The sequence below is a fragment of the Chitinophaga filiformis genome (genome assembly GCF_021646545.1).
Taxonomy (GTDB): Bacteria; Bacteroidota; Bacteroidia; order Chitinophagales; family Chitinophagaceae; genus Chitinophaga; species Chitinophaga filiformis_A.
The window spans coordinates 1-57,671 of sequence record NZ_JAKIRP010000007.1; the positions used below are offsets into that span (position 1 = coordinate 1).

The 57,671-nt window shown below is 42.6% G+C and carries 53 protein-coding genes (1 of these 53 running past the window's edge); 19 read left to right on the forward strand and 34 right to left on the reverse strand.

All coding sequences use genetic code 11. The features are described from left to right. Positions 1–1,177 precede the first annotated feature (1,177 nt). A complete protein-coding gene (locus tag L3C95_RS18050; RefSeq protein WP_236389568.1) occupies positions 1,178–2,041 on the forward strand; it encodes a hypothetical protein in 864 nt (287 codons plus the stop codon). A gap of 361 nt (positions 2,042–2,402) precedes the next feature. Here the strand turns inward: L3C95_RS18050 and L3C95_RS18055 are convergent, their stop codons facing one another. From L3C95_RS18055 to L3C95_RS18075, 5 genes are all read right to left on the reverse strand, one after another. Continuing rightward, positions 2,403–4,175 carry a serine hydrolase domain-containing protein gene (locus L3C95_RS18055; RefSeq protein ID WP_236389569.1) on the reverse strand — a complete coding sequence of 591 codons (1,773 nt, stop codon included), beginning with the start codon at positions 4,173–4,175 and terminating at the stop codon, positions 2,403–2,405. A gap of 385 nt (positions 4,176–4,560) precedes the next feature. Next, entirely contained in the window at positions 4,561–5,412 is an 852-nt protein-coding gene (locus L3C95_RS18060; protein WP_236389570.1) for a restriction endonuclease, read from the reverse strand. Between the two features lie 311 nt (positions 5,413–5,723). After that, a complete protein-coding gene (locus L3C95_RS18065) occupies positions 5,724–7,214 on the reverse strand; it encodes a hypothetical protein (protein ID WP_236389571.1) in 1,491 nt (496 codons plus the stop codon). 412 nt (positions 7,215–7,626) lie between these two features. Beyond that, positions 7,627–7,842 carry a restriction endonuclease gene (locus L3C95_RS18070; protein ID WP_236389572.1) on the reverse strand — a complete coding sequence of 72 codons (216 nt, stop codon included), beginning with the start codon at positions 7,840–7,842 and terminating at the stop codon, positions 7,627–7,629. Beyond that, complete coding sequence (locus L3C95_RS18075) at positions 7,839–8,480, reverse strand: hypothetical protein (RefSeq protein ID WP_236389573.1); 642 nt, start codon at positions 8,478–8,480, stop codon at positions 7,839–7,841. Before L3C95_RS18075 ends, L3C95_RS18070 begins: the two co-directional genes overlap by 4 nt. A gap of 316 nt (positions 8,481–8,796) precedes the next feature. Between L3C95_RS18075 and L3C95_RS18080 the strand changes: the two genes are divergently transcribed. Next, positions 8,797–9,036, forward strand: coding sequence for a hypothetical protein (locus L3C95_RS18080; protein WP_236389575.1), 240 nt, complete (start codon positions 8,797–8,799; stop codon positions 9,034–9,036). A 54-nt stretch (positions 9,037–9,090) separates the two neighbouring features. On the opposite strand, the gene L3C95_RS18085 is transcribed toward L3C95_RS18080, so the two are convergent. From L3C95_RS18085 to L3C95_RS18120, 8 genes are all read right to left on the reverse strand, one after another. Further along, entirely contained in the window at positions 9,091–9,681 is a 591-nt protein-coding gene (locus L3C95_RS18085; protein ID WP_236389577.1) for a hypothetical protein, read from the reverse strand. 130 nt (positions 9,682–9,811) lie between these two features. After that, complete coding sequence (locus L3C95_RS18090) at positions 9,812–10,921, reverse strand: hypothetical protein (protein WP_236389579.1); 1,110 nt, start codon at positions 10,919–10,921, stop codon at positions 9,812–9,814. A gap of 142 nt (positions 10,922–11,063) precedes the next feature. After that, entirely contained in the window at positions 11,064–11,891 is an 828-nt protein-coding gene (locus tag L3C95_RS18095) for a hypothetical protein (protein WP_236389580.1), read from the reverse strand. Between the two features lie 579 nt (positions 11,892–12,470). Then, entirely contained in the window at positions 12,471–12,809 is a 339-nt protein-coding gene (locus tag L3C95_RS18100) for a hypothetical protein (protein ID WP_236389582.1), read from the reverse strand. Beyond that, a complete protein-coding gene (locus L3C95_RS18105) occupies positions 12,806–13,294 on the reverse strand; it encodes a hypothetical protein (protein ID WP_236389584.1) in 489 nt (162 codons plus the stop codon). Before L3C95_RS18105 ends, L3C95_RS18100 begins: the two co-directional genes overlap by 4 nt. A gap of 357 nt (positions 13,295–13,651) precedes the next feature. Beyond that, entirely contained in the window at positions 13,652–14,290 is a 639-nt protein-coding gene (locus tag L3C95_RS18110) for a DUF6266 family protein (protein WP_236389585.1), read from the reverse strand. Positions 14,291–14,451: 161 nt separating this feature from the next. Further along, on the reverse strand, positions 14,452–15,093 hold the full coding sequence (locus L3C95_RS18115) for a DUF6266 family protein (RefSeq protein ID WP_236389586.1): 642 nt from the start codon (positions 15,091–15,093) through the stop codon (positions 14,452–14,454). An 856-nt stretch (positions 15,094–15,949) separates the two neighbouring features. Next, positions 15,950–16,387 (reverse strand): SMI1/KNR4 family protein, encoded by a 438-nt coding sequence (locus L3C95_RS18120; RefSeq protein ID WP_236389587.1) that lies wholly within the window; start codon positions 16,385–16,387, stop codon positions 15,950–15,952. A 473-nt stretch (positions 16,388–16,860) separates the two neighbouring features. Here L3C95_RS18120 and L3C95_RS18125 point away from each other — a divergent pair, with 473 nt between their 5' ends. Together L3C95_RS18125 and L3C95_RS18130 are read left to right on the forward strand one after the other, a co-directional pair. Next, positions 16,861–18,810 (forward strand): glycoside hydrolase family 97 protein, encoded by a 1,950-nt coding sequence (locus tag L3C95_RS18125; protein WP_236389588.1) that lies wholly within the window; start codon positions 16,861–16,863, stop codon positions 18,808–18,810. A gap of 40 nt (positions 18,811–18,850) precedes the next feature. Next, on the forward strand, positions 18,851–21,289 hold the full coding sequence (locus L3C95_RS18130) for a T9SS type A sorting domain-containing protein (RefSeq protein WP_236389589.1): 2,439 nt from the start codon (positions 18,851–18,853) through the stop codon (positions 21,287–21,289). A gap of 168 nt (positions 21,290–21,457) precedes the next feature. On the opposite strand, the gene L3C95_RS18135 is transcribed toward L3C95_RS18130, so the two are convergent. The 3 genes from L3C95_RS18135 to L3C95_RS18145 form a co-directional block, all read right to left on the reverse strand. Next, positions 21,458–22,069 (reverse strand): hypothetical protein, encoded by a 612-nt coding sequence (locus L3C95_RS18135; RefSeq protein WP_236389590.1) that lies wholly within the window; start codon positions 22,067–22,069, stop codon positions 21,458–21,460. Between the two features lie 188 nt (positions 22,070–22,257). Further along, complete coding sequence (locus tag L3C95_RS18140; RefSeq protein ID WP_262915887.1) at positions 22,258–24,630, reverse strand: ABC transporter permease; 2,373 nt, start codon at positions 24,628–24,630, stop codon at positions 22,258–22,260. Between the two features lie 235 nt (positions 24,631–24,865). Further along, positions 24,866–25,156, reverse strand: coding sequence for a hypothetical protein (locus tag L3C95_RS18145; RefSeq protein WP_236389592.1), 291 nt, complete (start codon positions 25,154–25,156; stop codon positions 24,866–24,868). A 376-nt stretch (positions 25,157–25,532) separates the two neighbouring features. On the opposite strand from L3C95_RS18145, the gene L3C95_RS18150 reads away from it, so the two are divergent. Both L3C95_RS18150 and L3C95_RS18155 read left to right on the forward strand, forming a co-directional pair. Continuing rightward, the gene (locus tag L3C95_RS18150) at positions 25,533–25,877 is read left to right on the forward strand and encodes a DHCW motif cupin fold protein (protein ID WP_236389593.1); all 345 of its coding nucleotides are present in this window, start codon (positions 25,533–25,535) and stop codon (positions 25,875–25,877) included. Between the two features lie 70 nt (positions 25,878–25,947). Beyond that, entirely contained in the window at positions 25,948–26,403 is a 456-nt protein-coding gene (locus L3C95_RS18155; RefSeq protein WP_236389594.1) for a hypothetical protein, read from the forward strand. Between the two features lie 724 nt (positions 26,404–27,127). On the opposite strand, the gene L3C95_RS18160 is transcribed toward L3C95_RS18155, so the two are convergent. Together L3C95_RS18160 and L3C95_RS18165 are read right to left on the reverse strand one after the other, a co-directional pair. After that, on the reverse strand, positions 27,128–27,664 hold the full coding sequence (locus tag L3C95_RS18160; protein WP_236389595.1) for a hypothetical protein: 537 nt from the start codon (positions 27,662–27,664) through the stop codon (positions 27,128–27,130). Positions 27,665–28,042: 378 nt separating this feature from the next. After that, positions 28,043–29,449 (reverse strand): M57 family metalloprotease, encoded by a 1,407-nt coding sequence (locus L3C95_RS18165; RefSeq protein ID WP_236389596.1) that lies wholly within the window; start codon positions 29,447–29,449, stop codon positions 28,043–28,045. 284 nt (positions 29,450–29,733) lie between these two features. On the opposite strand from L3C95_RS18165, the gene L3C95_RS18170 reads away from it, so the two are divergent. Next, positions 29,734–30,555, forward strand: a complete 822-nt coding sequence (locus L3C95_RS18170) for a hypothetical protein (RefSeq protein WP_236389597.1) — start codon at positions 29,734–29,736, stop codon at positions 30,553–30,555. 101 nt (positions 30,556–30,656) lie between these two features. Here L3C95_RS18170 and L3C95_RS18175 read toward each other — a convergent pair whose 3' ends face one another. The 3 genes from L3C95_RS18175 to L3C95_RS18185 form a co-directional block, all read right to left on the reverse strand. After that, positions 30,657–31,940, reverse strand: coding sequence for an MFS transporter (locus L3C95_RS18175; RefSeq protein ID WP_236389598.1), 1,284 nt, complete (start codon positions 31,938–31,940; stop codon positions 30,657–30,659). 234 nt (positions 31,941–32,174) lie between these two features. Next, complete coding sequence (locus L3C95_RS18180) at positions 32,175–32,987, reverse strand: helix-turn-helix domain-containing protein (RefSeq protein ID WP_236389599.1); 813 nt, start codon at positions 32,985–32,987, stop codon at positions 32,175–32,177. 78 nt (positions 32,988–33,065) lie between these two features. Beyond that, the gene (locus L3C95_RS18185; RefSeq protein WP_236389600.1) at positions 33,066–34,094 is read right to left on the reverse strand and encodes an SDR family oxidoreductase; all 1,029 of its coding nucleotides are present in this window, start codon (positions 34,092–34,094) and stop codon (positions 33,066–33,068) included. A 322-nt stretch (positions 34,095–34,416) separates the two neighbouring features. Here L3C95_RS18185 and L3C95_RS18190 point away from each other — a divergent pair, with 322 nt between their 5' ends. From L3C95_RS18190 to L3C95_RS18210, 5 genes are all read left to right on the forward strand, one after another. Continuing rightward, positions 34,417–34,950 carry an AraC family transcriptional regulator gene (locus L3C95_RS18190; RefSeq protein ID WP_236389601.1) on the forward strand — a complete coding sequence of 178 codons (534 nt, stop codon included), beginning with the start codon at positions 34,417–34,419 and terminating at the stop codon, positions 34,948–34,950. 77 nt (positions 34,951–35,027) lie between these two features. After that, positions 35,028–37,301 (forward strand): heavy metal translocating P-type ATPase, encoded by a 2,274-nt coding sequence (locus L3C95_RS18195; protein WP_236389602.1) that lies wholly within the window; start codon positions 35,028–35,030, stop codon positions 37,299–37,301. Between the two features lie 31 nt (positions 37,302–37,332). Beyond that, entirely contained in the window at positions 37,333–38,385 is a 1,053-nt protein-coding gene (locus L3C95_RS18200) for an iron-sulfur cluster-binding domain-containing protein (protein WP_236389604.1), read from the forward strand. Between the two features lie 108 nt (positions 38,386–38,493). Next, positions 38,494–38,706, forward strand: coding sequence for a heavy-metal-associated domain-containing protein (locus L3C95_RS18205; protein WP_236389605.1), 213 nt, complete (start codon positions 38,494–38,496; stop codon positions 38,704–38,706). 200 nt (positions 38,707–38,906) lie between these two features. Then, the gene (locus tag L3C95_RS18210; protein WP_236389607.1) at positions 38,907–39,338 is read left to right on the forward strand and encodes a hypothetical protein; all 432 of its coding nucleotides are present in this window, start codon (positions 38,907–38,909) and stop codon (positions 39,336–39,338) included. A gap of 59 nt (positions 39,339–39,397) precedes the next feature. On the opposite strand, the gene L3C95_RS18215 is transcribed toward L3C95_RS18210, so the two are convergent. From L3C95_RS18215 to L3C95_RS18235, 5 genes are all read right to left on the reverse strand, one after another. Then, complete coding sequence (locus L3C95_RS18215) at positions 39,398–39,991, reverse strand: hypothetical protein (RefSeq protein ID WP_236389609.1); 594 nt, start codon at positions 39,989–39,991, stop codon at positions 39,398–39,400. A 76-nt stretch (positions 39,992–40,067) separates the two neighbouring features. Then, the gene (locus L3C95_RS18220; protein ID WP_236389610.1) at positions 40,068–40,757 is read right to left on the reverse strand and encodes a hypothetical protein; all 690 of its coding nucleotides are present in this window, start codon (positions 40,755–40,757) and stop codon (positions 40,068–40,070) included. Positions 40,758–40,891: 134 nt separating this feature from the next. Continuing rightward, on the reverse strand, positions 40,892–41,791 hold the full coding sequence (locus L3C95_RS18225; RefSeq protein ID WP_236389611.1) for an alpha/beta fold hydrolase: 900 nt from the start codon (positions 41,789–41,791) through the stop codon (positions 40,892–40,894). Between the two features lie 160 nt (positions 41,792–41,951). Next, entirely contained in the window at positions 41,952–42,638 is a 687-nt protein-coding gene (locus tag L3C95_RS18230) for a hypothetical protein (protein WP_236389612.1), read from the reverse strand. After that, complete coding sequence (locus tag L3C95_RS18235; RefSeq protein WP_236389613.1) at positions 42,619–43,593, reverse strand: hypothetical protein; 975 nt, start codon at positions 43,591–43,593, stop codon at positions 42,619–42,621. The genes L3C95_RS18230 and L3C95_RS18235 overlap by 20 nt, the downstream gene beginning before the upstream one ends. A 198-nt stretch (positions 43,594–43,791) precedes the next feature. On the opposite strand from L3C95_RS18235, the gene L3C95_RS18240 reads away from it, so the two are divergent. After that, positions 43,792–45,633, forward strand: coding sequence for a helix-turn-helix transcriptional regulator (locus tag L3C95_RS18240; RefSeq protein WP_236389614.1), 1,842 nt, complete (start codon positions 43,792–43,794; stop codon positions 45,631–45,633). A gap of 206 nt (positions 45,634–45,839) precedes the next feature. Here L3C95_RS18240 and L3C95_RS18245 read toward each other — a convergent pair whose 3' ends face one another. Then, positions 45,840–46,526, reverse strand: coding sequence for a hypothetical protein (locus L3C95_RS18245; protein WP_236389615.1), 687 nt, complete (start codon positions 46,524–46,526; stop codon positions 45,840–45,842). Between the two features lie 37 nt (positions 46,527–46,563). Further along, positions 46,564–47,076: a VOC family protein gene (locus L3C95_RS18250; RefSeq protein ID WP_236389617.1), complete on the reverse strand. Its 513-nt coding sequence runs from the start codon at positions 47,074–47,076 to the stop codon at positions 46,564–46,566. Positions 47,077–47,325: 249 nt separating this feature from the next. Here L3C95_RS18250 and L3C95_RS18255 point away from each other — a divergent pair, with 249 nt between their 5' ends. From L3C95_RS18255 to L3C95_RS18265, 3 genes are all read left to right on the forward strand, one after another. After that, positions 47,326–47,562, forward strand: coding sequence for a GlsB/YeaQ/YmgE family stress response membrane protein (locus L3C95_RS18255; protein WP_236389619.1), 237 nt, complete (start codon positions 47,326–47,328; stop codon positions 47,560–47,562). Between the two features lie 296 nt (positions 47,563–47,858). After that, positions 47,859–48,830 carry an aldo/keto reductase gene (locus L3C95_RS18260; RefSeq protein ID WP_236389621.1) on the forward strand — a complete coding sequence of 324 codons (972 nt, stop codon included), beginning with the start codon at positions 47,859–47,861 and terminating at the stop codon, positions 48,828–48,830. A 42-nt stretch (positions 48,831–48,872) separates the two neighbouring features. After that, complete coding sequence (locus L3C95_RS18265) at positions 48,873–49,685, forward strand: helix-turn-helix domain-containing protein (protein WP_236389623.1); 813 nt, start codon at positions 48,873–48,875, stop codon at positions 49,683–49,685. Positions 49,686–49,790: 105 nt separating this feature from the next. Here the strand turns inward: L3C95_RS18265 and L3C95_RS18270 are convergent, their stop codons facing one another. Together L3C95_RS18270 and L3C95_RS18275 are read right to left on the reverse strand one after the other, a co-directional pair. Beyond that, positions 49,791–50,561, reverse strand: a complete 771-nt coding sequence (locus L3C95_RS18270) for an SDR family oxidoreductase (protein ID WP_236389625.1) — start codon at positions 50,559–50,561, stop codon at positions 49,791–49,793. Between the two features lie 32 nt (positions 50,562–50,593). Beyond that, positions 50,594–51,349, reverse strand: coding sequence for an SDR family NAD(P)-dependent oxidoreductase (locus L3C95_RS18275; protein ID WP_236389627.1), 756 nt, complete (start codon positions 51,347–51,349; stop codon positions 50,594–50,596). 105 nt (positions 51,350–51,454) lie between these two features. On the opposite strand from L3C95_RS18275, the gene L3C95_RS18280 reads away from it, so the two are divergent. Further along, the gene (locus L3C95_RS18280; RefSeq protein ID WP_236389628.1) at positions 51,455–51,805 is read left to right on the forward strand and encodes a winged helix-turn-helix transcriptional regulator; all 351 of its coding nucleotides are present in this window, start codon (positions 51,455–51,457) and stop codon (positions 51,803–51,805) included. Between the two features lie 293 nt (positions 51,806–52,098). Here the strand turns inward: L3C95_RS18280 and L3C95_RS18285 are convergent, their stop codons facing one another. Then, positions 52,099–52,548 carry an SRPBCC family protein gene (locus L3C95_RS18285; RefSeq protein WP_236389629.1) on the reverse strand — a complete coding sequence of 150 codons (450 nt, stop codon included), beginning with the start codon at positions 52,546–52,548 and terminating at the stop codon, positions 52,099–52,101. 482 nt (positions 52,549–53,030) lie between these two features. Between L3C95_RS18285 and L3C95_RS18290 the strand changes: the two genes are divergently transcribed. Both L3C95_RS18290 and L3C95_RS18295 read left to right on the forward strand, forming a co-directional pair. Then, entirely contained in the window at positions 53,031–54,116 is a 1,086-nt protein-coding gene (locus L3C95_RS18290) for a helix-turn-helix domain-containing protein (protein WP_236389630.1), read from the forward strand. A 42-nt stretch (positions 54,117–54,158) separates the two neighbouring features. Beyond that, complete coding sequence (locus tag L3C95_RS18295; RefSeq protein WP_236389631.1) at positions 54,159–55,241, forward strand: hypothetical protein; 1,083 nt, start codon at positions 54,159–54,161, stop codon at positions 55,239–55,241. A 26-nt stretch (positions 55,242–55,267) separates the two neighbouring features. Here the strand turns inward: L3C95_RS18295 and L3C95_RS18300 are convergent, their stop codons facing one another. From L3C95_RS18300 to L3C95_RS18310, 3 genes are all read right to left on the reverse strand, one after another. After that, positions 55,268–56,185, reverse strand: a complete 918-nt coding sequence (locus tag L3C95_RS18300) for a helix-turn-helix domain-containing protein (RefSeq protein ID WP_236389632.1) — start codon at positions 56,183–56,185, stop codon at positions 55,268–55,270. Positions 56,186–56,243: 58 nt separating this feature from the next. Next, positions 56,244–56,981 carry an SDR family oxidoreductase gene (locus L3C95_RS18305; RefSeq protein ID WP_236389634.1) on the reverse strand — a complete coding sequence of 246 codons (738 nt, stop codon included), beginning with the start codon at positions 56,979–56,981 and terminating at the stop codon, positions 56,244–56,246. A 158-nt stretch (positions 56,982–57,139) separates the two neighbouring features. Beyond that, positions 57,140–57,671, reverse strand: partial view of an SDR family oxidoreductase gene (locus L3C95_RS18310; protein WP_236389636.1) — the 3' portion only. It continues 248 nt past the right edge of the window; the window shows 532 of its 780 coding nt (coding positions 249–780); its start codon lies off the right edge, out of view — the gene reads right to left on this strand; its stop codon occupies positions 57,140–57,142.

Sequence of the window (57,671 nt, forward strand, 5' to 3'; positions counted from 1 at the left end):
ACTGCTTTATCCAAGATTTCAATCCATTTACAGATATTTGTTTCTGCTCACAGAATGCCTTCATTTTCAGCGTACTCGTTTCCCATTCGGACAATAGACGCTTCTTCTCCGTAACAGATCGGTTTACCATACTGGCTTTTGTTGGGGACTGGGGTGTATCAATACTCATAATCGGCGAAGCTATCACTACTTCCTAACGTTTACAATATGCAGTTGCCCGGAGGGATACAGGGACTTGGAGCTTTTTTGTTTTTAGAAGAATTGATAATAATTTCATTGCCAATATTTTATTGGTTCGAGTCCCCGTAGGGAGTTTGAAGTATCAGGAGAACAAAGAGGCCTAATTCGACATTAAGAACATAGATATGATATACTGTCTTAGCTTGATTATTCTTCGAGACAGATTGCTGTTGATATTTCCGTTTATCCCGTATCTGGCGATAATTTTTTCATACCTCTGTCAATTTTTTAAAGATAATAGCATAAATGGCAACAAAGGCAGGGCCTCACTGAATTAGATGACTATTTATATGCGGGAACTTCAGAAATGATGCACTTTAGCCCTCATAATTTGTTGAGAAATGGCTGGAGCGAAAATAAAACAACTTTGGTTCACAATTACAGCAGTTCCCATTTTAATAAATACTATAAGATATTTGATATTTTTTTCGGAAGTTTCGTTTTTTATCTACAATCAAGAGTCTTTAAAAAAGAAATTAGTATACCCAAAGAAGCGATACAACTAATCGCGGATATTGAAACTGAATTATTTGCAACCTTTAGATGGCCAGAATTAATTACACTAGAGGAAATGAATATGCCGAATTATGAGGAAATACGTCGATTAAATGCAGTTAATAACTTGAGGTCATTGTCTAAGGAAAATGGCTTTTCAGATGCCGAGGTAGAGGATCTTGTTCAGAAGTTCTTAGCAACTATAGAAAATAATAGTCGAGGGAATTCGTAGCAAGTTATTGAAGTAACATTGCTTAGCTAGAGGAGAATTGGACGCCCTCCTAGAAAACTATAGTAAATAGAAGTTGCTTGCAATTTGATAATATAATCTTAAAGTGTAGCCCTTGAACTTTTGTCATACTATTTAAACCTATTAGAGGGGTAAAAGATGGTATTATATTATGTACTTTTACAGAACCCTTATTATAGCATCCAGATACTTATGAACAGCCAGATAACCTTTCCTGAAAATTTAACTGATTTCCTTTATTGGATAAAAACAACTACTGAAGCCTTCTGGCTAAGTGTGCCAAAGGATGAACCGATTTATGGAGCAAAATGGCTTCCACTCACAGATCAGCAGATTGATGAGCTGGAGTTGAAATATTCCATACAATTTGGAGTTGAGCATAGAGAGTTTCTGAAAATACTGCATACCATTGATAAACACTATATCAATGAAGAGGAATCGGACGATCATATAGAAATGCAATATGAGGAGACAGAAGAACAGAGGAAGAAGAGAGAATTTTGGAGCCCCCCATATCGCCCTTCTTATTTTTATAATTGGATAACGGAAAAGGAATGGATTGAGAGCAGGCTTGCCTGGATTGATGATTTTTATATTAGTGATATTTTAGGAGTTAATGCCTCCTGGCTTAGATCATGGGGACCACGCCCGGAATCAGATAATGAGAAAATCCGGATATTCAGAGAATGGTATCATAAAGCCCCTCGCCTGTTACCTATTACGGCACATACATTTCTAATGGATCATAATGGCCAAGGTCTGCGCCCGGTGTTATCTGTGTATGGATTTGATACAATTACCTATGGATGGAACCTACGTCATTATTTACTCAGAGAATTTGATAAAGAGCTAGGACTTACGGCGACCTATTATGATAAAGAATATCAGGAGGAATTCACAGATCTAATAATGGGTATTCCGGAGTTGGATGCATTGCAGAAAATCAGACTCGCTGATGCTGATATTCCTTACTGGAAGGAAGTAATTACCTACTATGACCATCCGGGTAAGCCATCGTGGCAGGGATTTTGGGTAGATTGGACACCAGAGACATGAGATGTAATCTGATTGTTGCTTAGATCTTGTTGTATAATCCCTGGGCGCAATCCTCGAACTTTTTTCATATTATTTTGACTCATTACTGCCAATTATTATTAAGTGTAGGTAATTCCTGCATAATCTGGTTCGAGTTTCCGATACTTGGGGGTCACTGAAAGCGTCTCAAAGGGCGCTTTTTTGCTTTAAATTGTTCTGAAAATCCGCTTATTTTAAAATTTTGAGGTCATTCCTGATCAAAGTAACCTATCCGATTCGGTTACCGTTTCGGTTACCTATCTTTTGCTGAAATTGGTTTCAAACAAAGCGGGGCCATGTGGCTCAACGGTTCCCCGGAAACGGAGCAGACAGAAGTTCACATCTATTTTAGCATTCGGAAACTCAGCCCGGCAAATTCCAGAACATGGTATAACGTATCTTCATAGAACTTTACGTTAAAACCTCCAAAGCCCGAGTTTACCCCACTGGTCAACGCGTAATCGGGACTGATCGCGTCTAACGGGATTTCATTGGTACTTCCCATTGTTTTGAGTCTTAGCATGAGCACACCGTCCTTGGATAAGTACAGTTCAGCGCTTTTGAACTTACTGTCCCCGATCAACATTTGATAGCCGAAATGCTCATAAAGCCCAGTTCTTTTCGCCCATATACCTGTATCTGTTGGTCTGAGGCAATATCCCAAATTGCAGTCCCTTTTATTTCTTTGCCGGATAAGAAAATGGTTGCCACTAATGTTCTTGAAAAATAAGCGTTGATCACTAAGCCGAATAGTATCAGTGCCTTTGACTTCGTAAGGAATGAATCCACCATCCGTGAGAGGTTTGAGCAGCAAATTTGTACTGCCATTGGTCAATGTCAGGTGATGGTCTTTCACTTTCACTACGTTATATGAATTTGATTCGGCGTAAATACCAGCATGCTTTTCCAGCAAGCTGTCCGGAGGGCTGACCTGGTTTTGCCCAGGATGCACCGAGCCGGAGATCGACGGTGGAAACAGGTCCGGAATGCTTAACCCAAACCGGGGCAACTGATTAAAACAAAATTCCTCAGCCGCGCCTCCGCCTTCGGCGGTATTGGTCATAACGATGACAGCAGCATTGCTTTTCGGAATCAGCAGCAGCTTTGCATGCGTGAAGCCCGCGCTGCCGGCATGGTATACAGCAAACGTCGAATCGTTGCGGAACATAAACCAACCCAATCCTTTCTTATTGGTTTCCAAAGGCACCTGGGCATTTTGCAAAGAGAACATCTTGATAGCCGATGCCTGCCTAAGTAGCGCGGTAGACTCGCCACGGTAAGCCTGTAACATACCCATTGCATATCTGGCCAGGTCACTTATATCTGTATAAATCCCCCCGGACGCAATGTCGCGTAATTCATATTCTTCCGCCTGCCGGCCATATGCATAGATCTTTGTTCTATTTTCTAACCTATCCATAGCAAATCCGGAATGGCTCATTCCCAGGACCCGGAAGATGTTACGATGTACATAGTCTGCATAATCCTGGCCGGTTACCTCTTTGATCAAATGACCCAGGATATTATACCCTGCATTTGAATAAAGCCCAACCATTCCGGCCGGATAAAGAAGATAAGTACCATTGATGAAGCCCAGCACATCCGTGTACCGGCCAGCACCCAGGTCTGAATTTTTCCATACATCAGACTGTATGCCGGAAGTGTGCGTAAGAACCGATTTTACAGTTACAGCGTCTAAGTGGATCTCCGTGCGTGTCAGCGGATGGAATTGGGGAAGATATCTTTTTAGTGGGTGTTGAATATCCAACAAGCCACGCTCCTGCAACTGCATGACACTAAGCGCAGTAAAAGTTTTAGTCACCGAACCGATGTTAATGACCGTGCTCACGGTCATAGGAATATTCCGCTCTCTGTCGGCAAAGCCAAATCCATTCTTCCAAACAACCCGGCCATCCATAATAATCGCGGCGCTTAATCCAACAATGTTATCGGTTTTCAACTTATTGGAAAAATACTTTTCGGATTCAGCAATCAAACCGGCATAAGAATTATCACCAGACTGCTCCTGGCTTTTCTTCTGTCCATATATCAAAGATGGGATTGTTAACCAGATAATGGTTAAAAACAAAAGAAGGTCATTACGTGACGGGTTCATTTTACTTAGGTTATCCGGTTAAAAGTAATGAGAATTTTGCACCCGGAGTGTGTTTTCTTTTGTACCATAAATTTCGATTCTATTTTTTACTTCCTTGGGAAAGTACTATATAAAGTAGGATGGAGATATGTAATTGGTGAAGAACAAAGTTAAAAACTAAAATAGGAATAAAGCCAAATCGTTAGTTTTGCGGCTCAATGTCATATATGAGCCAACCCGGAAAGTCCTGTAATACAAAGCTAATTTCACTTACATAGTCTTTTCCAAAGCACTTATGGTTCGAGAGATGCTATTTGCTTTTTTAGTTTATAGATGGTATAGTTATCGACTTTTATACAAATCAGAAGAAATAAAAGATTCGGTAATCTGTAATCTCACCTTCAATCTAATGTTTGGTATCATTTTTGAATAAAAAGCCTCCTTTTGAAAGCATAAAGGAATTTTTCTCAAATATTTCCCTCATAACCATCCAGACCTTGTCTGAAACTACGAAAGATCTGTTTAAGCTCGTATCCCTTTTGGTGAAATATCCAATGAAACTGATTTTATTTATATTGATATCGGCTCCATATTTCCGCCGAATCTTTCCACTGATTGCAGGATATTCTTTAGAAAACATATCTAACAGCGGCTGCTTGCTTAGCTCGTCCTGAAATTTCATCATATATTTCTTGAATGGGATCTCCCGGCCTTCCGCTATGTTGACCTTGGCATAATACATGCTTTGTATCTCATATTCATCAGTAATTTGATCGCTACCAAAATCAATCTTTGTAATGATGGGGCGGTGCATGGTGATATTGGTAGATAAATTCAAAGCTGCAATTTCAACTGTATGCCTACCATTCAAATCGTCGGCACCAACTTCCCTAAATTCCACCAGCTTTATCCCCACATGTTCCGCATAGATCTGCGTATCCGATGTAAAACCTGATTTGCACACGATAATCCCACTTTTTATACCTGCATCCTGCATCTCAGAATGAAGTTTCATAACGATCTCCTTGGTAATCTTTTTCTTCAGAAACTTACATTCGATCACTGTATAGTTTGAATTTACACCATCGAATTGTTCGGTGAGCACATCTATCTGATGGTCCACCCCAGACTTGCCTTTAACCTTACAGTCTCTACCAAAACACTTAACCTTGATGCCCTGATATGCACCCAAAACACGGTAAATATACGCTGTGACTTCTTCATAACTCTGCCAGTCTAGTTCATCATTATTTACCATATCGTTACTTTTTTAGAATTATCAACTTCAAGATGGGAAAATCTCAGTTAGAAAAAGACTATCATTGCACTTAATCTTGGGGATTTCGGTATAATAGTGGTTCTTCCTTCCCCTTTTATTAAAATAAAGTTTAAATATACAATAACCATTCGAATAAGACAGGATTAAAGACTTATCCTTCCGGGCTTTTTTGCACCAGTAGATCATTGGTAATTAATCCAGAAAATATTTAAAGTAAATTTCCCCGAGACGTGTATTGATGGTACTTTTTAGGTACTCTCTAAGAGAGATTGGAATGTAGTCAATCTCTCTTAGTTTTTCAAACACAAAGTGCCTATCAACTGCAAGCAACCATTCACATTGGAATTTTTCAGGCTCAAATTCAGCAGGATTAAGTGCCCAGATTTCAAATTCACCATATTTTTCAGTTCGCCGAGTTCACGCCTTGAGATATCAATATTGTGGTGATAAACCCAGAGAATAAGGTTGATCACATGGGTATCAAGGCAAATAGGACCTTTGTCGTTGAAACCAGTAAATCCTTTTTGTTTATTACCTTGAACATACTTGACATATCTACCGAAATAATCTTTGTGATCCCAATCTATGATTTTGAGATCGACGACATGGAAATATAGGTTACAATGAAAATTATTCTCCAAGGACATTTCGACTTGGTGTAACAGGTACTCGGCATCACCTTCTTTCAGTGCATAATAGAGATCCAAATGATAAATAAGGTTCGCTCTTCCATCCGATGAAGTCCAATTGGCAACTGCTCTTCTTATCAGTGAAGAGTCCGATATCCTGTCCTCAGGATGATGTTGGTGCATCATCCTACCAATTGCTGCCGGAAGATCCTTATATCTGGAATAATTACATCCATCAGTTTTCACGCATTTGTTCAACATCTCTTCAAGCTGATAGAATTCGAATATCATTCCGTACCTTTCTATAAAGTAACATAACGTCTTTATTTCGTGCTGTTGTATATTCTTATCATTGTCAATAAAGCTGCTAATTGGTTTTGCAAGAATGCGATCAACCTCGGGCAAGGGCTCAATGTTGGAGAGCACCAGGAATAGATTGCTGAATATTCTGGTATACTTGTCCTCGAAACTATAATTAAGAAGCTGTTCTGCCATATTCCTGTCCTCTACGATACCGTAAGATGTTTCTATGTAAACAGAGGAAAGAAAATTCGTAGCTTTTTTAATGAACGCAGATCTTTCTGATGCCTCCAGCCGCAAGTTACGGCAGTCTCTTAAGATGCGTGTCAGATCATCATTTGACACATATAATATTGCTTCCGTTAAATAAAATACATTGAATGTTTCCTCCTCGCCAGCGGCATTGTAATCCTGCACCATACATTCAATCACTTCGGTTACCAGGTCCGTGAAGTTTGAGAAGGCGTCAAAAACCAGCAAATTCTTATGAAAGTGGGAATAGACTGAGAGATATATTTCATTAAGATATCCGCTGTCATCAATGTTCTTCTTTTTAGTGATGTAACGTAGGTAAATATCGGATATCTGTTTTTCTGCCTTGGTAAATAAATTCTCCTCTTTAATTTCAATCAGGTAATGTCTGACGTCGGGATCAACAAATATATCAAGCTCTTTATGAATACTGTCGTCCAAATCAATACTGCGTATATCTTCCAAAATTTCCCGGCTCACCGGTTTTTCATTATAACCCTCCACTAGGTTGTGGAGGTGAAGCTGATTGATTTTCGAAAGGAAATACCTTACCGCAGAACTCTCATCACCTTTGATATCAATATCTGCCTTTTTATACATAAAGTAGGCCTTTTTATAATTATCTGTTGAAAGTATATAGTGGAGGTATGCTGCACCGATGAATCAACTTCGCTGTCTGGTTCTGTTGCTTTAAATTTATCCTCAGCATCACTAACCTCAGTTTCGGCGAGCTCTCGCAATAATCTCTTGCTAAACCTGAAATCATCACCATCAATTTCAACCTCGCTGAGCATTTCTGTAATGGCAGGATTTAAGCAAAGTAATCTGTGCCTTTCGTAATGCCAAACGTACTCACCGCGCAAGTTGAAGACTTTCAAATTGGCAAAGAAATCTGGCGCTACAAAACCAAGGCCATCGAACTTACTCAATGCATGATATAACTCATCGAGAATATGCCTTTTAGGTTCTTACCACTCAATACAGTAGAAGTAAATGCAATATGCTAGTTAACTCATACAGGCCAGTAAATTTTACGCAGTGGCACCAATGCTTCTATTTCTGGGTCTAAAGATTCATAATAAGAAACTAACAAGTCGACAAGCCAATCGGAGTCAATAAGGGCTATTGCAAAATCAGCTCGTTCCGCCTCATGTCCCGCGTCCTTAGAAAAACCAGTTGTAGTCACAAATATGCCTTTATAAAAAACTGTTTCAAATATTGGTGTCAAATACTTTTTTGTTTTAAAACTAGAATACTCCACTTAATACCGTAATAGACATAGCGAAGGAGAAAAAGGGCTACTAAACCGGTTAAAAAGACTAGATAGGAAATTCCTAATTGGGATTTAAAAGGGAGAATTTGGGTTGTCAGTTCGTCTCTTTGTATTGCCATGGAATCGGCCTCCTTATTGGCGATTATAGATGCTTCTTTTGCATGAATGTCCTTGAGCGTAAGAGTGTTTTTCAATATGAAAGATTTAAAGCGTTCAGGTGACTTGAACCCTGTTTGATTGAGAAACGCGACGAAATCTCTGTTGCTATTCGGCTCACATAATTGTTTTATACTATCAGTCTGGGCCATTTTGTAAAAATGCATCCAGATCTTTTGATGTTCTCGAGGTACATTAAACGTATGTGCATACCAATTCGTAAACTTGAATTGTTTCGATGCTTTTCTTTCAACGTGTGCTAACAGGGAATCTGCATGATTCTTCTTGTCTGTAATTTCAATCGTCAAAGCCTCAATCTGCCGTTTTTTTAGAAAGTTATATGGATAAATGCCTAAAAAGGTGAAAATAGCCAGGGCTGCGCATAGAAGGAGCAATAAAAACTCTCTCGCAATAATTTTTTTTGTTTTGAGTTTCATTTTTTTACGTTCAATAAACTGATGATGCTTCGATTGTTTCTTACGAATTTGGGGACAAGTCAACCGCATTCTCAAAATGCGGAGGTTGGTTGCTCATGTTTCGGATTTATTTTTTCATCTTATCGTTAGTAGTTCTTATTGATTTGAATTTCGGGAAGCAATAGAAAGATTTACGCGTTTCGCCCTATAAGTAATTGAATATTAATCTATAGGACATATATGCAAAAATTAAGAAAAATTCTTCGAACTAAAAAAAACGGTTTTCCATGCAATTAGTTATTGACTGGGGGAAGATAGGTTGTCTTAAATTTGCTATATGCACATTAGAAAAATTTCAGTTCCTGACGGGAATAGACATTATAATTTGGTTGAGGTAGGTGAATATGAACATTCCGATCCTGTACAAAAAATGCGAGAAGTCTATGTAAATGCTCTTATTGGTTTTGAGAGGGATTTATTGTCTCTAAAGGCCGAGCTTCTTCCTAGACCGGATGGCGTCAGAAATCCTAATGTAATTATAGCAAAGGTGCTTAAAAAAAGAGCCTTGAAAGATTGAGAACAGCAATATAAAAGAATAATGGAAGTTTGAATTACCCAACGGCCGTTCGTTTTATCTTCTCCTGACAGGTTGATCAATTAAGAAATAGAAATCTGGATTTAAGCTATTTACAAGGTTTTGTATTGTGTCAACCTTTGCAATTATATTTTCTTTTGACATGGTGTCAATGCCGTATTTTAAACCTGTTATCATCTGTCCGGCTCTTATAAATTGTGGTTGGATGGTGCTCTCAAGTAATTCTCTCTTATTTGTATTAGGATAATATTCTTCAAGTCCTAAATAATAGTTCATAATATTAGAACTCCACTTTTCTGTAGCATCAATGTATTTCTGATAAGCTTGTCTTTGTTCGTCCGATGGAGCATTAAGCCTAACCCTTTCAGTATAAGATCTCATCCAAAACATTCTGTTCCAAGCATTTTCAAGGAGGATATTTGAAAATCGACCTCTGTTTGTTGCTACATTTACATCATAATATTTTCGCAGTCCGAATGTCCTTAAAATGCTGTCACCTGATTGGATTACCTGTGCAGTAGTAATAATTATAATTCCCAGTGAAATCATGGAGGCTGTCAACTTATTGTTTTGAAAAAATCTTATAATAATGTCAACCCTTGTTTCTTTCGTGGGTTTGTCTACCATAATGTTTAAAGTTTTAGGCAGTTAGCTAAGTGCTGTAGCGTGATAATAGCTTACTGAAGCCTACAACCAGCTCCGGTTGCAGGCTTTAAAGTTTTGATCGAAATCATTTTGGTTCCTGGGGCAAGAGATATTATTCAATTTCATTATTTAGCCAATTGATAAAGCTTTCTGGATTTTTGGCTATAGACTCTTCAATAAATTTGTTAAGAAAGTACTCACTATTGTTTAACCAGTCGCAAATAAAACCATCTATTTTAACATTGCTAGGGATCCTTTCCGCTAATAATACTTTACAGTCATATTGTCTATATAATGAAGACAACGCATATAACTTATCTTCATTCATCATAATATATATAAAGTGGCATTTGTCAGGAAGTTTAATATTTATTGACCTCATTAAAGTATCAATCTTGTCCCCCCCTTGCAATTCTTCTACGAATTTATTTTCTCCACCATTTGCGATCCAATCCCTAATTGGATCGAATTGCTCGTGCAATACAAAGTCACAGCCATTTAACTCCGCTAAAAAATTGAAACAAATTTTTGCTATAATCCGCAAAAAGTCATCAGTGATTTTAACTCGACTATTTACAATGACTTTGTTTGATTGAGCTATAGGTGAAAGTTCTTGCTTCTCTAAATAATCGGCAATTTGCGAGAAATCAAGACTGTTAAATTCTAATGATTTTTCAGGATGTTTAAAGAAAAATGCCTCATACCGGTCCTCTACTTTTGGACCATAAGCAAAAAAAACTGTCGATATCGGTAATCTATTATCTTCGATCGTTTTAACGTTTAGATTGTTCTTTTCACGACAGGCCTTAGCTAGACAAATAATTTCATTTTTATAATTACTTTTTTCATCTTTTTGAATATCAATTTGAACAGCTTTTGACTCAAAATCAAATGTAAATGAGGTCATCAACATTGGTCTATTCTGCTTCATGTACCCAACTGATAAGTCTTGTGCATTGTCCATATTGTTCACTAAATGAACACGCCCTTTGGGTTGATTTTCGACTGTCAAACTCCCGCGTTTTCCCGGTCCATACAGCTGTCGCAAGACGGAAACTATTGAATCTCTCAGAAATCTGTTTTCTAAACTTGAGATGTGTTTGTTAAATTCAGAGCTTACTATTTTTTTTCCAAGTTTCATTTTTCCACCTAAGCCTGCAGGAATGACATGCTCTCGTGATCCATACTTTAAGTCTTTTCTCTTACAAAAATAAATACACATTAATTTCAATTGTTTTAGTGGACAACATAAATAGCTCTAAAAGATAACAAAAAATGCAACAGTTTGTTTTCGAAGAATATAGGAGCCGTTCGGGTAGTTCCATCTGCGCTATAATTAAATGGCTTGTCATATCTATTTACACTTAGTCGTTTTTGAATTTGTAGCCAAGCCCAAATGAAAACCACTGTCGTCCTTGATAAAACCAGTCATTCTGTTTGTCAAGCATAGCATCAAAACCGGTAAATACTCCGAAGTTCACTTTCTGCATTGTTAAAAGGATTCCTCCTTGATAATAAGTAACTGCATATGAGTCTGACTTTTCCGTCAGTGTGCCATCCCCATTCTCTCTGAAATACTTGGCCGTGCCTATCCCAAAACCAAACGGCACAATAGATACAAAGTTTTGTTTGAAGGGATTATCCCCTAATTTAAGTCGAATGCCGAAATTATAGCTCACAGTAAATTCTCCTCCCAAAGTCCACCCTTCGGTACCCTTACCCGGTCTCAGTTTGATCGGTTGAACAAGTGGAACTCCGACAATTTTAAAAGACAACAGTGTCTTAGCCAACGGTTTGAAACCGTCTTTTTTTACTGCAAAATAGTAGTTATATGCGTTGTTTGTATCCGACTTCAATTGGTCTTCATTGGCATGCCTTACAACCCTTATCATTTTTGAAGTATCATCCGCAGAACGTTCTGTTAATATTTTTACTTTCGGCAATACTCTGATAATTACATACCCATTTTCATCGTCATTAATTATTTTATAGTCTAAATGCTTGAGATCCGATACTTTTATAACGACCGAGTCATTATATATACCGCTCAAATCCTTATGGATTAAACGTTCCGCAGTAATATCCACTCTTGTTCTGTAAACATTTGGGTTAAGAACGACTGCCCTGAATGTTTGTCCAATTACATGTAATGTAAAAAAAGTGATCATGAAAGTAAGAATTAATCGCTTCATGGCCGATGCTTTTAATGTTAGAATCTACAATACAAAAAGTGGAGCGCTGACAATATTGCAAGGATATACAGACCCGCCTGCTGCATGTTATAAGAAAATGCGAATCGGGTTTGACATTTATTAAATGACATATGCCAAAGCGACGATATCTTTGTACTTCCATGTTGTCCAGTACGATACCATCAAGCGTCATTTATTAAAGCTATTTCTATAAATAACGTTACTAGTGACCAATAATAATCAACCGTCCAATTGCTTTATCCTCTATCTTATGTCATCCTTTGCAGTTTACCGTCTTATTAGAATCAAAGATGCCCAAATTAAGATTAGGAGACAATACCAACTAGTTTGTATTTTCGCGCGAGCAGCTCCCCTTTACGCTATTGCGACGAGAGCCCCTGAGAGATCTCTAATAGGCAGTTATGACTAATGCAAGTTGGCGTCTGCGAATCGCCATATCAACGGCAAAGGAATTCTTTATCTCCGAAAGTTTTCGAACTCTCAAATATGTCTCAAAAAAAAGCGGCGATATCTCTCAACACCGCCACCTGTCGGTTTCCCCATTTTCCCATAGTTGTACTACACCTGTTGTTTGGACATCTCTCCAGTAACCTGCAGATAATTGCCCGAAGCACCATTTTTCTGAAGATCCTTTATGTTCTCCGCCTGATCCATCAACACCACATAAACGATCTCAAGTATCTTCTCCCTTTCAGCATTACTTATCCGCACCTCACCTTTATTCCCAGTCCTTATCTTCCTATAAAAAGTCGGAATACTCCATTGGCATTCCCGACAAATCAGATCCCGTATCACTAAAGGTATACTGACAACTTTCGGATAAAGAAGGCTCACAATATTAAGGCCCATGTCATCTACTTTAGACGTATCTTCTTTCAATAAAGCGTATTTACTCATGATTTTGCTATTTTGGTTTTCATTGTATTTTTCCTATCGTAGAAATTAATTTGCTTTTCAAGCTTATCATAATGATCCAGGCGACATATGTCAAGATCTACATCAAGAGCTGTCCCGATTATCAGGTAAAATTCATACTTACCTGCAGGGAACAACAGAAATTCGGGAGCGAGGTAACCTGAAATATGAACAAATTTGTTCGCTGCTACGTTATACTCTCTATCTCTGATTTTAAAAGAAATATCATCTATCGCCCGAACTATTGCACTCTGCCCCTCCGAAAACTTATAATATACCCATGTTGGCTGCTTAAGATCAAAGCAAACGCGATCAATAGCATAATAGCCGTCCAAATGGTCTACGTATATGTTTCCAAAATCCCCGTAAAACATGGCCTGACCTTCTCTAGGCTCATAGTTACTAAAAACGTGATCTTCACAATTTTCACGTTCGAAAAAGTCGTTTCTGATTGGATACAATCTCATTTATATCAAGTTTTAATTTTAATAGCATAGCTCACAGACACAGAAGTGCCTGCATGGTTAACATACATTTCCCTTTGTTAATGATGGTGAGTAATAGCGTAACGAATTAACACCTGAAAGGTAGAAGAAACAATCCGAACATCAATGAAATACTTGTTAATCAAAGTTTTATACTTTGATATCAAAGATTTGAACTTAGAATTCAAATACTGATTCAAAAGACAATGCGCCAGTACTAATATCAACTTATCTGGTGCTCGTATTAAACTTCGATTGTTCCAAACGAGCGATGACAAATAGGATATTAGTCAGGCGCATTGCAGCATAGTCCTATAAAAATTCAACGTAATCTACTGATCATAAAACGAGACCGCCAGTATAGACACTATTACTATACTGTCCATTAGTCTCTCCTCTAAACGCCATATAAGTCTCTATTCTTTGCTGTCTCAAAGCCTCGGGCAACTCCAACACTTCCTGACCAGTTCTTCTCTTCGCTCCGCATAAATTATAAACAGCCTGTTTCAGCGTCGGCGCATATGCCAGCAGCATCACATGATCTGTACTACTCGGGTAATCAGTTGCTGGTACCCAGTTGAATATCAGCGTATCCCCTTCTAAGGATACAGAAGCGCCAAGCCCCTCTATATCGATCGATCCTTGTGCAACACGAAGTTTACTATAATCTATTTCAAAGTTGGGATAACTGCCGGCAATAGCATGCGTCAGCTGATAAGCCACAGCCGCATTATAAGCTCTAACCGACCGGTCCATAGCCGTTTCGCTAAACCCGAGTTTCACAAACTCAGTGAACCGGCTTAACAGCTGATTGACGATCCGCATCTTTTCCATGCAGGCCAGCTGCTTCTCACTTGACGGCTTTAGCCTTTTCGTCCTTCGTGAACGGATAATATACTGGCCGTCCTGCTCATAGCCTTCCACATTGCCAATGGCCCCGGAAAAGCCGTTTAACAGCCCTTTTTTAAGTCGTGCCATAGTATTAGGATTTAATGTCGTGATAGTGATGTCCTCTCCCCTATCGGAGCTTCCGGAGGGAAGAGGACTAGATCATGTCTCCCTTCGTTTCTTACCCGGAGCTAACAACCCTGCTAAACCTCACAGGCTCGTTTTTCCCCGAAGGAAGAAAGTCTAAGAAACTATTGAATTGCCACGTCACCCAAATACCTGGAGTCTGAATTTACCTTTCCGTCAAAGCTGACAAAAAGCACCCATGCATGAACGGTATCTGTTGACCATTGTGCCGGGACTGTCATGTTGTAAGTCTGGCTGGATCTGGTAGCAACACCTACGGCTTGCACATGTGATTGTTTTGCAGGATTGTAAAGCAAGATGGTCAGCAGGTCTGTACCGTTAGTGCTATCGGCAACTGCATTATTCACCCAGGTGAGGTCTACTCTGGCAGCTGCGGTAGTAGCCATCGTAAATTCCGGCGCGGCCAACAGTCTTCCCTTACCGATCACTATCTGTGGATAGTTGATTGCCAGCGCGGGGTATACACCGGTGATAGCTTTTTCCATATTGACCTTAAACGCGGCATTGTAGGGCGTAAGTCCCTTTTGATACGTCTGAAAACCAACATTTATCAGGTCGCGAAGAGGATTCAGAAACTCGGTCATGAGGGTGAACGCGGTGCGTTGCTTCATCTGGCCTTCCGTTGCCGGCTTACTGCTTTTCACTGAGCGGCTGCGCATTACAGAGATGCCTTTCCAGGTTGCGCCTACTACGGTGCCTACCAGGCCGGAGAATGGGCCTAAGATGCCTTTGAGATACTTTCCCATAAAATAAGGGTTTTAATGTTAGGTGATTGAATTCGGATTTAAATTGTAAGCGAGAGCGTGGGTTAACGCTATTTCTGTGTTGATAGTGATCTTTACTTGATTGAGGCTGTAAGGTATTAAAAGTGAGTAATGGGACGCTCCGTGGCCTTTGGAGCTTTAATCATAGGTTAAATCAGAGCTTGTTCGTATGCTGTTCGTATGTTGTTCGTATATTGATCGCATGTTAATCGTTCGCGACCGATCAAAGGGCGATCAAGCTATTATCAATATCCGTTCTGGTTATCTTCCATTCCGATATAAAGGTAAGGTGATGAGTTGAATATAAGTTGTAACATGGAAACATATTCCGGATCTCCTAAATTGGGATTGTTATCTCTAGATTTGCCCGGATAGATGCAAAAAAACAACGACTCCTCGAGGAACCTCCCCATTAATGCGGCCCTTCCACAGCCGTCTACCTTAATTTCGGGTATTGTTCACCTGGTAATACCATAAGTTATGAAAAAACCGCAGATCATCCTGTGCATGCTAATTTTCGTAAGCATCGCCGCATTGTCACCCTTAGTTTATGGCTCGTTAAAATCTTCCAGCCGCCAAGCTCGTTGTAACATATACCTGAGGGCCATAGAAACAGAAAACCTCTGCACAGTGGAAGCACCGCACCTTGCCCTTACTCCTCCGAGGCCAGGCGAAGCGCCGTTAATGACCATCTACGCAACTGCCATCAGCGGCCCCTGCCAGACGTATCATGAAGTCTATTCGTGTTATTAAGTGCTTTCGACGTAGAGGTATCAGGTCTTTCCAGTGCATGTAAAGGAAACCGGGTGGTCAATAGGTCCACCACCCGGTTTGCTGATTAATCTTTTCTAAGGTGGTTAATAAATTCTTCGAAACTGTCTGCAATTTTTCGAACAGGCCCGTCTGCCACCATGCCAATAACATCATAATAGACGCAGCCATTATCGCTTTCGCCAGTAGAAACGTAGAACGGCCTTCCACCCGGATCTGTTGCAAATGGTATCAGATCATTCCGGCCGGCACCTTCTTCTTCATCCCTTACTACAGGTAATATCATCTCGATTGAGGCGTTCCTGTTTTCCAGCAACGGTAAAAAGCCATCTACTGTATATTGAGTAAGATACTTGCTCTCTTCAACTCTCGTCCCGCCATATGTTAACAAAAAGGCTTTCAGATAATCAGGAAAAATAACATGGTATTTCTTTTCGAACTCCGATATTTCATCCGTTGATGTACCAACGCCGTCAAATTTAAATTTAATAGTAAGCTCTTTCACTGCTAAAGTATTTATAGATACAGATGTCGATAAAGTACAATTTTTTCGTCGATTTAGTGCAAAACATAAAAAACGGCGATCGGTATTTTTAAATCTTCAACGCCATCTTTCTGGCAAATGCAACATTTTATACCATAATTCAAAACATATGCACCCCCTGTTTCCGAATGGAGGGGTATAACTTTGGTGCATTGTTGTACATAAATAATTCCTTCGTTATGAGAACACTAATGTGATCAGAAAAGTTACACCCTTTAAGTAACTGAACAATGAATCTATGGATGAGTGAACACCATCCTTTCCTGAACAGGGCCTCATAGCTCCTGCAGTTGTTTTTCCCGGAGAATTCGATAATGTATAGAACATGATTAAAACTTCATGCATGTCGCTATTGGTACAATACCATGTAAAGGGCAGCTCCCTGTAGCAAGCACGACATTGAAAACGGAATAAAAAATCAAACGATATAAAATATGAAGATAGCCGCCTGTTATTTCACTTTACTAGCTGCGTGTTTTTCAACGCCACTGTATTCACAGACATATAGCGTTCAATCACCGGATAATAATATTACAATAGAAATTAATAACTCAGGAACATTAAGCTATACAATAAAAAAGGATCACCATCCTGTGATACTTCCCTCAGCGCTGGGTTTTGAATTTAAAGCAGAACCAGCCATGGGAACCGGCATGGAAGTAATAAGCGACAGCATACATACAGTAAACGAAACATGGGAACCGGTAATAAAAAGCAAGCATGCAAAAATCGTCAACCATTACAATGAAATGACGTTACAGCTGGTTGAAAAATCCGGCTTGAAAAGGAGAATGGACCTTATTTGCCGCGCCTATAACGACGGAGTCGCTTTCAGATATAAACTATACAGCAGCCAGGTGATTGGCAGCAGGGAGATAACAAGGGAAAATACCAGCTTCCGCTTGCCATCCGGGGCCAAAGTATGGTTAGAGAACTTGAAATCATATACAACCTCACAGGAGTCTGAATTTCTGCCGGTACCGGCTGACTCTATTACTGAACAAACATTGGCAGGGCTTCCCATGCTCATCGAATTGCAAAAAAACAACTATATCGCCATTACGGAAGCCAATATTGACAACTATCCTGGATTTTATATCGGCAAAGACAACAAGACGGATACAGCTGAACTGGCAGTAAAACTATCCCCTCTGAAAGGAGAGAAAGAAGACGGAGTGAAAGCCCGCTTCGAAAACGGCCTTTCAACACCGTGGAGAGTCATTATGATGGGCTCCCGCCCAGGAGACCTGATCACTTCCGAATTGATACAAAACCTGAATGAGCCTTTAGCGATCAAAGACCCTTCCTGGATAAAACCCGGCTTAAGTGCCTGGGATCACTGGTGGAGCGGCGAGGTTAAGATGGATATGCCAACTATATTCAGGTACATCGATCTGGCTGCTGAGATGGGATGGCCTTATATGCTGATCGACTGGCAATGGTACGGCCCTTTCAACACGCCGGAGGCCGATATCACGAAAGCAGCGCCACAGTTGAATATGCCTGAAATACTCAGCTATGCGAAATCCAAAAATGTACGGTGCTGGTTATGGATCTATAGTTCTGATGTGAACCGGAATAACAATTTCGAGAAAGCATTTCCATTATACGAACAATGGGGCATTGCCGGCATAAAAATAGACTTCATGGACCGGGACGACCAGGAAATGGTCAACTGGTACCGGAGGATCATTCAAAAAGCTGCCGCGCATCATCTCCTGGTCGATTTTCACGGCGCCTTCAAGCCGGATGGCATTATAAGAACCTATCCCAATATGATCACCCGCGAGGGCGTAATGGGCGAAGAATATTCGAAATTCTCCACAAGGATCACACCGAGGCACAACGTTACTTTACCGTTCACACGTATGCTGGCTGGCCAGATGGATTACACACCAGGTGGTTTTTTAAACGTAACAGCCAGGGACTTTAAAAAGCAGTCGCCTACACTGGTGATGAATACAAGATGCGCAGAGCTGTCAAAGTTTGTGATTTATGAAAGCCCCTTTATGGTCAATTGCGAACATCCTGATCACATTATCGGGCAGCCCGGCGCCGATTTCTTAAAACTGGTACCCACCGTTTGGGATGATATACGTGCGTTGGACGGCTATCCGGGAGAGTTTATCATACTCGCCAAAAAAAGTGGCGATGACTGGTTCATCGGCGCCATGACTAATGAAAAAGGAAGAAAAATAAGCATTCCGCTGGATTTTCTATCACCCGGTAAGTATGAAATGGAATGCTGGATGGATGACAAAGATGCTGAAACCCACCCACAGCATATCAAACAGTCCAAACGAACAGTGAATGCTACGACTGTATATCAGCTGGAGATGGCCGGCAGCGGAGGATTTGTAGCGAGGATACGCCCCGTAAAGTAAGCCCATAGCTTTTTTTTAACCAATAATAATGAATTACCCTATGAAGAAAAGACTCTTAACCCTTACAGGCATTATTGTATGCCGAGCAATCCTATTTTCTTGTGCTGCAAAAGCGCAAACTTATGGCAACGTAGCGATGGGAGGCGGTGGCTTTGTGACCGGTGTCGTCATGAACAAAACGGAAGCTAATCTCATTTATGCGCGCACTGACGTTGGAGGAGCTTACCGCTGGGATAATGGAAACAGCAGATGGATCCCATTGCTTGATTGGGTATCTACAGACCAAACCAGTTATCTTGGAGTGGAATCTTTAGCTACCGATCCAATTAATCCGAACAATCTCTACATGCTGGTTGGTATCCCCTATTTCAATGGCGGAAAAACGGCGATCCTCCGCTCAACAGATAAGGGGAACTCATTCTCCATTGTTGATGTCAGCTCCCAGTTTAGAACCAATGGCAATGGAATGGGCCGCCAAAATGGGGAAAGATTGCAAGTAGATCCGAACAACAGTACCATTCTATACTGTGGAACGCGTGCTAACGGTTTGTTTAAAAGCTCCAACTCCGGAACATCCTGGACCAGGCTCAGTGGACTGAATGTAACCACTACAGCCAACGAGAATGGGATCAGCTTTGTGCTGCTGGACAAATCTGCCGTTTCCGGTGGAGCTACACAAAGGATCTTTGTGGGCGTGTCTCAAACCGGAACAAATTTCTACCGAAGCAATGATGGCGGCAGTACATTTACCGCAGTGCCGGGCGCACCAACCACGCTAATGCCACAACGTGCCGCCTTGGCAAGCAATGGCAACCTGTATATTACTTATGCAGACAAGGAGGGGCCATGGAACCCATCAACAGGACAGGTCTGGAAATACAATGTATCATCCGGTGCCTGGACAAACGTTACTCCGGCAGGAACAACTTTTCCTTACAGCGGGATAAGTGTTGATCCTAATAACCCCATGCGCCTGATGTTATCCACGATCAACGTTTATGGCGCACAGGGCGGTTCCTGGGGTGACCAATTCTTTTACAGTACCAACGGTGGCTCCAGCTGGACCAATGTTGTATCAAGAGGTTTTACACTAAACAACAATGGAGTGCCCTGGATGACGAGCAGCCAGTCAATTCACTGGGCGGGCTGTATTGAATTTGATCCCTTTTCCACCAGTAAAGTCTGGGTTATTTCCGGCAACGGCGTTTTCAGGAATGATGCAATAGAAACATCCGGCACATGGAATGCAATGGTAAAAAACCTTGAAGAAACGGTTCCGCTAGACATGGTGAGCATACCAGGAGGACCTGTTATGTCTGTAATTGGAGATTACGATGGCTTTAAACAAACCAATCCAGCCGTTTATGGCACCCAGCACTTACCGACTATGGGCACATCTACAAGCATTTCTTATGCAGCTGCCAATACCAGCAGATTAGTTCGGGTGGGAGGTTCAATATATTATACTGCCAACCAGGGCACAAACTGGACATTAGCAAACCTGCCTCCTGCAAATGGCAGTACAGCAAGTAATGCCGGTTATGCGGCACTATCCACCACCGGGGGAAGAATTTTATATTCTCCCGCCAATGGAAATAATACAACCATGTATTATTCTACCAACAATGGAAGCAGCTGGAGCACAGTAAGCGGGATCAATTTCAATACCAGGCCGGTTGCTGATATGCAAACAGACAACAACTTCTTTGCTTATAATCCGGCTAATGGTTATTTGTACTATTCCACAAATGGTACATCTTTTTCGCAAGGGGCCAACACCGGTGGCACCTACGGTTCGATACATATCAGAACCGCGCCGGGGTTTTCGCGTCATGTATGGGTAGCCTTACGTGGCAATGGTCTTGCTTATACAACCAATGGCACCAGCGCTGCAACTGCTTTTACAAAGATCACCAACGTTAGCGCCTGCTCTGCCATAGGCTTTGGAGCTACTGCGCCTGGTGCAACATATCCTACCATATATATCTGGGGTACAGTAAGCGGTGTAGAAGGTATTTTCCGGTCTACTAATCGCGGAACTTCGTGGACGCGTATTAATGATAACAACCATGAGTGGGGCGGCCCCGGTAATGGACAATTTGTAATAGGCGACATGAATACCTTCGGACGTGTCTATATGAGCACTGCAGGGAGAGGTATTGCATATGTTGAATCCGGAAATGTTGCCCGTAGCCAGTCGATAGATAGTTCAAATGCTATCCCGAAGAAAACAAGTATAGTAAAACCGAAAGTAACTGCGTCGCCTAATCCGGTTACAGCTCAACTCAATATTCAATTAGCCGATGACCAGCAAGAGAGTAGAATATCCCTGGTCAATTCAAACGGGCAGATGGTGTTCTTTGGAAGAACCCGCGACAGGCTCTTTAATATAGACATGAGCAACATGGCCGCTGGGGTTTATTTTCTGAAAGTAGAACACAAAGGTGTTCCGTCTGTAATAAAAATTATAAAACAATAACATAGAACCATTCCTAAAACCGTCAAGAAGGCCGTCTCAAGTATGAGGCGGCCTTCTTTGGATATTAAATTTTACTCCGGAGGTTTCGTTATGCTTAGCTTTTGGGCGGATATTAAACGTCTTAATCCCTTTTCCCTATTGCGGGCACATTGCTAATATTGTGATTGTCTATTTTTTCCCCGCTGCTGGCGGCATCTTCGGAGATTGCTGGCCGTATTGATACATTAAATTAATCTTGCCATTTTTATCAAAGCGCCATATTTCATGCAGTTCTTTAGGTTTCATTTTCCCATTGGCATCTGTTGAATATTCCCGGGTCCATATCGCCACCCACTCTTCATCTCTATCTTTACTTCTGAGAGGCACCCAGGCGTGAACAGAATCAACAACCTTGCCCATCTCTCCTCTTACCCTTTTAGCCACAGCCATAAGCGAGTCCCTGCTGCCAGCAAACATAGTACCATCAGCAAAATACATGGTGTCATTGTCTGCGAAAGAATTCTTTGAATTCTCAATGGTGTTGTTGTCCCAGTTTTGATACAATTCAAGCAAGGTCTGTACATTTTTTGAGTCGCCGATCTCAAAATCCGAAGAATAAGCCGCCATGTAAGGATAATTCGGGCTGTCATGTTTAGTGGAATCGGAACCGGATGTCTTTACTTCTTCAGTTGTCGGTTTGTTGGTCCTGGAGGTGCAGGATAATAAAAAAGCAATAGATACGAAAAGGCAAATCTTTCTCATAAAAATTGTTTCTGGATTTTTAATAATAAATAAAGACAAAAGCGACGTCTTAAAAGTGGGGGAATTGGGGTGTATTACCTCTTTCTAAGATAAGGATTTTTGTGAACTAAACAACAAAAATAATCGTACATACAATTGATAATCAATATACTTAACGTACAAAAGCAATCGAATGCTCATAAGCGCAGCATCGGTAGCTGCCGGGCTTTCGTCTTTTAAAACATTACTTAGTCTGCTTTCAGGCTACCTAAAGGATTCATTATTACAGCTTTTATTGCCTGATAACTTACCGTTAGCAAAGTAATCACTAATGCGCCTATGGCAGCCGTTGCAAAAATCCACCATGAGATCTGCGTGCGATACTCATATTGTTGTAACCATTGATGAAGAGAATACCAGGCTAGTGGGATAGCTATTACGCAAGAGATAATTACCAGTACTACAAAATCTTTTGACAGCATCTTCCAGAGACTGAATACCGATGCGCCCATCACTTTTCGTATACCTATTTCTTTGGTACGCTGCTCTGCTATAAATGATGCCAGTCCAAACAGACCCAGGCAGGAAATAAAGATGGCAAGAGCAGCAAAAAAGGCGGTCAGGTTAACAATACGTTCTTCATCATTAAATTTCTTAGCATATTCATCATCCGTAAACTTATATACAAAGGGACTTCCTGGATCATACCTGCTGAATACAGTCTCTATTTTAGCCAAGGCCTCACGCAGCGGTACATCAGGTTTTATTCGTATCGTTATCAGACGCGCCCAGGAAGGCTGTAAATGAAAGATCGTAGGCCTTATGGGTTGATAGGGCGATTCCATCACCATGTCTTTTATTACCCCGATGATCACATGATCTTTCCCCTGCCATCGCATGACCTGTCCAATTGGATGCTTGAAACCGGTCACCTTAACCGCTGATTCATTCAATATAAAAGCACCCGTATCCGATGGAAAACTCCTGGAAAAATCACGTCCTTCTATAATTTTCCAGCCAAGCGTATTGCCAAAGTCATGCGAAACGGCAATGGTACCCGGACTGACCACTATATTCGGATCTTTACCTTTCCAGTCAACAATATTGTTGGACGATACCTCTGTGGGAGCGCTGTTTGATTGCGCCATCTCAGCCACTGCCCCTGTTGCCAACAGGTCATTTCTAATGGCATCGTAATGACCGCTCATATCCGGCGTATTCATATCAATAGTGATCAAGCCTTCACGTGTATAGCCCACTGGCCGGTTGCGGGCATGTCGTATCTGCTGATAAACGATAAGCGTGCCTATGATCAATGTAACCGATACGGTGAACTGCACCACTACCGATACCTTGCGGGGAAGGCTTGAAAAACGTCCGGCCCGGAAAGCCCCTTTCAGCACTTTTACAGGAGCAAAGCCGGATAAATAAAAAGCAGGATAACTTCCGGAAACAAGTCCCGTAATAACTGTAAAACTCAAAATAAGCACCCAGAACAGTGGCTGCCTCCATGGAATTGATATTACTTTGTCCGACAGGCCGTTGAAGAAGGGAAGCGATAACTGCACCAATAAAACCGCCAACACTAATGCCAGGAATGAGACGACCAGCGACTCAGTTAAGAACTGGCCGATAAGCTGCTGGCGTAACGAGCCAATGGCTTTGCGTATACCTACCTCCTTGCTGCGCTTTACGCTTCTAGCGGTAGAGAGATTCATGAAATTAATACTTGCCAGCAGCAACACAAATATACCTATAACACCCACCAGCCGTACCAGCCGAATACGGCCGCCAACCACGCTACCATCCCTGAACTCACTGTATAAACGCCACTTATTCATAGGGTGCAATAGTAACTCTTCCCTGGAATAACTGATATGAGGCACAGGAATGTCTCTGATCCTGGCGCTTATTTTATCCAGGTCGGCATGATCATTCAGCTGCACATACAGTTGGCACATGTGGTTGTCCCATTGCGTTTGGGCATCTTTTATCCAGCTCTCCGTGTTGTTGACATAGGTAGCCCAGGGAAGCAGGACCTTTACGTCACGCATTGTTGTATTACCGGGTAGATCTTCATATACCCCTGCTACTTTCATCTCCATTTTATTATCTATCCGCACAGTGCTGTTCAGCGGATCAGCTCCGTCGAAAAGTGCTTCGGCCACTGATTGCGACAACAGAACGGAAGAAGGATCCTTCAACCCATCAACATCTCCTCTTAACATCTTTAATGTGAACATAACAGGAAAGGAGGCTTCCGCCCATATGCCCGTTTGCGATATCTTTTTCTCTCCCACAGACAATATATGCTTGCCCTGACCAGAAACAAAGGAAACGTATTTAAAATCAGCACCATACTTGTTGTGCAACTCATTTCCCATTGGAATGGAAGTAGTAGCACCTGTGTAGATCTTATTTCCGGATGTAGTATTGACCATCACTTGTGCCAGCCGATGGTATTGACTGTGATAAGTATCAAAGGATTGTTCGTCCCATATCCATAGTCCTATTAGCAATGCTACGGCCATTCCTGTAGCCAAACCAACAATATTAATGGCCGAGTACAATTTGCTGCCAAACAAATTGCGAAAGCATAATTTAAGATAGCTTTTGAGCATTGCTATTTTATTGTTTTAATCTTAAACGCGAAGAAAATGCCAGATCACTATAATAAATTAATCAATTCGATACATATATGTATATTTTACAAATGTCCGATTCTGAGACATGGTCGTCCGCTTTCAGCCGCAGCGGCTTTTCGAAAGGTCAGGTACAATCAGACTGGCTAGGTGTTACTGTCACTATACTATTTGAACCCACCTTCCAAAATAGTAAAACGGACAGTTCGAGCAATTATTCCAACGGCCACCCATACTTGTCGTCAAAAAAACCAGGGGGCATTTGGGCGGTAAATGTTTTATCATGTGCCTCGAGCACTCTGCCATAATTGGCAGCTAGCTGAAATAAGTCGAAGTCAGTCGCCTTCGAATACGATACCCATGCATAATTGACATCATCCCGTACAAATCGTGCGATTTTAAAATCTGTGTTATAAATGCCATTATACCAGTCTATGGTATCCAGCAACATCTTAGGGTAATTGGTAAAAACCATGAATTCCTTATGATCTAACTTTTGACCCATTTATTAAGATAGGTTTTACGTTTAAAAATATCTTGTTAAGTTGTCGAAGAAGATGACTCCCTGCACGAGTCACAACGTAGGTTTTCAGATGCGATCTTTAATGCGCCGCTAATATCGGGAAAAATAATCATATAATATTAACAGAAAAACGAATACGGATGCTCACTTACTTTGGTACGCTGCTCTGCTATAAATGAGGCTAGTCCAAACAAACCCAGACAGGAAATAAAGATGGCAAGAGCAACGAAAAAGACGGTCAGTGGACTCGCTGGATTACAACTGCTGAATAAAGGGAATCGGGTTGTATTACCCCTGACCTATTATGGCTTAATGGATGAAAAATCATACATTGGAATCAATTCAAAATAACATTTACATGACCAACATACCATTTCAGACAATAGACTGGGCCAGTATTGAAAAAACAGTACATGCGGGCGAGACAGGTACTGCATATTGGCAAACCATCGAGTTTAACGGACTAAGAATTCGTCTCGTAGAATATTCCAAAGGCTATTTGGCAGATCACTGGTGTGAAAAAGGCCATATAGTTCATTGTCTTGAGGGCGCATTTGTAAGCGAACTTAAAAACGGAGACAATTTTCAGCTGACACAAGGTATGACCTATGTCGTTTCAGATGAACTGAGCTCTCACCGGTCAGTATCCGAAAATGGTGTTAAACTGCTCATTATTGACGGAGATTTTTTGAAAAGCCACTGATAGGTGCTAATAGGAATGATTTACAACATGCCATAGAAAAGCAGTCCCGAACCATAAATAATCTCGAAGAATGTATTGGAATGAAAAACTCGACTTGGTAAAAAGGAATTTCCCGGACGGCTTTAAAGATCCTTTTAGGGCTGGACCTGAAGTAGTAAAAAAAATAGTCACTATACTATTTAAATCCACCCTCCTCAACTTTATTGAATCCGACAACAGGGCAGGGTTATTAAAACATGGTTCTTTAACCAGACGTTGCAGTCTTAAACAGTTATACGATGAAGAATTGCCACGCCTGGATAATGGACACAATTATTGGCTGCTCCTTGTCAGCACTCCAATGGGTCCAAACTTTCAGGTATATGACTGTAAATATCCGGCATTGAACGATCTTGTATATCTATCGTCCGGACAGGAACAGCGGGAGTTTTGCATAGTCGATAAAAAATACGCCTGGCTGCTTTTTTATAAGATCAATCGATCAAACAATATTGTGGAAATATACAACGCTAAAAGATTGCCATGATTGGGGTATTTGCGCTAATTTTTTCCGATCAGGTCGAAGTGGTTCGACTACCAGGATTTGCTATTCACTCCCTATTCTTTCAACCAAACCTTCAACATTGAAAAATTTTCATTAAATTAGTTCTAACTACTATTTCCAAATCACCTAAACGCTTAACCCGGTAAAGGATCAGGTCAAATGTTGTTACCCATGATAATGACCTCTTCACCCTGCATATCACCTGCAATAAAACAAGCTGAAATATTTCAGCGCTCGATTATATGCTGAACAACCACTCCATGGCATTGCTCCCAGGCTAAAGACAGGAGAGGACTATTGATTAAAACATTATCACCATGAAAAAGAAGACAACTCCCAAAAAACTCCAACTGGTAAAAATCAAAATTGCTAATCTCAGTCAACCGAAACCAAAAGGAGACGTTTGTCTGACGTCTCTGGAGCAAACCACCTGCCCTAATTGCCATCAGCAATGATAGGTTAATGACTATGGTAAAACAATGCTGTTCACATTGGAAGTATCAAATTATGAATAGGCAGGACAGTCTAACTTCATTCTGACTTATTGGAATAATCAAAGGAGTTAAATCTTAAATGATTTGGTCCGGGATGCTGATACCTGTGGTTCCAGAAAAGTTAAAAACCTCGTACATCGCAAGATTTACGAGGTTCCTTTTTTTCATAACTCCACGTTGAAACTCCTCTTCTCCCCTAACCTAACGCATCTTTATCGCCGTTTAATTAAATTAACAACTCTTTCTATTCGCGGACGATTATATCGTTGAAGAAAAATTGGATAAAGGTTTAGTAAGACATTTAGTATAAGCAGCCACAAGGATTTGAGAACTCCAAATTTGAAAGCCACAAAAACATTAAACCCAAGAACTATTAGCAAGATAATAACGTGATCGAGTTCAGATTTTTTGGTTTGATAATATAAGTTAATTAAAGCGTTGCTATTATTTTCTATGGGGAAAGATTTTCTAATCACTTTTTCCCAACCGGTCCAAACCAATAGTTTCCTAAAAAAATTTATTCCAAGGTATTCGTATATTCTCCCTTTTCGTTCCCATCTTTCTTCATGATAATAGGAAGAATTGAGTTTACTTTTTAGTACACTGGTAAAAACAGACACACATAGCATCAATAAGCAATTCAGCGCCCAGGCGAAAGCAAAACCATCCATCTTTATATAATAAACCAGTGCGCAGATTGCGGCAACTGAAAATATTGTAACTAAAATTAAGATCAGTGTTTTTCTCATTGGTTACTTCGTTTTATATTTCCTGCGCCAGCCGGAATTATGCGTTGTGAACCGGAAATGCAGGCAATATTTCTGCCGTAAAATTCCAAAGTAAGGTAAATTTATTGACCCAATATTTATATTTTAAGTGAATCCAGCAATAAAGTCAGATTTATATGACTACACTGGATAACCGCCAGCCGGCAAATGTGCCTGGTGTTGATAATAATAGGCGAAACAGGGATGGCATTTGTTGATCACTCAGGAAGATAACCTGCCATTCGCATCTAAGACAAACGTACGGAAATAAAAGTCCCGGCATTACCGTCGGGACTTTTATTTCCGTACATTCTTACCCCCTTCAGAGTAAAATGCATCTTTGACCCAATGCAAATGAATCTACCATTGAACATGCACCCATGGACTGTTAAGCGTTGCCCTGGTATACAACTGCTTATCCAGCCCAACGCCAAGTATAGTACCGTTCTGCATTACTGTTACTGCAATTACATCGCCGCTGTTGGGTACTAACGCCCATGGACTGTTGAGTGTTGCTTTGATATACAGATCGTTGTCCAGTCCTATACCAAGTATAGTACCATCGGGCAGTACAGTCACACCCAGTAAATCGCCGCTATTGGGAACGTATGCCCATGGGCTGCTGAGTGTTGCTTTCGTATACAGATCATTATCAAGGCCAACGCCAAGTATAGTACCATCGGGGAGTACAGTCACCGCCAGTAGATCGCCACTATTGGGAACGTATGCCCATGGACTGCTGAGTGTTGCTTTCGTATACAAATCATTATCCAGGCCAATGCCAAGTATGGTACCATCCGGCATTACAGTTATCCCTATCACATCACCGCTATTCGGCACAAACGCCCATGGACTGTAAAGCGTTGCTCTTGTATATAGATCGTTATCAAGCCCGATACCCAGTATAGCGCCATTCGATAATACGCTAACGCCGATCACTGAGCCGCTGCCAGTTGACGTGTTTCCATAAAGATGGTTCAATGCAATCACATCGTTGGCATTAAAAGGACGGTCGCTACCATCGCTGCAGGCAAGCATCCAGCTGTTCGGATCTTCTGCAGTAGGTGTACCCGGAATATGGATAGCCCCTACACCACCGTCGCCCTCATTATTAGGGTTAGAAAAGCCACAGCTGTAGCTTCTGTTGAAATAATCAGTATGTCGTAAGCCAATCGTGTGGCCAATCTCATGTGCGATAATAGTAGTCAGCCAGCCCTGGTTAGGATTACTACCTATCACATTAGAATTGAGCAAAATGGGACTCGGCGGATTACCAGCGCTGTTAGGAAAACCGGCCGATTGTCCTAGTACACCAGGTCCAAGGTAGGCATACTGGATAGCAATATCGCCTCCAGATGCAACACGCTGGAACGACAGACGGAGATTCAGACTATTGTAACGTGCAATGGCTGCATCCAAAGCTGCAGTATAAGTTGCAGGTAATCCGGAGATAGACAGCGTAAGCACCCTAGGAAGGCCGGTGATAAGGTTATTGGTCCTGTATTGCTCTGTACCGGCGATTCGCAATACGGTGGATTTTGACTTTTCATTCAGCCACTGGTTGGATAGAAATATGTCTCCTTCTACTACATATCCGTCTTTCACTTTCCGGACCTGATGCGTGCTGAAACCTTCGCTTTTAATCTTGTTAATGACTTCCGTTGGAATTTCCTGTTGATCATCTGCCTGCTTTATTTCCTTCGTACATGAAAAAAGCAGCATGTTAAATGCTACAGCGCATAGCAATGCTTTAATAGGGTGTTTCATACTTTATTATTTAAGTTGGGATTATATCATATAATATATAAAGGTGCTGGCAATAGGAGCTAAAATTAAAGGACTTTAATTGCAACGTGATCGCGGTTTTATTTGAGTTCCCGCTGAAGTTAGCATATGTAGTCTTTGCGGGTATTAGCTGACCACTAGACAATTTTTAGCTTTATTTCTTCCCTTAACATGCTAATCCAATTGCATTTTATTTTAAAAATGCTCAATTTTACCTACCTTTTTAAATAGGCTGTAGCACCATACCCCCAATACATTAAAAGACTATGAAAAAATCAATCTTGCTTCTGACATTGTCCTTTTCCTTCGTTTTCACGAATTGTTCGAAGGATGAAACTGATCCTGACGAGAGGCCGGACGTACCAAAACAATATGAACTCGTAAAAGCTGTAAAATGGGACGTAGGTGTTGTACATCAGCTGGAGTTCTTCTATAACCAGGATAGTTCCATAAACTATTACCTGTCCGGCAGCAGCAATCTTCCGTCAAAATATAAAACCATTTTTGCTTACAGCCAGGACAAGCTGGAAAGCACCCGGGACGAAGGTGCCAGGAATGCTGCATACTCCTATGATAACCACAACAGGGTCATTCAGCTAAGCCAAATAAGCAATGGGGTTGAGACGAGTAAAAATGCTTACACTTATAATGCCGAAGGAAAAATAGTGCACGTGAAATGCTGGGTGCTGATAAACGGTACGTTAAAAGTCTCATGGCAAAGTGACCTCACTTATGATGCTTCCCAAAATATTGCAAAGACCGTCACCGAACATTTTGACGAATCAGGAAATATTGCGGAAACACGTGTAAGAGTGATAGAAGGTCAATCTGACTCAGTTTATATAAATCCGTATGCACTGCTACATCCCTTATATCAACATCAGGCACACGAAATTTTTGATCCGGTAGTTCTAGCTACATTGAACAGACTTCCTAAAAAGATTAAAGAAACGGGAAGATCCACAGGACCGATCGAGTATGAATACTTTTTCTCCATTCTGGATGGCCGCCTTGACAAACTGAAATGCAAAACAACGATAGATAATAACCCGGGATATTTTACATCAGAAGCAGTATTTCAATATTAAAAGCATCTTCCAGACATTCCCCATAAACCTCTTAAATGAAAAGCCATTAAGCATAGCAATAACTACGTTTAATGGCTTTTCTTATGATCAATCAATAACTCTTATGAAATAGTCTGCGCAGCAGCTACTTGCCTGGCTTTTCTGGATCTCATGTAAACCACCAGACCTGTAAAAGCGACAATCAGGATAATAGGCAGCACCAAAGTAACTTGCAATACTTCAGGCCCTGCAAGATTCTTCGCCTCGTTCAGCGCGGCAGCTTCGGGAGTTCCCTCGGCCGCGCCCGTATAAGTGGCCAGCTGAGCACCGGCGGGAAGGTGCTTAACAATCAAACCGTCATAAAATCCGCCCATGAACATAGTGTATATAGACACGGCGAACATGCCGGCGCCCCCCATCAGGTTAAGCCCCAGTGCACCGGATTGCGGGATATTCTCTGCAACAAAACCGATCATGGTTGGCCAGAAGTAACATACCCCGATACCAAAGATCAAAGCAGCGAAAAACACAGAGCTTCCTGTAAATGTGCTCAGCATATAAAGCCCCACTGCGGCAAAAATGGCTGAAAACAGGAGAACACCCTGTGGTGCCAGCTTTTTAACGATCGGCTTGGCGAAGGCCCGGCCAACCACCATGATGCCAGTTGTCAGCGTCAGCAACAGCAGCGCATTGTCGGTCACATTTTTCAGCAGCAGGCCTATCCATTGACCGGTAAACAGTTCTGTGATCGCAGTCATGAACATACAAAGGAGCATGAAGATGAACAGTGGCGAAAGTACAGCCTTGTACATGTCAGCCTCGGAATAACCTGATGAAACCCTTTCAGTAAGCGGAAAATCAAGGCGTGAAAACAGGAAACCATAGATCAGCGTAGGGATCAGCATGGTAGCTACCTGCAACTGCCAGCCCAGGTTTAGCTTCACAAACAAGGTAACTACGAGCGTACCGATCACGATACCTCCCGGAAACCAAAGATGGAAATAGTTCAGCCTTGTTGTCTTTTCATTAGGGTAAAGTGTTGCCACCAGCGGATTACAGGCCGCCTCTACTGTACCATTGGCAATACCGATCAACAGTGTGGAGAAAAACAGCGTCCAGTACCCCTGCGCAAAAATGGTGAGTGCAATACCGGTCAGGTGAAACAGAAACGCAATGACCAGTAGGCGTTTCATACCGATGATGTCGACTACAACACCGCCAATGACCATCGCCAGCGGGAAACCCCAGAAAGCGGTCGCTGTAATAGTACCCAGCTGAGTCGCGTTCAGTTGGAAATCCGCTCCTAATTGGTTCATCATTCCCGCGCGGATACCGAAGGAAAGTGACGTCACTAACAATGCCAGGCAACTTGCCCAGAATAACTTACTGGTTTGAATGTTCTTCATATACGTGATTTTGGACGATAATAAATGGGTTGATCACAGGGCTTTGTTAGCTGTTCGCCGGTATCTATTGGGATGTGTTCATAACGTCGATACTAACCCGGATCAATGCCTGCCGATTAAATTACAAAAAGAATTGTAAATTTTACACATATTACATGAGAAAAAGACACGCTATCACCGTTATTGTAGATTTAACGTGATTTCTGGGGTCTATACGGCACCAAATACTGGTATTCAAGGCAAATTACCCGCGGCCACAGGGCTATAACCAAACTGCTTTTTAAACGCAAAGGAAAAATGCGATAGGTTCTCAAATCCCGCCTCGAGAAAAATATCAGTAGGCTTACGCTTCTTTACTGCGATCTGATAATGCGCAAATTCCAGGCGTTTTTGCGTCAGCCAACGGCCTGGTGTAGTTTTGAAGACCTTCTGAAAATCCTTTTTAAAGGTCGTCAAGCTGCGGCCGGTCAGATAGCCAAACTTCTCAAGGGAAAGATTGTACAGGAAGTTTTGCTCCATGAAGCTCGCCAGATCCATTTTGCCGGGCTCCTGAAAGGAACTGAGCAAGCGCTGTACCTGCGGATTGCACGCATCAAGCACCGTCAGGCATTCAGCAATCTTTATCTCCGTCAGCTCAGGTGGTAGTTCATCCTGCATTTCAAAATAAGGGATCAGCGAAGTAAAAAGGCTTACCAGCAGCGGGTGTTGTTCAAGTGCTAAATGCCCCGTCCATTTTCCATGAGCCGGATTTTCGGGACGTGCCGCATAAAACTTTCGAAGTAGTTCCTCCGGAAACAAAATGGATATAGAACGGAATGACTCGTTATTTTCGGGCAATTTAGCCATCCGGCCTAATTGGTTCCTGGGAATGAGCAGGGTGGTTCCTGGTCCGAAGGTATGCGTCTGATGAGCATAAGATAATTCCAGGGTGCCTGTAATTACATAGACCAGCGCATGCTGGTCCAGTATCAGTTCCCTGCTATAATGCTTTTCCTTTTTACACGAGACGAATATCCGTCCCTTTACGTTTGCGCCCGGGTATTCCATGACTTAAAGTTAAGAAACTGCTTGATACTTGCTATAATGGGCCAGTCGCTATGCATCATGCTGTCCTGGTATGAGCAATTATTTGACCAGTCCTAACCTGATCAGGCTTTCTGCAGTCGCTTTGACAGCTTCCTTATTACTTCGCGGTTGCCAGTTGAGCATTCGAGTAGCTTTCTCATGGCTGGCGTCTTTCACCATACCCAGATGCGGGACAATTAATTTGATCTTTGGATTGAACAACCCAACAATCCTTAGTATCCAGCTGGCGATCTCCTTTTGTGGAACTTTCGCTGCCTTATTGCCAAATTCGTCTCGCAATATATTTGCAATATCTAACAGGGATATGGACTGTCCCGATGTAGCCAGAAATCGCTGGCCATTAGCTTCCGCATGAGTCATGGCCTTTATGTGCAAATCGGCCACATCCCGAACGTCTACATACACGGATTTAATCTTGGGAACCCCCTTTAGCTGACCGTTCAACATTTGATGGATAAACCCGATAGAATGTGAATAATCAGCGCCAAGAACAGGCCCTAAAACGCCAACAGGGTTAACTGTGGCAAGCTCAAGACCTTTACCTTCGCCGTTTACATAATCCCACGCTGCTTTCTCAGACAGGGTCTTTGATTTCTGGTACGCAGGAATATCTTTTGACAAGTCCGTCCAATCTTCTTCTGTGTATGGTGTCTTCTTATTAGTCCCATAACAAATAGCTCCGAAAGCAGATGTTAACACCACCCGCTTCACACCAGCGGCTCTTGCTGCCCGCAGCACATACAATACGCCGTTAACAGCCGGTACGATATACTCATCTTCATGCTTTGCAATGAAATTTGGTGTAGGTGAAGCCGGATGTATGACATAGCGACAGCCCTCTGCTGCTCCCCTCCAGGCCGCTTCGTCGGAAAGGTCGGCCTGAACAAAAGACAATAGTTCAAAATTGGTAATACCTGCGACAGACAGCATCTGTTTTACCTCAGGTATACGATTTAAAGACCGTAGGGATGTTTTTACACGGTAACCTTTTCTTAGCAGTTCGGCAATACAATTACTGGCTATAAAACCTGAGCCACCGGTGACTAAAACCTGATCTGATTCATTCATGATTTAAAATTTGATGCCCCAAAATTAGCGTCATCATCAACAGGCGGGTTTGTTTTAAAGGCGTAATTGCTTTGTTTAAAAGGCTGGCTAATTAGAGGTTTAAACGATTTTCAAATGAATCGGCAACATAAGGACGAGAGAATTGCCAGCGTAACCGACTGATAAACTACTGATACTGATAATTATATAAACTTTTTCCAAAATTCTATAACAATATTCCTCGCATCCTTTCAGACCTTTACAAATGTTCAAATAGTCCGCACTTATGCTGAGCAATTATAAAGTTTCCATAAAAGGGATGGTTTGCGACAGATGTATTTTAATGGTCAGAGATCTGTTCCGGGAACTAAACATCCCCGTTGCGAACATCCACCTGGGAGAAGTTACCACCATATCCGCACTGTCTGCCGCAGATATTGCCACCCTCAGTAAACGGCTGGCAGCACTCGGATTTACTTTGCTGGAAGATAAGAAGACCAGTTTGATACGTGATATAAAAGCGCTTGTTGAACAGGTTTATTCCGGGAACTATGACTTCCCTGCTGATTTCCGTTTCTCCGATCTGGTAGAAGATACCCTCAACAAAGACTATAACACCACCAGCAATGCTTTTTCTGAATCCGAAGGCGTAACCCTGGAAAAGTACATCATGGAATACCGGATTGAGAAGGCCAAGGAACTGCTGGTTTACACAACCGAAACGCTCACGGATATCGCTTACAAACTTGGATTCAGCAGTGTGGCACACCTGTCCCGCCAGTTTAAGACCAATACAGGCCTGAATCCGTCTTATTTTAAGGATATCAGGAAGACGAAGCTGGTTTTATCACACGATGGCAAGGAAGCCCAGCCTTAAGATTATATACAAATCAAACGTAATAGTGTAACATCTCTCCCCTATAACTGGCATAGCTTTGTGAAAAATCTGGAAATATGTCAACAGCTATATCAGTACAGCAGGAAACTACTGTTACTAAAAGGAAGAAAACAGAAAGTTCAAAGGAAACATTCCCTGTATTAGAAATGACCTGTGCAGCCTGCGCTGTCAGCGTAGAATCCATGTTGAAGTCAGTCCCCGGTGTGGAAGATGCCGGTGTTAATTTCGCCAACCAAAGCGCGTGGGTGCAATATGACCACAAAAACGTCACCCGCGAAGCACTGCAAAGTGCCGTTCGCTCCATCGGCTACGATCTTGTCATTGAAAAGGAAAACCAGGAAGAAGTTAAAGAAGAGTCGCAACGCAGGCATTACCAGGCAATCAAACGGAGAACCATATGGTCTTCTGTGCTGTCTCTGCCGATAGTGATCATAGGAATGTTCTTTATGAATATGCCTTATGCCAACTGGATCATGATGGTCCTGGCTACACCCGTGGTGTTCATACTGGGCCGCAGTTTCTTTCTCAATGCCTGGAAACAAGCTACGCACCGGAAAGCCAATATGGATACACTTGTAGCACTCAGCACCGGTATAGCATGGATCTTCAGCGCATTTAATACCATATATCCTGAGTTCTGGCATCAGCGAGGTCTGCATGCGCATGTTTACTTTGAAGCAGCTGCCGTAGTGATTGCCTTTATATCACTGGGAAAGCTGCTGGAAGAGAAAGCCAAGTCCAATACATCCTCAGCCATAAAAAAACTCATCGGGTTACAGCCCAAAACAGTCTTACTGGTAGGCGGGGACGGCAGTACAACGGAAGTACCCATCGCCGCAGTAAAAAAAGGTGATCTGCTACTGGTAAAGCCCGGAGAAAAGATCCCGGTAGATGGTAAGCTGGCCTCCGGCGAATCTTATGTGGATGAAAGCATGATCACTGGTGAACCTGTGCCCGTTGCCAAGAAGCAAGGCGATAACGTATTTGCCGGTACTATCAACCAGAAAGGCAGCTTCCGTTTCACTGCAGAGAAAGTGGGTACAGATACACTCCTTGCCCACATTATAAAAATGGTACAGGAAGCACAAGGTAGCAAAGCCCCTGTACAGAAACTGGTGGATAAAATCGCCGGAATCTTTGTACCGGTAGTAATAGGTATCGCTATTCTGACTTTCGTATCCTGGATGGTGTTAGGCGGAGATAATGCGTTTACACATGCCCTGCTGACGTCTGTTACAGTGCTGGTGATAGCGTGTCCCTGTGCGCTTGGTCTGGCTACTCCTACGGCCATTATGGTCGGCGTCGGAAAAGGCGCAGAAAATAATATCCTGATCAAGGATGCAGAGAGCCTTGAACTCGCACACAAAGTGAATGCAATTATATTGGATAAAACAGGTACTATTACCGAAGGTAAACCTGTAGTTACTGACATCATCTGGGACGGCACGGAAACTGATCGTCAGATGCATCAATCCGTACTATATTCCCTGGAACATCAGTCTGAACATCCGCTGGCTGAAGCCGTGACAGCCTATTTATCAGGTACCGGCATTGGACCGGCAGAATTGAAAAACTTTGAAAGCCTTACCGGACAAGGTGTAAAAGGCGATCATAACAGTCAGACCTATTTTGTAGGCAATAAGCGTTTACTTGATGAAAACGGCATTACTGTTAACAGCCACCTGGCCACACAAGCTGCAAAGCTGCAGGAAGAGGCCAAAACAGTGATTTACTTTGCGAATGCCAAAGCGCTCCTCGCCATTGTTGCCATTGCAGATAAAATAAAAGAAACTTCCAGACAGGCTATCCAGGCCCTGCAGCGCAGTGGAATAGAAGTATATATGCTCACCGGCGACAACCAGCATACTGCTGCAGCTGTGGCAAGGGAAGTGGGTATAAAATCCTACAAAGCAGAAGTATTGCCATCGTATAAAGCAGCATTTGTGAAAGAACTGCAGCAGGCGGGCAAAGTGGTAGCAATGGTGGGCGATGGTATCAATGATTCCCAGGCACTGGCACAGGCCGACGTAAGTATAGCCATGGGTAAGGGCTCAGACATTGCTATGGATGTGGCCAAGATGACATTGATCACCTCAGACCTGAACAGTATCCCTAAAGCGCTGAAACTCTCCCGGCAAACCGTCCGTACAATTAAGCAGAACCTCTTCTGGGCGTTTATTTATAATTTAATTGGAATACCTTTGGCTGCCGGATTACTTTTCCCTATCAACGGCTTCCTCTTAGATCCAATGATCGCCGGTGCGGCCATGGCCCTTAGTTCTGTGAGCGTGGTGAGTAACAGTTTACGCCTGAAAGCGGCACGGTTATAATTAAAAGTATGTTTAGAAAATTGACGGAAGAATGAATGCACAGATATGGCACACAGCAGCGATCATCCATGAAACAGAGAACGTTGTAACGATAGTATTTAACACAGAAGGACATCCCCTTGTATATAAACCCGGACAGTTTATCAATGTTACATTGGTCATTGACGGAGTTTCAGTTACACGGTCCTACTCTTTAAGCTCCCTGCCTGACAAGGATCTCCAGCCAGCTATCACGGTGAAAAAAGTGCCGGGAGGTATAATGAGTAGTTACATCGTTGATAATGCTGACCAGATCAAAAACTGGCAGGTAACTGGCCCCTTTGGGTCATTTTCACCTACATCAGATACATATAATGCCGATCACGTTGTACTGCTGGCCGGTGGAAGTGGGATCACTCCCCTGTTTTCTATTGGCCGCTCATTGATTGATAAATCAACAACAACCAGCATTACTCTTGTCTATTCCGTCCGCTCTAAAGATGAGATCATTTTCAGACAGGCAATTGAAGATTGGGCGATCCAGCATCCGGAAAGAGTAAAGATTCACTACGCCATTTCGCAGCCTGGTGATAGCAATATACAAGCAACATCTATCATCAAAGGAAGGATAAATAAGCTTGTTAGCAGGAAGCTGATAAAATCAGCCGTGGGAGATACGCTTGATGCCGCTCATTATTTTATCTGCGGTCCCTCCGGCCTGATGAACATGCATAAAGATATGTTGGGAGCGCAGCAGGTGCCAGATGACAACATCTACATGGAGTGGTTCTCTCCCGAACCAGCCGCAGACCAGGTTGATCTACCAGCTGAGATGCAGGAGGTATTACTTCATTTCTACGAACAATCCAACCTGTTAGAAGTGCATCCAGGCAAGACTATTCTTACCGCCGCCCTGGAAGAGAAGATACCCCTTCCCTATTCCTGTAAAGTTGGCACCTGCGGTGTATGTGCCGCCAGGATTACCTCCGGGAAAGTGAATATGGTCAGCAATTACGCATTGAGAAAAGCTGACCTGGAGGCAGGATTAATCCTGCTCTGCCAAAGCTATCCCCTGACTGAAGATGTAACCGTCGAAATTGACTGACAATAATTATATAAAAGTTACAGACAAATGTGTAACACATCAGGGTCACGCCTGTAGTAACTTTACATCATCAAATAAACACTAATTAACTTTTAAAGAATAAATAAAATGGAAACAGTACAGTTTAAGACTAATATTAAATGTTCAGGTTGTATTGCCACAGTTACACCAGTATTAAATGAAGTAGCAGGACAGGATAATTGGGAAGTGGATCTGCAGAGCCCAGACAAAGTACTGACCGTTTCAACTGATAAGGCAGGAAAAGAAGAAATACAACAGGCTATAGCAAAGGTGGGGTACAAAGCGGAAGCATTGGCTTAGTAGCACACTAGGGATATACAACCGAAAATAACAACTTTAAAAAGGCGTCTTTCACAGAAAGGCGCCTTTTGTTTTAGTCTGCCGCCACCCACTGTTGATGATTTCTATGCCAGGCCTTTAATGCTACCTTTCTACAAGGAACAAGTATTATTATGGAAAATTGCAAAGTTTTTATCTATAATAAAACTTTGCACCTAAACATGAAAAGAAATAGTTTCTTCATATGGCCTGCTCTTACATGGTCTATATTGCTGCTGGTATTTACATACTGGGTTCTGCAGGTATTTTGTTCTAAACCTTCCCGTTGGAGATTTATCGATCTGATGTTATTCACTGGAAGATTTGAAGAAAACTACAACAAAATATATAAAAAGCCATACACGAAACTACGAACCTATCAGGAAATTCATTTCACTGGCGAAAACAACAATGACATAATAAAACTCAATTATGCTCGTATCCGCATTCATGAAATTACTCAACAGCAGGATACAATCAATGGCATACACTTCAGCTTTGGTGATAGCACAAGGTATAGTAACTTTATTAATACATTCGATGTGTTAAGACAAGAAAGAGCTGAGAGATACCTCGTTGATACTGGAGGTATATGGTTCATCTGGGGCGATTAATGCTATGAAAGCTTAATATCGGCTCATCCCACACGAAAGACAACGAACAAGGGTTTGGATCATAAACCATCTTCTCTGAATGACAGCCATTCTCTATATTGTTCCTTACACAAATCACGGGTTAAAGAATCTTTCATAATAATGTCCATTCCGCCATCATAAGGAGCTACAATACAATTGTTGCTGATAGAGACAAAGAATGCTGCCAGATTACCTTCTGCTATATCTCTCAGCAATTCATCGAACCTATGAGGACACCAGATCTGTTCTGTAAACATTGGTATATATGTTGTACCTTTTTCATAATTCTCCTCATCATACAAATGCAGGTCAATAGCCTCAAGGCGTGTAAACACAAAAGACTCAATGGATTCCACGTTATTTATTGGGTGCAACTCGGTATAACCTTCATAATGAAAATCGCCGGTTACGATAGCTATCACAGAACCATCAGCAAAAAAATCTGTTAAAATTGTATTTTGCCTGGTTAACAATATTTCCCAATCCTCCTGGTCTGATGGGTAACGGCGGGAATCTGGCAAACTGTGAATGCGAAACCATCGATGAGAATAACTGTGTTTGAAGTGATGTCCTATAGGAACAGCATCCGGATAGCTAGATCTCCAAAAAGTTTGAAATTCCTTAGCAGTCATTAACTGTTTTTATGAGTTAAAAAGGCGGATCAATCAGAAGTTAAGTTAAGCATCCGTTGGGACAAACACATTCCTGTTACTGCTGATTGCTGAGCAGCTTTCCGATTTCAAAAATCTCTGCATACCTGGATGACAGCCCAAACACGAGAACACTCTTTTGATCTACCGCAACACTAATATCAAAAAGTATTTCCTTATAATCTGAATTTGCCATTTTTTTATCTCCTATATATGCTTCAAACTTCTTAAAATTTGTCAGATAGAACGCTGGTACGGTAGCAATTACAATAGTTTTCTCAACTTTCGTCCCATTAAAGTAGATGTCGCCATGCAGATTCGGCGACACCGTGATATCCGAAACGGTATCAGTTCTATGTCCGACAAAGATCTCAAATTCAGATGGCGTAACCCACTCCCATGCTCCGGATATTTGCCCGCTAATATTAAATATTCTGTTCTCTCTATCTAAAGCTATTTTGTCCGGAATTATCTTCAATCCGTTTCGTTCAGGTTCAGTAGAAGTGTAAAATACCGAGTCCTTTTTTTTATCAACAAGCTGTGTATGAATTTCAGTTTTTGTATAATCTCTAAAGCAAGGTATTTTCCCATAAGCGTTAGGAAGCCAACCAAATTCAAATCTATTTTCGTTAACCTTGTAGTTCAATAATTTATCGTATTCGACTACTTCGATATGTGTTTGCGCGAAAGATAATGTGGTAAAGAAGCATCCGATGAAGGTGAGGAATAGTTTTAACATAGCTTGCATTGCTGACAATTAGTAGTTATATGGTGTGTTAAACACAAATATACACAACTAGTCTAATTTCGATCCTGACCAACGTCCGGCCTAAAAAGCCCGGATTTGAACTTCTTGCTGCAGCGCTTAACGGTTAAGCATTACTATCTATCTTTCAAAACAATCTTTCTCTTCAGAAAATCTAAAATAATTGGAGCTATCTCTTCGAAATGACTTTCCAACACTTTATGCCCGGCTTCGAAAACATGAACCTCCGCATCAGGGTTATCCCTCTTGTAACAGGTCGCCTCCGCCACACTGTAAAACGCATCGTATTTACCCCAGATCACTAAGGTAGGGAGCTGAGCGCTGCGGAAAAATTCATGGAACTTTGGATAGAGTGCCCTGTGACTCGGATAGTCTTCAAATAACGCATATAGCGAGTCAGTATGGCCCGGGCGATCCATAAGGGTCCAATCCAGGATCCAGGTATCAGGACTGAAAAGGGGGATCTGCTCCTCCGGTACACCCGCTAAATATTGCTGGCGGCAACCTTCTTCATTGAGGAACTCCCCAATTTTCTCCCTGTTTTCTTTCGTGGGATTATTCCAGTAAGCCTTGCAGGCATCCCACTCCTTCCCGAGGCCCTCTTCGTAGGCGTTACTATCCTGAAAAATAAGCGCTGTGATTTTTTCGGGGTTCTTTAAGGCAACACGCATGCCTATTACGGATCCGTAGTCATGCAGGTACAACGCAAATTTCTTTAGTTGCTTCTTCTCTGCAAAAGAAGATATGATGTTGCTATAACTCTCAAAGGTATATTGAAATTCTGCCCGTGTCGGATAAGAGCTGTAACCCATTCCGGGAAAGTCAGGAGCGATTGCATAATAATTCTCTGCGGCCAGCACCGGCATTAATTCTCTGAACAAAAAGGATGAGTTGGGATACCCATGCATGAGCAAAATGGCTGGATCTTCAGGGTTTCCAGCTTCCCGGTAAAAAATATCCAACCCGTCCACTTGCATGGTTCTGTGAAAAACCTTGTGTCTTTGTGTTAAGTTCATAAGATATCTTTTTATGTTTAGGAATGTTCCGTAAAGTTGAGAAACTGATCTTGTGCACTGGTTATGGGGCCGCCATCCGGATACTGAATTAGCATCTTTCCCAAGCATGAATTTCGCTGCTGCTGCCCGCGGATTTTCCTTCCCAAATCCGGTGCCAAGCTCACTTCTCTCCTCTCAAATTCCCATTTACGTCAAACGTAATCCGGTAATTACGTCTGGCGCCTTGTATCATGACATACCATTCCTTCACATGTACCGCTTTGATCTGGCTAAAATAAACGAATTGTATAGGCTCGGCCCCTTCAATGGTTTTCGACTTTTCCACTGCTATATCATACACTTTTTTTGCTGTACTGAATTTCACTTCGTCCAAAGGCATTAGCAGCATTTCAAGAGGAAAATGTTGCATACCAGTCATCTTTACCGGCTTTTGTATTTCCCATGCGCCATTGCTGTAGGTATAGGTATCGACATTCTCAGGTTTGTCGGGATCCTGGAGGTCCACAGATATCATGCCTCCCCGGTAATCATAAAAATAAAAGCCCGCCATGAAGAACAGCTTTTTCCCTTTCAGATGGGGCATATTGTACAGTGCCAGTTGTATGCTGTCAAGCGCTGCAGCGCTTTCGAAGATGCTTTTAGCATACTCCTCCGACGTGGACGAAAATACAGTTGAAGAGGAAAAACTGACGGATGAAGAAGAGGACGTCTTATCGTCAGCGGGTTTTTGCTTTTTCTGTGCGACCGGATGCAGCGTTTCGTCAATACTTTTGCGGACTTCCTTACATGATGTCATAAGGAAGAAGGTCAGCAACATGGTAATTATACTATACTGTGAGGTCTTCATAAAATACAATTCTCTCTGGTTTATCCAGTAAAAACATGATTTCTTTAGGTCCACAATCGAGCTTATGAATGTCAAGTATTGAGACTATTTTTTTATAGACAGTTTTACGCCTGGTATCCTGGTGATCTGTATACTCAATTTCAAATTGCACTTGTGGCTGTTCATTAATATACGTGCCTGTCTGCCTGAAGCTCAGGATGCTACCCGTGGTTTTAATACCATACATTACCATGTGAAGGGGTTGATCCGCTTCACCCGACGCTTTCGCGATAAAGCCCTGCAGCAGTATGATAAAAAGGCCGACACCCATGTTTATCAGCGGTACCAAGATCCAAGGATGATAGAGTTTCAGAAAACGCCAGCCGGATCCCTCACTTTCCAATCTATACGAAAAGATGGGATAAACGATGGCGGCCGCAAGCAAAAGGAGGAAAATGACGGAATAGAGGATTACTACGCCTTTCTTACGTGAGACATCAAGTGATTTCGGAACTAATATCACCTCCTTTCCCTTCACGCTGGCACTCATTTCGATTGTATTACCTACTTCGAAACGTTTTTCAAACGGCCTGCTGTCGTTCAACTCGTAGCGTAGCTCAACAGGCGTTCCGACAAGATTGTTGAATGCCAGCCTGAGGTCGAGTGTGATGGCATCCCTGATAGCACCGGTCTGCACCTTATCGACAATTTTTGCCACAATGGTAGTTCCTTCTCTGGCGGTTTTTTCCAAACGATATTTATCCGTAAATACCAGTTTAATGAAGAAACGGCAATATAATCCGATCAAAACCAACCAGCTGAGAGCGCCGAGGCCCAGGTATAAAAAGGCAGCGCTGGCGGTCTCTTGTGGTGCCTCTTCGAACTCCCCATTGTAGTACAGGAAGGTGGGCAGCGCTACGGTGAAGCCAAGTGTATAAAGGGACCAGAATGAAAGGCCAAAGTCATGTTTCGTCATGACACAAAGGTGAGCAGGCGTCTCTTTTACAACAAATGTCACTCCCTTACAGAATATCTACTTCCAATGACCGATGCGTCTACAAAACGACTACAAGTTCTTTAGTCGATTGTTTTTCAAATAATTACACATTCCTAAAGGATTAGCGCTTTCTGCAGATTTCACTCCGTTCTTGTTGATTTATAGTAATTTGCCAAAATGAAATCCTTATTGTTGCTTTTTATTTGCCTGGCCTGGTTAGGTAGTTTTGCCCAAACCAGGATGTCCGATAGTCTACAATCAGTCATCGCCCATCCCCAAACAAGCGACCATGACAAGGTAATGTCTTTAAATCAATTGGCGGAGTTCTACCGGGTTAATAAAGCCTACACGAAGGCGATGGAAACTGCCCGGAAAGGTATCATGATCTCATTGCGCGCAGATAGCCTGACCGATGCCACAAAAGCTTATCTTGTGCTGCTACATAGCAAGATCAGTGCACAGGAACTTGACCAGATCAGACAGTTGAGTGATACGCTGCTCTTAACAGCAAAGAAGGCCAATACGCCTATCGCTATGGCATATGCATATTATGGACAAGCGTTATTTTTTAAGACGCTTGATCATCCCGAATCTGTGGCAAAGTATTGCCAGATGGCCCTGTCGGTAGTGAACGAACACGACGATCCATATATCGCCGCCAAGATCTATTATCAGTTATATGCAATTAACGCAAACTGGAACAATGCAAACGAAGTGCATTACTATGCCAGCCTGGCGCTGCATAATGCGTTAAAATCCAACGACTACAGCCTCCTGAGCAATTGCTATAACGCGATGTCCACTGCCTATGAATATAAATATGACAGTAATCATGAGAAGGCAGCACTTGATAGCATGTTTTATTATCTTGATCAATCAGAGAAACTTTACAGCCGTTATCCGGAACAGATAAACAATTACGCTTATGCGATAAGCTGTATTAATATAGCCAGTTATTATCTGAGATTTTTCGCACCTACCGATAGCAAGGCTGAGGCACAAGGCATACACTATGCAGATAAGGCGAGAACAATCCTGAAAGACGCTCCCAATAGCCAGGAGGTAATAGCAAGCAGTCTGGGCATTTTGAGTGAATACGCTAAGCGGGATGGCAGGAATCAAGATGTAGAACGCTATCTGCTGGAAGCCTATCAGGTGATGCTGACGCAACAGCCGCCTTACTATTATACAATGCTCAATGTGACGAAAGGTCTGGCGAGTTTCTATGAGACCCGCGGAGATTATAAGAACGCCCTCAAATTCCAGCAGCTCGTTAATGAATACAGCAGCAAAAGTTTTGACCAGCAAAAAGCACTAAAGGCCCAAAAACTTGAAATAGAATATCAGACGGAAAAGGCCAACAACGAACTACGATTTCTGAAAGAACGTGAGAAAAGCCGGCAGCAAAAAAATATCTTATATGCCTGTGTTGCCATTGTCTCCATCTTATTCCTCTTCTTCCTGTTCCGCTCTTATCATTTCAGACTGCGATACTCATTACAGCGTGAAAAACAACTGCAACTGGAGAAACAGGACTCCGAACTGCAGTTGAAGCTCGAGAAAGAAGAACAGGCCAGACTGAAGGCAGAACAGCAATTGATGGAGATGCAACAGCAACAGCTGAAGAAAGAAGTAATGGCCAACGCATTGCAACTGGAACATAAAAACCAGATGCTGTCGAACTTAAAAGACAAGCTGACCGAAGGGACAGAAGTAAATATACAGAAGGTATTGAAGGAAGAAATGATCCTGGACGAGGATTTTGAACAAGCTAAACTACAGATCCAACAAGTACATGCCGATTTCTTCCAATTGTTGAACGACAAAGCACAACGAAAGCTTACCCTGCTGGACCTGAAACTCTGTGCTTATCTCTATCTTCAGATGGATACACGCCGGATTGCACAGCTCATGCATGTTGAGGCCAAGAGTGTCAGAATGAGCCGTTACAGGATCAAACAAAAGCTTGGGCTGGAAAAAGAACAGGACCTGAATGCATTTTTGCAGGGTTTAAAGTAGGAGGCCCTTTTTGCCCATCCCTGCCACTACTGATCGGTCTAAGGTATGTCATTATGTAGCACTAGTTAAATATACAATATACCTCTTCCTACCCGTAAAGCCCCGTGTTGCCATTATTTGCACTCCTGCAACTGCCTCACCCCACTTTCTAAGTCTTAAAGTTATCAATAGCGAATACAATAAATGGCGTACATCTCAGCCTCGACTTAGGCATCCGCCGGATCAAACCATTCACCGTTTTGTATAGCTGCATATAAATGCTTAACAGTGAACCGCATAACCGGCTTATCATCCTTTCGCAACCACCCTCCTTCACGTGGATTATAATACTCCAACAGTTCCTCTTCCGACATAGAAAACATTCGAAAGTCTATGCCAATAAGAGAGAATTTGAAATAATGCCCTACCTCAAGCATAAAATCCAGCGCCTCTCTTCCTCCAATACCCAGATCGTCAGGCAGTATAGTATCTTCGGTAATGCGATGCTGCGGAAAATTTTCCTGGATAAATGTAATCAGCATACCTATTGGAGGCAATGCATCTATTTCCTCTTCACTCAGTTTTCTCATATGCTGAACGAGATCTACAGCTTCCTGCATACCAGCTTTTAATTTCTGTAGATCTGGCGCTATAAACGCTCTATGATATATTTTAAACTCATTGTCCCTTCCGCCAGTCACTTCCACCTTAAAAAAGTTATCTGGTGCAGTGACATCCATAGCATCCCCTATCCAGTCAATTGATACGAAAAATTTAAATTCACGGTCACAATATTCCAAGAGTCCCACATCGCAGGTTAGAAAAAACCATTGAGATGATAAAGGCTCATTTTCTTCAAGAGGGAAATCACTATATGCTTTGGCATCAAACGCTTCTATTCCGAAATACTTCATGGTATAAGATCTGGGCTTAAAGTTAACCAAAGGTACGCTAATGTTGCGCCTTCTCCATTTGTTTTACAATGCTCCACCCTTCCGGTGTAATACCCATAATCTCAGTAGCAACACCCATCGTCTGATAAGTATCGAAGAAAGCCATTCTTGCAATTGGATGGTCTACTTCGCTGATCACCTCATACCCTTGTTCGCGTAATTCGCTGGTGATCTTCTCGAAATCGCTTACCGGTAAACGGAAGGCAGTATGTTGTATTCCTCCCAAAGGATACTTAGCGAGATAGTCATGGAACATACTTTGACCTGAAAGAGGCTGAACAAGTTCAATGAAAGTACCACCGTTATAGGCCTGAGTGGTCAGCCATTCGCCAGCCACGGTCTTACCATAATAAGTCATATCCAGGTCCTGTGCACGCATATATTGCGGTTCGGGGAACCCAGCTACGCCCAGGGCACTTGAAAGAAACTTTACTGCCGCATGAATGTCCGGAACCACCCAGCAGATTTGAGCCATTTCAAGCGCCGCGATGGTGTTGTTGATATTGTTCATGTTTCTTCACTTTTAGCTTATTGACCAGACAAAGGTAAAATGTGTGGGATTGTCATGATGGGGGCGTTTGCGCCAACATGAGGGTGGTTTACGACTATTTGCTTCCCCCTACCCGATCAATCCTTCTGACCCGTAGAGGTATTCACTTTTTCACTACCATTAAATGCAATATCTCACTAGCCATCATATTATTTGTTTTTATAATAATAATATTAATAGTAACTTGAATTTTTAAACAAAACATCACTTATGATTTGGACTATTATTATCGGGGGCATAGCTGGCTGGCTTTCCGGACAACTGATGCGTGGTAAAGGGTTTGGAATAATTGTGGATATTATTGTAGGCATCTTAGGTGGCTGGCTGGGTGGCTGGCTTTTCGGTCAACTTGGCATTCATATAGGCGGCGGTCTGTTAGGATCACTGATTGTAGCCCTGGTAGGAGCTATCATACTAATCTGGCTTGTACGGCTGGTGAAAAAATGAGCATAACTGTTTGTTAAGGTTGCTGTACTGGCATCCGGAAAACAAAACGACGGAATAAAACAATATGATCCTCATTTTAGAAACGAGATCCTGAAACAGGGGTCTCGTTTTTTATTTAGTCACCGGAATTTGCCGGGTGTCCTACTACTGGCAAAACCAGTGTCGCTGAAGCCTCATCACTCTAAAACCGGAATGATACCCTGAGCCACCCAGACAAGTAAATTGAGCCATCAGAGAAAACGGCCAGCGCGCTCGGAAGCTGATCTTTGTGTCATTAAATCAATAAAACAAGAGCAATGACAACAATAACAAAAGTAGCCCTGGGCAAAAACGGACCACTCGTATCTAAACTTGGCCTGGGATGTATGCGCATGTCGCCCGTTTGGGGAGGCGTTGCCAGAGATGAAAGCGAAAGCATTGCAACCATTCACGCAGCACTGGACAGCGGCATTAACTTTCTCAATACAGGCGATTTTTACGGTAGCGGCCACAATGAACTGCTGGTGGGCAAAGCCATCAAAGGCAGAAGAGACGACGCCTTCATCAGCGTCAAGTTTGGTGCGATCTTCTATGGCAGCCAATGGCTCGGGTTGGACCTTCGCCCTATAGCCATCAAAAACTTTATCAACTATTCCCTGGTACGTTTGGGCATTGATACCATCGACCTTTATCAGCCTTGCAGACTTGACAATAGCGTTCCTATAGAAGATGTGGTTGGTACTATCGCCGACCTGATTAAAGAAGGCAAGGTGCGTCACCTCGGCGTCTCCGAAATAACCGCCGATCAGCTGCGCAAGGCACATAGTGTTCACCCTGTAACTGCATTGGAAATAGGTTATTCACTGGCTGACCGCCAGATAGAGAGTGATCTGCTTCCTACGGCTAAAGAGCTGGGCATCGGCGTTGTGGCATTTGCCAACACGGCCGAAGGCTTACTCACTGGTGATATGAAAGCACCTCTTCCGGCTGATGCATACCAGAATCACTTCTCACGTTTTCAGGGAGAGAACCTGATAAAGAACCTGGAAAAGGTGGAAGTATTAAAGCAAATGGCGAAGGACAAAGGATATACACCGACCCAATTGGCCATTGCCTGGGTGAATGCACAGGGAGATCATATCTTACCACTGGTGAGCATGAACCGGAAATCACGTCTGGAAGAAAACATGCAGGCTATGGGAGTTACCTTCACTGCCGATGAGATGAATACGCTTAACACGCATTTCTCACCAGGTGCAATACTGGGAGGCACATACCTGCATAGATAATACGCATGCACATAAGCGCTATCTGTTTTATATCTTTACACAATGACGTATCGAACTGATATACTTCCGGGTGTCATCTTTTTCTCCTATCTCACTGGCAAGTTAAAGGAGAAAGTAGCATTCCTGCAGCACAAAACGCTGGTATTACAGGTTTCCGGTCGTTTTACGATGGAAACTGCTAATCAGACCATCTCAATGGAGCGCGGTCAGATGTTGCTGATACATAAAAACCAGTTGGCGGAAATTACGAAAACGCCTGTGGAGGGTGAGGATTATCAAACAATTGTGATTGTGCTGAACGAAGACCTGCTTCGACAAATAGCCCTGGAGGAACAAATAGAGACTGGACTGAAATACACGGGCCCTGCCAACATTCTTATCCCGGGGAACGATTTCCTGCAGGCATTCTTTCAATCCCTGATGCCATATGTCAGGCATCCGGACGAACAGATAACGAAAGCGGTGGCGATATTAAAAGTAAAGGAAGCCGTTCTTCTCCTGCTGAATACTATGCCGGAACTCCGGAAACTGCTATTTGACTTTTCGGAACCTTATAAGATCGACCTGGAGAAATTCATGCTCGGCAATTTTCATTACAATGTTCCCATTGAAAAATTTGCACAGCTCACGGGACGAAGTCTTGCCGGATTTAAGCGTGATTTTCACAAGATATTCGACACGGCTCCACGGCAATGGCTACTGGAAAGGAGACTGGCTGAAGCCAGGCATCTTATAGAAAGGAAAAAGAAAAAGCCGTCTGAAATTTATCTCGATCTGGGATTTGAAAGCCTCTCCCATTTCTCGCATTCGTTTAAGAAGAAATTCGGAAAGGCGCCTACCGAGTGGTTAGCTTAAGGCTGCCAATCGCATCAGATCAATTGCCCAATAGCTCGGGCACTATAGCATTCACAAAAAAGAGACAAACCTTTGAAGGCTTGTCTCTTTTTCGTTTCATACAGATTATTTCATCAGACTGATATTGGTGAGGCCACCGTCCGAAAGAATTTCGGTACCAACTATAAAAGCGGAATCATCCGATGCTAAAAATACAGCAGCGTTTCCGATATCAGACGGAAGTCCTTGTCTGCCAGCAGGGGTAATATCTATCCACGCTTGCTTCACCTGTTCCAATTGTTCCTGCGGTACGATCTTTCCAAAAACAGGCGTGTCAATAGAGCCTGGCGAAAGGGTATTAACCCTTATTTTCCTTGACAACAAATCGAGCGACAAGCCTTTGGCGAATGATATGATAGCCGCTTTTGCCGCCGAATAAATAGCCATTCCCGGTGCAGCACGATGCGCAGCACTCGATCCGATAAGTATGATGGACGCACCGTCATTTAAATATGGAAGCGATTTTTGTACCGTGAAATAGGCACTTTTTAAATTCAGATCCATATAACGGTCGTAATTTTCTTCCGTAACATCGCTTATCGCAGCCATTGGAACACCATCCACAATACCGCCTGCATTCACTACCACTACATCAATTTTTCCAAATTTATCAGCGGTTCTTTTGAATACATTTTCCAGATCATTAAGATTCGTAACATCACCTTTAATACCAATAAAGCCTTCTCCCAATGACTCCACAGCGCTGTTTAATGTAGCCTCATTTCTTCCGGTCACAGTACCAACCGCACCCTCATTTTTGAATGCTTCCGCAATGCCGAACCCAATACCACTATTGCCGCCTGTAACTACGGCTACTTTACTTTTTAACTTACCCATTCTATCAATTTTTAATTCTTAAATACAGAAACTTACACGCCATAAATACCGCCTGAAACGGAGATCTTCTCACCTGTGATCCACCCCGCATCATCAGAAGCAAGAAATACAGCTACCTTTGCAATGTCTTCGGGCTGGCCGCTGCGGCCAAGTGGCGTAGTGGCCACTAACTTTGCTTCAGCTTCGGTACCTATAAAGCCGGCACTGTGCGAACCTTCTGTTTCCACAACGCCGGGCAAAATGGAATTGATACGGATATTTCTTCCACTGAATTCCTTCGACAAAGAAATTGTAATGGCATCTAATGCTGCCTTGGTGGCAGAATATACCGATCCTGTAGGAAGAGGCATTCTTCCGGCCTCTGAACTGATATTAATAATATTGCCACCCTTGTCGCCAAACAATTTCAAAGACGCCTGGATAGCCAGCAAAGACCCGAGAACATTGATGTTGAATTGCTGATGAAAAGATTCTTCTGATAACTGCTCAATGGGCGAGTACTGGTAAATACCGGCATTATTCACCAGGATATCCAGTCCGCCGAAAGCATTTTTAGTTGCTTCAAACAGCCTGCTTATATCGGCTTCTTTCGCCACATCTCCCTGTACTGAAATAGCAGTGCCTCCATTATCAGTGATGGCTTTAACCACCTTATCAGCGCCTTCCTTGCTTGATGCGTAATTCACAACAACTTTTGCTCCTTCTGCCGCAAAGTATTTGGCAATGGATGCGCCTATCCCTTTTGATGCACCTGTAACGATCGCTACCTTATTCTTTAGTTTGCTCATTTTGTTATTGATTTAATTTCCTGAGTGCAAAGTTAGACCAGGTGAATATATTTTGGTAACTTTGTAACCAAAAGTAACAGTAACCTGGAGGTAACAAAGTAACTTATGGCGTGCACCAATTTTGAAAAGGAATACAAAAATGAAATGAGGGCTGTTCAGGATTCAATGGACGTACTGAACGGAAAATGGAAAATAGCCATTATCTCATCTATCTGCTATTATAGCAAAAGAAGATTCTCCGATATCCTCGACGATATAGATGGCATTTCCAACAAAATGCTGAGCAAGGAATTAAAGGAATTGGAATTAAACAAACTGATCAAACGAACCGTTTTAGACACACAGCCTGTCACTGTTCAGTATGAACTTACTGAGCATGGATATACATTGCAGACCATCATCCAGAACCTCACCGAGTGGGGAATACGGCACCGGAAGGAAATTCTTGGTAAATAACCAACGACCATTCCATAACAAAACCTGTCGTACCCATGGGCTGTACTGATTGCCATCATACTAATGGGGTCATGGCTGACCTCCGGTAACAAGACATGTTCTTACACACCGTAAGATTGTAAGGGACAAAAGACCTTATATGGTCCCCTGCCCCGGGGCACTATCAGCTTCATACAATAACAAAGAGATGTACAATATAAAGGCCGCATAAATCGCATGATTTACGCGGCCTTTATATTGTACATCAGAAATATTATTACTGATGATATTTGAAATCCGGTATACTCCTCCAATCATGCATCCGGAATCTCAGGCTCTACTAACTTAGCCAGCTTTTCCAACGACTCCTGCCAGCCTAAATAGCACATTTCTGCAGGTATAACAGCAGGAATCCCTTCCTGTGTAATCTTTATTTCTGTACCCGCAACAGTCTTCCGCAGTGAGACAGAGGTGGTCATTTCTCCCGGCAGGTTGGCATCGTCAAATTTATCAGTATATTTCAAAAACTCATTCGGTTTCAGTTCCACGTATGTCCCACCGAATGAATGGCTGTTGCCGGTTGAAAAGTTCTGGAATGACATCTTATGCGCACCACCTACTGTCACATTCATTTCATGGACAGTGCAAAGAAATCCATAAGGAGGCAACCACGAAGCAATGGCAGTAGCTTCAGTAAATGCCCGGTATACTTTTTCCGGAGACGTTTTAAAAACTCTGTGTAGTGAAACAGCGTTGTTTGACATAAGATATATTTTTGTTCCTACTCATCTGGCTTTTCGGTTCCGCCCGTTTTTTGGAGTGGTCGCTGCTCCACTTACTTTTGTTTACATATTAACTTCAACACAGCAAAGATGGTAAGAAGATCGAATTGAGACAGCGGCTACATTAGACATTTTAAAGGGCTGTTTACGACCTGACCCGGCCATACTTCTCCAGAGGCGCTTAAAACGTGGTGCAACGCACAAACCTCATCACCGCGGCCTGATAGTGTAAGACATAGTGCCAATCTGGTACCGAAACCGGGAGTTCGATAGTCCAAAACCAGGGCGAAGGTTCGGTCAACCTAGTGTCAACTATATCTCAAGTACATAAAAACAACCCGCCCCTCTTCGGTACTGGGTAGATACGTTCTTCTGAACGCAGGATGAACGCGATCAGGTCAACAAAAAACAGGGAATTAACGCAGAAAGTTTATGGAATTTTCAATTTCAGACATCTGCCTTTTATGACAAGCTATTATCTCACCTGCGGTGGCATGTTCGTATTGGCCCTCGCCCATCTCAGCAATACGCCCAGGGCAAACCCCGTCGCCAATGCCTGGCTGGGTGGCTTCTTCTTCTGCACCGGCAGCGCTGTGCTGGCATTTATTGCACAACACACGGGATTGGATACCCGGTATCCACTTCTGGTACCACTAACCGAATCCATCAGATTGGCTATGGCCCCGTCGCTGTATCTGGGTGTGCTGTACTTTACCTCCGCCCGGCGCTCATGGAAACGCCTGGATTATCTGCATTTTTTGCCGGCGGTATTATTTCTGCCCGTGTTGTTCTTTGGGGGGCGCCATTTACCTCACTTTTTGGGAGTGATTGTCGGTAGCAGCGTTAAGTTACAAATGCTTATATACTGGATACTGTCTTTCAACCTGTTACGTAAGCATAGCCATTCGATCCGGGAGGTTAACGCCGAAGTACAAAGAACGGATCTGAAATGGCTGCAGTACATGTTACTTGGGATCGCCGTGATAATGCTACTGTGGTACAACCAGGTTTTCAGGATGAACGAACAACTGGAACGTTTTACAGGTATTGGCTATTTGTTAGGAGTGTATGTGATTGCCTTCTTCTCGCTACGGCAGAGGGAAATTTTTCCCTATACAGAACCGGAGAAATCGGCCCTGCAGGAAGTCATTGAAAAGAAAACCACCCTTCCACGGCTGGCCGCAGATGACATTCAACGATTAAAAGCCCGCCTGAACCACCTGATGGAAAAGGAGCAACTCTTTACCAACAGCGATCTCAATCTTCCGCAACTGGCTATCAGGATGGAAATTACCGTTCATGAGCTATCCTACCTGCTAAACAAGGGCTACGGACAAAACTTCTATCAATATATCAACCAATACAGAGTAAACCGGGTAAAGGAGTTAATGATTTCAGAAAAGTACCGGCACTTGAGCATCCTGGGTATAGCATTTGAGGCCGGATTTAACTCAAAGACCACCTTTAACACCACTTTCAAAAAAACAGAGGGTATGTCGCCCGCCGAATACCGGGATTTACTGGTACGGATGGATACAACGGGGCGCTAAAACAGCCGCACCTGGCTACTATTGCAGAAAAAACTGGTAGCTATGGAACACTTGAGCTTCTCCCGGAAATTGATCGTTTGTCTGTTGACCGGACTTATTTTCGCCGCCGTTCTTCGCCGCATACTGGCCCGTTATTTAGTCCCCCTGATATCCCTGCAGGCTGCCTGGGCTATTTCTCTATCATGCCTGCTGGCTTGGCTGGTATATGCCTTTGTCTGGCAACGGCAGGAAAAGATTGGAAAGGCTAATTCCCCTGCCCGGCTTATTTTATTTCAGTCCATTATTGCCTGTTCCCTGGCGCTTGACCTGGCCTCCTTCGGGTGGCAGAAAGTCTTCCACCTGCAAATGGTTGTTCCCCTTGGAGAACTGGACCTTCCGTTTAACAGTCTGGATGGAGAGACGCTTACCTGGGCTTATTTCAGGCGATCCTATCCATTTACTGTAAGCATTGCCGTTGCACAGATAGCCAGCGCTTATCTACTATTATGGTCAAGAACCAGACTGCTGGGACTGATCTGCATGGTACCCATCTTGCTAAACATTATCCTGATAGACTTTTTCTATCATCTCCCTGTGGGAGTCCTGGTGCATGCAATCATCTTAATGGCCGGGGTCATTTATTTACTACTGCAATACCAGGCCCATCTTGTTCACTTCTTTTTCCATACGCTGCCCGCTACTGGAACAACCACCACTCACCGCAAGCGGCACACTCACACACTACGTGCATTCGTTATATTACTGCCCCTGGTCCTGCTGGCTACTTTTAATTATCCTGATAAGCATCCGCAGTTCACCGGCAAATACAGCGTTAGTGGTCTTACTGTAAATGGCAGACCATTAAAGGCAAAAAGCCCAAAAGACAGTGTGCTTACTACGCTCTATATGGACCTGCAGGATGATTTTGCGCTTGAGTTTAACAATTACAACAGCAGGTATATAGGAACCTACAAATATGACCCAACAACTGATAGTTTCCAGGTACAGTGGCGTTACCCGGCGGCATTCAAAACACCGTTCCTGGGTATCCTGAAAAAGGCGGATAAAGAGGGGAATTATTCTTTCGTCGGACAAATGGGAACGGATATGCTGCAGATGAAGCTGGAGAAAGTACCCGAACCTTAACGGCTTTTCCATCATCTCTATTTCCCTTAATTAAAAGATCGTCTGAATTCCAGCGGTGAAAGGTTAGTTTTGTTTTTAAACAGCTTGCTAAATGATTGCGGATGTTCAAACCCCAGCTCATAGGCCACTTCACTTACGGTTAAGTTGGTGGTCGATAGTATTTCTTTAGCCTTTTCGATAAGTTTCAGATGTATATGTTGCTGTGCATTCTGTCCGGTAAGAGAACGCAACATATCACTTAAATAGCTTGCAGAAAAGTTCAGTTGTTCCGAAAGATACTGTACGGTCGGAATACCCTGACTTAACGCCATTCTATTATTAAAATATTCATCTAAAACCTCTTCCAGTTTCTGTAATATACTGTTGTTGACTGCCTTACGGGTAATAAACTGCCGCTTGTAAAAACGTTGCGCATAATTCAACAATAATTCAATCTGCGCGATCAGCACATCCTGGCTAAAATCATCTATTCGGCTACTCAACTCCTCTTCTATAATACCAAAAACTGCAACAATAGTTGCCCTTTCTTTCTCTGATAAATGTAATGCCTCATTAGCCGTATATGAAAAGAAACCATACTGTTTGATTTCCTTAGCCAGGGGATAACCCAACAAAAAATCGGGGTGAATGAGCAGGGTGTATCCTGCCTGCTCTTTCACTTCGTCACTGCCGCCAATGATCTGGTTAGGAGAAGCGAACAATAATCCGCCTTCATCAAAATCGTAATGCCCCTGACCATATTTCAATTTGCCGCTGAACTGCGTTTTATACGATATCTTATAAAAGTTCAGTACATGGGAATGGGGCAATTTATTGACGTCGACCGTATTCTGGCTATTGTTGATTAAACTTATCAACGGATGCATAGGCTTAGGTAGGCCCAGCATTCTGTGCGCATCAGATATTGAATGCAGTTTATAACTGTCTGTTTCTTCCTTTTTCATGGCAAAAAGTTTTAAGTTATAACCGGCAGCTAAAACACTGCCGGTTATAATTATTTGTTTACCAGGGAATCTCTCCTGTTACGGGATCATGTTCCTCACTTATAAACTTCCCCGTTGGGCCGTCTTCGCCTACCAACACATATCTCGCTATGCGCGCTCCTGCCTCTTCAACGGTTCCGGTACCGCGGTGTTCATTGAAGTCGGTAGCCGTAAATCCAGGATCAACCGCATTCACTTTAAACGACGTATCACGCAATTCATACGCCAGCACAATCGTATACATATTGAGTGCTGCTTTTGACGGCAGGTACATAGCCCCTTTATGGTGATAATACTTCCAGGAAGGATCGCTGTTTAAGGTAAGCGAACACCCGCTTGATGATACATTCACAATACGCGGCTGTTCCGCTTTTCTCAACAGGTCTATAAAGGCCTGGGTAACCCTTGCAACGCCGTACACATTGACGTTAAATACCTCGTTCATGACAGCAATATCTGAGCCAAGTGCAGTTTGCGGTAGTCCTCCATTGATACCGGCATTGTTGATCAGCGCATCCAGCACATCAGTTTTCCTGCCTATTTCAGCTCTTGCAGCGTTGACTGAGTCCTGGCTGCTTACATCCAATGCTATCACCTCTACTGCATTCAGACCTTCAGCTTTCAATCTGTCTACTGCTAGCTGCCCATTCGCTACGTCACGGCTGCCTAAATAAACATAATATCCTTTTTGCAGCAGCTGGCGTGCGGTTTCTAAGCCAATGCTTTTATTAGCTCCGGTAATGAGTACTTTTTTCATTTTTGCTTTAGATAATCAGGTGGATAAATGAGTTTGTATTTTATGTACACAAAGGTCATCAACCACCGGACGTTACCCGTAGCCTAACCGGGGCTTCTTGTAGTCGAAATGAGGATATAGCTAATTGGCCTGCTATCCGATCATGTCTGCCATGACAACTACAAAGTGTCCTGCAGGAATTTCGCCCATGTTATTGTTCCTGCTCTATTTTCCGGAGTCAGGTTAATACCGGACCTGAAGATATTATAGAAATCGTTTTGAACGGCTGTATCTCTGATGGCATATTTCTTCCCCGCACGCGTAAGATAAGTGTTGGCCAGCTCGCGTATAGAGAAAATTTCCGGTCCGCCGAGCGTCACACACGTCCTTTCCGGCTTGTCTTCTACGCATTTCACAATATATGCCGCCGCATCTCTGATATCTATTGGCTGAAACGACATATTATCCGGTAGCTCAATCACCGACTCCCGTTCATTGGACCCAGGTACCAAAATGCGGTGAAGGATAAAGTCATGAAATTGCGTGATCCGTATGATCGTGTACGGGAATCTGGATTTCTCGATTAGTTTCTCTGTAGCATACTTGTTCTGGTAGTATACATAGCTACTCTGATCAACACCACAAATCGATATATAGATGATATGCGGCGATCTGTCTGATGGTATGGATGCCAGCAGATGCTCCGTGCCC

Excerpts from the sequence above, each read along its gene's own strand:
- L3C95_RS18050 (WP_236389568.1), top strand. The coding sequence starts at position 1,178 with ATGAACAGCCAGATAACCTTTCCTGAAAATTTAACTGATTTCCTTTAT.
- L3C95_RS18055 (WP_236389569.1), bottom strand. The coding sequence starts at position 4,175 with ATGAACCCGTCACGTAATGACCTTCTTTTGTTTTTAACCATTATCTGG.
- L3C95_RS18060 (WP_236389570.1), bottom strand. The coding sequence starts at position 5,412 with ATGGTAAATAATGATGAACTAGACTGGCAGAGTTATGAAGAAGTCACA.
- L3C95_RS18065 (WP_236389571.1), bottom strand. The coding sequence starts at position 7,214 with ATGTATAAAAAGGCAGATATTGATATCAAAGGTGATGAGAGTTCTGCG.
- L3C95_RS18075 (WP_236389573.1), bottom strand. The coding sequence starts at position 8,480 with ATGAAACTCAAAACAAAAAAAATTATTGCGAGAGAGTTTTTATTGCTC.
- L3C95_RS18080 (WP_236389575.1), top strand. The coding sequence starts at position 8,797 with ATGCACATTAGAAAAATTTCAGTTCCTGACGGGAATAGACATTATAAT.
- L3C95_RS18085 (WP_236389577.1), bottom strand. The coding sequence starts at position 9,681 with ATGGTAGACAAACCCACGAAAGAAACAAGGGTTGACATTATTATAAGA.
- L3C95_RS18090 (WP_236389579.1), bottom strand. The coding sequence starts at position 10,921 with ATGTGTATTTATTTTTGTAAGAGAAAAGACTTAAAGTATGGATCACGA.
- L3C95_RS18095 (WP_236389580.1), bottom strand. The coding sequence starts at position 11,891 with ATGAAGCGATTAATTCTTACTTTCATGATCACTTTTTTTACATTACAT.
- L3C95_RS18100 (WP_236389582.1), bottom strand. The coding sequence starts at position 12,809 with ATGAGTAAATACGCTTTATTGAAAGAAGATACGTCTAAAGTAGATGAC.
- L3C95_RS18105 (WP_236389584.1), bottom strand. The coding sequence starts at position 13,294 with ATGAGATTGTATCCAATCAGAAACGACTTTTTCGAACGTGAAAATTGT.
- L3C95_RS18110 (WP_236389585.1), bottom strand. The coding sequence starts at position 14,290 with ATGGCACGACTTAAAAAAGGGCTGTTAAACGGCTTTTCCGGGGCCATT.
- L3C95_RS18115 (WP_236389586.1), bottom strand. The coding sequence starts at position 15,093 with ATGGGAAAGTATCTCAAAGGCATCTTAGGCCCATTCTCCGGCCTGGTA.
- L3C95_RS18125 (WP_236389588.1), top strand. The coding sequence starts at position 16,861 with ATGAAGATAGCCGCCTGTTATTTCACTTTACTAGCTGCGTGTTTTTCA.
- L3C95_RS18130 (WP_236389589.1), top strand. The coding sequence starts at position 18,851 with ATGAAGAAAAGACTCTTAACCCTTACAGGCATTATTGTATGCCGAGCA.
- L3C95_RS18140 (WP_262915887.1), bottom strand. The coding sequence starts at position 24,630 with ATGCTCAAAAGCTATCTTAAATTATGCTTTCGCAATTTGTTTGGCAGC.
- L3C95_RS18145 (WP_236389592.1), bottom strand. The coding sequence starts at position 25,156 with ATGGGTCAAAAGTTAGATCATAAGGAATTCATGGTTTTTACCAATTAC.
- L3C95_RS18150 (WP_236389593.1), top strand. The coding sequence starts at position 25,533 with ATGACCAACATACCATTTCAGACAATAGACTGGGCCAGTATTGAAAAA.
- L3C95_RS18155 (WP_236389594.1), top strand. The coding sequence starts at position 25,948 with ATGTATTGGAATGAAAAACTCGACTTGGTAAAAAGGAATTTCCCGGAC.
- L3C95_RS18160 (WP_236389595.1), bottom strand. The coding sequence starts at position 27,664 with ATGAGAAAAACACTGATCTTAATTTTAGTTACAATATTTTCAGTTGCC.
- L3C95_RS18165 (WP_236389596.1), bottom strand. The coding sequence starts at position 29,449 with ATGAAACACCCTATTAAAGCATTGCTATGCGCTGTAGCATTTAACATG.
- L3C95_RS18170 (WP_236389597.1), top strand. The coding sequence starts at position 29,734 with ATGAAAAAATCAATCTTGCTTCTGACATTGTCCTTTTCCTTCGTTTTC.
- L3C95_RS18175 (WP_236389598.1), bottom strand. The coding sequence starts at position 31,940 with ATGAAGAACATTCAAACCAGTAAGTTATTCTGGGCAAGTTGCCTGGCA.
- L3C95_RS18180 (WP_236389599.1), bottom strand. The coding sequence starts at position 32,987 with ATGGAATACCCGGGCGCAAACGTAAAGGGACGGATATTCGTCTCGTGT.
- L3C95_RS18185 (WP_236389600.1), bottom strand. The coding sequence starts at position 34,094 with ATGAATGAATCAGATCAGGTTTTAGTCACCGGTGGCTCAGGTTTTATA.
- L3C95_RS18190 (WP_236389601.1), top strand. The coding sequence starts at position 34,417 with ATGGTCAGAGATCTGTTCCGGGAACTAAACATCCCCGTTGCGAACATC.
- L3C95_RS18195 (WP_236389602.1), top strand. The coding sequence starts at position 35,028 with ATGTCAACAGCTATATCAGTACAGCAGGAAACTACTGTTACTAAAAGG.
- L3C95_RS18200 (WP_236389604.1), top strand. The coding sequence starts at position 37,333 with ATGAATGCACAGATATGGCACACAGCAGCGATCATCCATGAAACAGAG.
- L3C95_RS18205 (WP_236389605.1), top strand. The coding sequence starts at position 38,494 with ATGGAAACAGTACAGTTTAAGACTAATATTAAATGTTCAGGTTGTATT.
- L3C95_RS18210 (WP_236389607.1), top strand. The coding sequence starts at position 38,907 with ATGAAAAGAAATAGTTTCTTCATATGGCCTGCTCTTACATGGTCTATA.
- L3C95_RS18215 (WP_236389609.1), bottom strand. The coding sequence starts at position 39,991 with ATGACTGCTAAGGAATTTCAAACTTTTTGGAGATCTAGCTATCCGGAT.
- L3C95_RS18220 (WP_236389610.1), bottom strand. The coding sequence starts at position 40,757 with ATGCAAGCTATGTTAAAACTATTCCTCACCTTCATCGGATGCTTCTTT.
- L3C95_RS18225 (WP_236389611.1), bottom strand. The coding sequence starts at position 41,791 with ATGAACTTAACACAAAGACACAAGGTTTTTCACAGAACCATGCAAGTG.
- L3C95_RS18230 (WP_236389612.1), bottom strand. The coding sequence starts at position 42,638 with ATGAAGACCTCACAGTATAGTATAATTACCATGTTGCTGACCTTCTTC.
- L3C95_RS18235 (WP_236389613.1), bottom strand. The coding sequence starts at position 43,593 with ATGACGAAACATGACTTTGGCCTTTCATTCTGGTCCCTTTATACACTT.
- L3C95_RS18240 (WP_236389614.1), top strand. The coding sequence starts at position 43,792 with ATGAAATCCTTATTGTTGCTTTTTATTTGCCTGGCCTGGTTAGGTAGT.
- L3C95_RS18245 (WP_236389615.1), bottom strand. The coding sequence starts at position 46,526 with ATGAAGTATTTCGGAATAGAAGCGTTTGATGCCAAAGCATATAGTGAT.
- L3C95_RS18250 (WP_236389617.1), bottom strand. The coding sequence starts at position 47,076 with ATGAACAATATCAACAACACCATCGCGGCGCTTGAAATGGCTCAAATC.
- L3C95_RS18255 (WP_236389619.1), top strand. The coding sequence starts at position 47,326 with ATGATTTGGACTATTATTATCGGGGGCATAGCTGGCTGGCTTTCCGGA.
- L3C95_RS18260 (WP_236389621.1), top strand. The coding sequence starts at position 47,859 with ATGACAACAATAACAAAAGTAGCCCTGGGCAAAAACGGACCACTCGTA.
- L3C95_RS18265 (WP_236389623.1), top strand. The coding sequence starts at position 48,873 with ATGACGTATCGAACTGATATACTTCCGGGTGTCATCTTTTTCTCCTAT.
- L3C95_RS18270 (WP_236389625.1), bottom strand. The coding sequence starts at position 50,561 with ATGGGTAAGTTAAAAAGTAAAGTAGCCGTAGTTACAGGCGGCAATAGT.
- L3C95_RS18275 (WP_236389627.1), bottom strand. The coding sequence starts at position 51,349 with ATGAGCAAACTAAAGAATAAGGTAGCGATCGTTACAGGTGCATCAAAA.
- L3C95_RS18280 (WP_236389628.1), top strand. The coding sequence starts at position 51,455 with ATGGCGTGCACCAATTTTGAAAAGGAATACAAAAATGAAATGAGGGCT.
- L3C95_RS18285 (WP_236389629.1), bottom strand. The coding sequence starts at position 52,548 with ATGTCAAACAACGCTGTTTCACTACACAGAGTTTTTAAAACGTCTCCG.
- L3C95_RS18290 (WP_236389630.1), top strand. The coding sequence starts at position 53,031 with ATGACAAGCTATTATCTCACCTGCGGTGGCATGTTCGTATTGGCCCTC.
- L3C95_RS18295 (WP_236389631.1), top strand. The coding sequence starts at position 54,159 with ATGGAACACTTGAGCTTCTCCCGGAAATTGATCGTTTGTCTGTTGACC.
- L3C95_RS18300 (WP_236389632.1), bottom strand. The coding sequence starts at position 56,185 with ATGAAAAAGGAAGAAACAGACAGTTATAAACTGCATTCAATATCTGAT.
- L3C95_RS18305 (WP_236389634.1), bottom strand. The coding sequence starts at position 56,981 with ATGAAAAAAGTACTCATTACCGGAGCTAATAAAAGCATTGGCTTAGAA.